Here is a 57,671-nt window from a genome sequence, read left to right as displayed (position 1 = left end):
AAACTGCCCGATGAGGTCGAAGACCGCATCGAAGGGTTCTTGGGCACCCAGCCGCTGAGTCCCACCGGGGAGGGTGTGGGCCGAATCAGTCGTTTTGCCGACGCCGAAGATCGCTACGCGCTTGCTCTCTTGAAGACCCTGCCGGTCCGCCTCGACGGTCTCCACATTGTGTTGGATTGCGCCCACGGTGCAGCGGCCGGGGTCTCCCCCCGGGTGTTCCGGGATGCCGGTGCCGAAGTGACGGTGATTGGCGCCGAACCCGATGGTCTCAACATCAACCACGGCTACGGCTCCACCTATCCGGGAAAACTCCAAGAGGCCGTGGTGGAGCTGGGCGCTGATGTGGGCATCGCCCACGACGGCGACGCGGATCGCACCCTCGCGGTCGATCACACCGGTCAACTGGTCGATGGCGACCATATGCTGGCGATTCTCGCCGTGGCGATGAAACGTCGAGGCGAGTTAGCCGGTGACGCCGTGGCGGCGACCGTCATGAGCAACCTGGGGCTTCGACGCTTGCTCGACACGCACGGTATTCGCATTCACGACACCAAAGTCGGTGACCGATATGTCCTGGAGGAAATTGCGAAGAGCAAGTTGTCTCTGGGAGGTGAACAATCCGGCCACATCATTTTGGCCAACCACCAGACCACCGGTGATGGCCTGCTCACCGGGCTCCACCTCGCCGCCGAGGTCATCAACAGCGGACGCAGTCTGCACGACTTAGCAGGCGACATGGAGGTCTACCCGCAGGTCTTAGTCAATGTCCCGGGAGTCGACCAGGATTCCTTGGCGGAGAATGTCGTCATTAGTCGACGTGTCGCCGAAATAGAGCAGGCGTTGGGTGACTCGGGCCGAGTCCTGCTCCGGGCGTCGGGAACTGAGCCGTTGGTGCGCGTGATGGTGGAGGCCTCCACGAAGGAGCTCGCCCAGCAGTATGCCGACGAGGTGGCCGCGGTGGTGCGCGCCGAACTGTCGCACTAGACCTTGCGAAGCAGCACCGTGTTAATCCGGTGGTCGGCTTCTTTTCGCAGGATCAGCGACGCCCGGGGTTTTGTGGGAGCAATATTGTCTTCCAGGTTGGGTTTATTCACTTGTGCCCAGATTCTTCGTGCCTCAGCCCTCGCTTCTGGTTCGCTCAAACTGGAATAGCGGTGAAAATAACTTCGGGGGTCAGCAAACGCGCCCTGCTGGAGCGCGAGGAAGCGCTCTTCATACCAGTGGGCGATGTCCGCCGTGCGGGCGTCGACATAAATGCTGAAATCGAACAGGTCACTGACGGCTAACGCGGAAGAGCCGCTCGGCGGCTGCAAGACGTTCAGGCCCTCAAGAATGAGAACGTCTGGCGCGTCGATGATTTGGCTCTCGTGCTCGAGCCGGTCGTAAAACAGGTGCGAGTAGACGGGTGCTTCCACCGGGGAGACACCGCTTTTGACCTGGGAGATAAAGCGCAAGAGCGAGCGGCGGTCGTAGCTTTCGGGAAAGCCTTTGCGGTGGAGAATGCCGCGTCGCTCGAGCTCTTCGGTCGGCCATAAAAACCCGTCGGTCGCCACCAGGTCGACTCGGGGGGTGTGGGGCTGGGCGCCGAGCAGCTCCCGCAGGAGTCTGGAGGTGGTGGATTTTCCGACGGCAACACTGCCGGCGACCCCAATCACGAACGGGGTGAGAGTGGTGTGTGCACCCAGGTATGTCCGAGTGTGGTGGTGGAGATCTCTGGTGGCTTGGATGTAGAGGCTGAGCAGTTCTGCGAGGGGTTGATATACCTGGATCACCTCGTCGAGGTCGAGGTGATCCCCGGTTGAGCGAATCCGCGCGAGATCCCCATCGGAGAGCGTCGAGGGCTTTTGGGCGGAGAGGCTGGCCCAGCTGGCTCGGTCGTAGGCGACAAACGGAGTGGCGTTTTCCGCGCTCTCTCGGGCGGGCATGACCCCAACAGTAGTACCACCGGGTGGGCCGCGAGACCATCACCTAGACTCGAGACCATGTGTGGAATCGTCGGATATGTCGGCCATCAAGCGAGCCTTCCCGTGTTGATGGCGGGTTTGAAGCGTTTGGAATACCGCGGTTACGACTCCGCGGGGGTGGCCATCGTCGACGAGGCGGGAGGCATCCACACGGCGAAAAAAGCCGGCAAACTGCAGGTCCTCGCCGACCAACTCAGCGTGGAGGTTTTGGGTGAAGGCCACACGGGCATCGCCCACACTCGGTGGGCCACCCACGGCGGCCCCACCGATTTAAACGCCCACCCCCACCTGGCCGATGACGGCAAGCTCGCGCTGATCCACAACGGCATTATCGAAAATTACCAAGCGCTCGCCGAGTCTCTTGTGGCCGAGGGTATCGAGTGCATCAGCGAGACCGACTCCGAGGTCGCCGCACACCTTGTGGCGCTGGCCTACCGGGAGACCGGTGACCTCACTGAGGCTCTGCGCCAGACCGCCCACCAACTACACGGGGCCTTCACCCTGTTGGTCAGCCACCAGGACCAGCCGGGCGTCGTCGTGGGCGCCAGGCGCAACTCTCCCCTCGTGGTGGGCTTGGGCGAGGGCGAAAACTTCCTCGCCTCTGACGTCTCGGCGTTTGTCGAACACACCCGCCGGGCGGTGGCGCTCGGGCAAGACCAGGTGGTCACGATCACCCCGGAGCGAATCAGCGTCACCGATTTTGACGGCCACCCGGTGGAGCCCGACGAGTTCACCGTCGACTGGGACGCCAGTGCCGCCGAAAAGGGTGGCTGGTCGAGTTTCATGGCCAAAGAAATTTCGGAGCAACCAGAGGCGGTCGCCAACACCCTTCGAGGTCGCCTCACAGCCGAGGGTGAGATCGACATTCCCGAACTCGCCGAGGTGGTGTCCGATTCATCGATTAACCGAGTGGTGTTTATCGCCTGCGGTACCGCGTCATACGCGGCGATGGTGGGAGCCTACGCGATGGAGAAGTGGGCCAAGATTCCGGCATCGGTGGAGTTATCGCACGAGTTTCGATACCGCGATGCCGTCATCGATTCCCACACCCTGGTGGTGTCGGTGAGCCAATCGGGGGAAACAATGGACACCCTGATGGCGGTGCGCCACGCGGCCGAAGCCGGCGCGACGACGGTGTCGATTTGTAATACCCAGGGCGCGACCATTCCGCGTGAATCGAGCGCGACGCTCTATACCCACGCGGGTCCGGAGGTCGCTGTTGCCTCCACCAAAGCCTTTTCCGCCCAGGTTGTCGCGACCTACCTCTTAGCGCTGGCTTTTGCCCAGTCGAGGGCGACCCTGACGGGTTCAGAGCGGGCCGAATTGGCCGCGGCGTTGCGCTTGGCCCCGGAGCAGATGGCGGAAATGGTGCAGACCGGTGCGCGCATTCACGAACTCGCTCGCTGGATGGCCGACACCCACTCGGTGTTGTATTTGGGTCGACACGTGGGTTACCCGATCGCCCTCGAGGGCGCACTGAAGCTCAAAGAGCTCGCCTACATCCACGCCGAAGGTTTTGCCGCCGGGGAGTTGAAACACGGCCCCATTGCGCTAATCGAACCGGGTCAAATCGTGTTTGTGGTCGTGCCAAGCCCGCGTGACCCCCGTTCGCTACACGCCAAAGTGGTCTCCAACATTCAAGAGATTCGTGCACGCGGTGCGAGGGTGATCGCTCTGGCCGAGCGAGCAGATGCGGCCGTACTGCCATTCGCCGATGAAGTGATCGCCCTGCCCCCGGCTGACACCTTTATTGAGCCTCTGCTCGCGGTAATTCCCCTGCACCTGTTTGGGATGGAATTGGCGATGGCGAAAGGGCTGGACGTCGATCAACCCCGAAACCTGGCCAAATCGGTGACGGTGGAGTAGCCCGCAGATGGTGATTTCCGTTGGCGTCGATGTCGTCGACATTGATCGAATGGCGAGAGCGCTCGAGCGCACCCCGGCCCTTGGCCCGCGGGTCTTTGGCGACCTCGACAGAGAGGGCCTCGCACCGGAGGGTAATACCGCCTCGCTCGCGGCCCGATTTGCCGCCAAAGAGGCCACCCTGAAAGCCCTCGGCGGGCATATCCCCGGTTTTCGTTGGCACGACATTCAAGTGCGACGACCCGCCCAGGCGCCGCCCACGCTGGTGTTGACCGGTGGTGTGCAGGCGGCGAGCGCTGGGCGAGGAATCGACCGGTGGCACCTCTCGTTGAGCCACGACGGCGGGGTGGCGATCGCGTTTGTGGTGGCCGAATCATCACAGGGGTCGCGCTCGTGAGAGAAGCGCTCATTCGACCGAGCCTCATTAGCGCCAATGTGGAGGCACTCCACGCCAGGGCAGCAACACCGCAGAGCATGCTGGTGGTGAAAGCCGACGGTTACGGCCACGGCGCATTGACCGCAGCCCGCGCGGGCTTAGACGCGGGGGCGACCTGGTTGGGAACAGCCGATCTCGACGAAGCCCTGGCGCTACGAGCAGGCGGCATTGACGCCCCCATTCTCGCCTGGCTGATCGGGCCGGATAACGCCCTGGCTGAAGCGATTACCGCGGGCATCGATCTGGGGATATCAAGCCCCTGGCAGCTAGACGCCGTGGCACACCACGCGACCAAGACCACACCCGCCACGGTGCAGTTCAAAATTGATTCCGGTATGGGCCGTGGCGGTCTCACGGAGCCCGATTGGCCGAGTGTGGCGGTTCAGGCGAAAGAGTATGAACGCCAGGGCCTCATTCGAGTCCGCGGGGTGTTCAGCCACCTCTCCTTGAAGTCCACCGCATCGGATGGTGCGCAGCTGGAGCGTTTTGAGCGCGCATTGGCCATCGTGGCGGAGGCAGGTCTTCGTCCCGATGTGATCCATGCGGGAGCCAGCGTCAGCTCGATTCGCACCCCGGGGAGAGGCTACGACCTGGCGCGTTTTGGTATTTCCGCCTACGGTTTCGCGCTCACCCCGGAACATGAATCGCTGGGCCTTCGCCCGGCGATGCGACTGTCCGGACAGGTGATTGTGACCAAGCGGCTACCGGCCGGACACGGTGTCGGCTACGACCTCACCTACACCACCCGTTCAGATACGACGATGGCGATTGTGCCCCTGGGGTATGCCGATGGTGTGCCACGGCATGCGTCATCAGCGGGACCGGTCGTCATTGGTGATCGGCGCTTTCAGGTCGCCGGCCGGGTTTCTATGGATCAGATTTCCCTCGACGTGGGCGACTACCCGGTTGAGGTGGGGCAGTGGGCGGTGTTGTGGGGAGACCCCGCAGAGGGCCACCCGTCTGCCGCGGAATGGGCCGCCGTCTCGGGCACCATTCCCTACGAGATTGTGTCCCTGCTGGGCTCGAGGGTGCCCCGGGTGCTGGCATGACGACGCTGTCGGTGATGAGCGCCGAGGCGATGGAAGCACTCGGTCGGCGGGTGGGGGCACTCCTGAATGCGGGCGACGTTGTGGTCCTCCACGGCCCCCTGGGCGCCGGCAAGACCACCTTTACTCGCGGTGTGGGGGAGTCCCTGGGGGTCCAGGGAGCTATTGCCTCTCCCACGTTCGTGGTCGCGAGGACCCATCCGGGGCGTGTGGCAGCTGATCCCCCCTTGGTCCACGTCGATGCTTACCGTCTGGCTCACGCGGAAGAACTCGTCGATCTCGACATCGACTACGACCATTCGATTGTGCTGATCGAGTGGGGCCGTGCGTTCGTGGAACGGGTGGCGTCGCAGTGGCTCGAGATCGACATCGACACGCAGGCATCTCTCTCTGAGGACGATTATCCGATGGTGGATGATCGAGAGCGGATTGTGACCCTGACTGCTCATTCCAGAAGCGCTGAGCCGTCGCAACGCTTCACCCTGTTGATGGAGGACCTTCATGATTTTGGCCATTGATTCCTCGGCGGGAACCGCTGTCGGTGTGAGTACCCTCGAGGGCGAGGCCGTGAGTGTCGCCGAGACGAAAGATCGCCGAAGCCACGCGGAGGCGATTGGTCCACTGATTGCCGACGCGCTTCGCTTAGCGGGGTTAGGTCCCGGTGACGTCACCGCGGTGGTGATGGGTGTGGGTCCTGGTCCCTTCACCGGGCTTCGCGTCGGGATGGCGGCGGCACAGAGCTTTGCCTGGGCGCGTTCCTTGCCGCTCTGGCCGGTTCACAGCCACGACGCTGCCGCCGTGTTCCTCACAGTAGATAGCGCGGTGATTTCTGATGCCCGGCGCGGGGAGTGGGCGCTCACGTCTTACACGCCACACCCCGATGGTGGCCTCGGTATCCGAGTCGGCTCGACTCGTCTGATTCCCCGAGAGGACATCGCGGATGACCAGACGCACTGGGGTGATGGGGTGTTGATTCGGGTGGAAGAGCTCAATCCCACCCACTTAGCGCTCGCTGCCCTCACGCGGCGGGCACGCGGCGAGAGCCTCGACGAGCCTCGGCCGGTGTATTTGCGCGAGCCCGATGTGACGATGCCCCAATGACCCCGGTGGTGCGCGCCTACGAACCGCGGGATTTTGAGCCCCTGGTCGCTCTCGAGGCCCAGCTGTTTGGTTCAGACGCCTGGTCCCCGGAGGTCTGTGCCCTGGAGCTACATCACCCGTTTTCTCACTACCTGGTACTCGATGACGGCGCCGTTGTGCGGGGCTACGGGGGTCTGCGGGTGCCGGCTGGTGCGGGGCCGGGTGATATTCAAACCCTCGCGGTCCACCCGGATTACCGGCGCGCTGGTTGGGCCAGGAGAATCCTCAACGAGTTGGTGGGGCATGCCACGAAGAGGGGGGTGCCCGAATTGTTGTTGGAGGTGCGCGCTGATAACCCCGCCGCACAGGCGCTCTATGACAGCGCGGGCTTTCACGAGATTGCTCGGCGGCCCCACTACTATCAGCCAGACGGTGTTGACGCGATGGTGATGCGGCTGACACTCAGCCAAGGAGAAGGGGTAGCGCGATGAACCGCGATGCACCCCTCGTCTTGGGGATTGAGACCAGCTGCGATGAAACCTCGGTGGGTATCGTCCGAGGAGACCAGTTGCTGGCCAATGTGGTCTCCTCCTCCATGGAGCAACACCGTCGCTTCGGCGGGGTGGTCCCCGAAGTGGCGGCACGGGCCCACGTCGAGGCGATGCCCCAGGTGTTGCAGGAAGCCATCGACCGGGCGGGGGTCGCCGTGGAAGAAGTCGACGCCATCGCCGTCACCGCGGGACCCGGGCTTGCCGGTGCCTTGATGGTGGGTGTGGGGGCGGCAAAAGGCCTCGCCCAAGCGCTCGATAAGCCCCTCTACGCGGTCAACCACCTGGTCGGTCACGTGGCGGTGGAACTGCTTCGCTCCGAGGGGCGGGAGCTGGAATTACCCGCTGTCGCGCTCCTCGTATCCGGGGGGCACACGTCACTTCTTCTCATCCGCGACCTCGTCGACGGAGTGGAGGTTCTGGGAGAAACAATCGATGACGCGGCCGGTGAAGCCTTTGACAAGGTGGGTCGCGTGCTCGGCTTGTCCTACCCGGGTGGTCCAGAAATCGACCGAGTGGCCCTGGCGGGGGATCCGGACAAGTACGCCTTTCCGCGGGGTCTGACCCAACACAAAGACCAATCCACACACCGCTACAACTTTTCTTTTTCCGGCCTGAAAACAGCCGTCGCCCGGTGGTGGGAAGCCCACGGGGATCCCTCGGATGAGGCCCTCATCGCCGACGTGGCGGCCTCGTTCCAGGACGCCGTTGCCGATGTGTTGACCGCGAAAGCGATCGATGCCTGCACCGCCCACGGCGTTCCCCGACTTGTCCTCGGTGGGGGTGTCGCAGCGAACTCGAGGGTGCGGGCACTGGCCGAGCAGCGCGCCACCGACCAGGGAGTGGATCTTCGTATTCCGCCGCTGTCGCTGTGTACCGATAACGGGGCGATGATCGCGGTGTTGGCGGCGGAGTTGATCAGGAGGGGCCAAGCCCCCTCACGGATGGACACCTCCGCGCAGTCGAGTGTCTCCGCCCAGTATGCCCAATTGGGGCGCGGGGACGACCACCGCACCGATTCCCTTGATGTTCCTCCCCATCCCGCGGAGACTACCGACCCTCCGGAGGATCGCCCGGAGATTATGGACTCCTTGAATCGTTGGGGGGCCACCTCCGTTGCGCCTGACCCGTCAGAAACAGGCGGTGACGACCAGGGTGACGCCCGGAAGCCGAGCGAAGACGAGGAGCGCATCGATGAGGCCATTACTGGCCTGCAACCGACCGTGTCGGCTTCTGCGACGAGGGCCCCCACGCCGAAAAGCCCGTGGCTTCCCAATGTGAGCTTTTCGCTCGGGGTGCTGGGTATTGCCCTCTCGCCCGCACTCGGTGTTGGCGTGATTCCCGCAATTCTCGCCGTGCTGACCGGTCACATCGCCAAAGCCCACCCGCTGGCGAGAAAGAGCACCGTGATGGTGGCACTGGTGCTGGGTTATCTGGGTATTGCGGTGTCGATTGTGGTGGGCATCGTGGCGGCCACCCCACTGGTTCGCGCTCTGCTCGTGAGTGCGGGGTTCTTACTCCCCGAGGGGTGAGTAAACCTGCGGCGTTGCCGCCCTTTTCGGGGTCGGGTTCAGGACGTGGTGTCGCGTAGCCGGCTGGCGACGATGGCGACTTTCTTGCCCTGGTAGCGGGTGATAATCAACGTCGCTGACTGGGAGCCTTTGGGTGCGAGTTGTTCGCGCAGTCGCGCGGGGTCGATATCGACCCCGCGCTTTTTAATTTCCAGGACGCCGATGTCGGCCTGACGAACCCAGGTCGAGAGTTCCTTTGTCTTCAGCGGGAGGATCGTGTTCACGGCGAACCCGGCGGCGAACACGCTGTGGTGTTCCTGATCGGAGCTGATGTAGGCGATGTCGGGCGCGACCATCGTTCCGCCCACCATACGAGCGAGTTCACCGATGAGTCGCGCACGGATTACCGCTCCGTCTGGTTCGTAAATGTAGGCACCGAGTGGTCCGAGCTCCGCGTCGGGCGCATCTTCTGCGGCACTGAGCTCGGCCGAGTGCGTATCGCCGAGCACCAGTGCCGATCGGCGAATATCTGGTCTGGCGAGCGTGTTCGACCACAGCACTACCTCGACGACATCGCCGCCGTGGCTCACCCACTGGGCTTCCAGGTCTGCCGGGATGAGTTCGCGGTCCATTCCGGGAGCGAGTTTGACACCACTGGGGTGTGAGCGGGCCAGTGCGAAGGCATCGGTCAGTGACGGCGACCACTCTTCGGGGTCAGAAAGTCGGGTTGCGCCCTCGCGCCGGGAGGGGTCGAGCCAGAGTCCTTCCGCTTCGCTCAGGTCACTGTGGTGCGCGTCGCCGTGCGAGACGGTGACCGTGTCAAACATGGCCAGGTTGTAGCTCGCCAGAGCCGCGGTGTCTCGATCAGAGTCCACGGCGAAGACCCGAAGCCCGAGGGCGGCAAAGGCCATAGAATCAGCGCCGAGACCGCAACCCAGGTCGGCCACACTCGTGATGCCGGCTGAGCGGAAGCGACCCGCGTGGTGGGCGGCGACCGCGAGACGACTGGCCTGCTCCAGGCCAGTCTCGCTAAAGAGCATCTGCTGGGCGTAGGGGCCAAATTTGGCCCGGGCGCGACGGCGCAGGCGCACCTGTTCGAGCGCTTGGTGGATGCGCTCCGTCGGGTGGCCCTCGCGGCGAAGCGCCGAGACCGTCTGGACGATGTCGGTCGAGGAATCTGATTCGGTCAGCGCGTCGATCAGCTTCAGAGTGTCGGGCTGGAGGAGGATGTCCGTGTCGATAGCCACCTCGTTATTCTGGCAGGCCCGCCGCCCACTATTTTTGGCACTCGGATTGCGTGAGTGCTAACTGGTTCGATACAGTAAGGCTTAGCACTCAAGTGGTGAGTGTGCTAACCCATTAGTTTCAGAAAGAGGTCAACCGTGTCGGTGTCTATCAAGCCGCTCGAAGATCGCGTAGTCATTCAGCAGGTCGACGCAGAGCAGACCACCTCCTCCGGTCTGGTCATCCCAGACACAGCTCAAGAAAAGCCCCAAGAGGGTGAAGTTGTGGCTGTCGGACCGGGTCGGATGGCAGGAGACAAGCGAGTTCCCATGGACATTTCCGTGGGCGACCGCGTGCTCTACTCCAAGTACGGCGGAACCGAAGTGAAGTTCGGGACTGACGAGTACTTGGTGCTCTCCGCCAAAGACATTTTGGCGGTCGTCGAGCGCTAAACGCTTTCCTGAGAACACCCCGGCCCTGAGGGTCGGGGTGTTCTTGTGTGTGGGGCCTGGCTCCTCGCCGCTAGCCTTGGCCAGTGACGTCTGTGGACCCGAAGAGTACTCGCGCCGGCTACGGCTACGCCCTCAGTGCGTATTCGCTGTGGGGTGTGTTGCCGCTCTACTTTGTGGCGCTCGCACCGACGAGTCCTCTGGAGATTCTCGCGTGGCGAGTGGTGCTGTCGCTGGTGTTCTGCCTGCTGATCTTGCTTCTCACCGGCCACCTGCAACGGGCGTTTGCGGTGCTTGGAGACCGCCGCAGTGCACTACTGACCGCGGCGGCCGGGGTGTTGATCCTGTTCAACTGGGGCATTTTTGTCTTTGCGACCCAAACCGGACACGTGGTGGACGCCGCTCTGGGCTATTTCATCAACCCGCTGGTGACGGCGCTGCTGGGTGTGGTGGTACTGCGCGAGCGTTTGCGCATCGCGCAATGGACGGCCCTGGGGCTCGGGGCGGTGGCGGTGGGGGTCCTCGTCGTCGGATACGGCGAATTCCCGTGGATTTCGCTGGGCCTCGCGTTTTCTTTCGGTTTTTACGGTCTGGTCAAAAAAGGGCTGGGGCAAATGCCCGCCCTCACCGGGTTGACCCTAGAGACCCTGTGGGTGACACCGCTGGCCGTGGGCTTACTGGTGTGGATCGGCCTCACCGACGGATTAGTCGCCACTGGCGAGGGAACGGGATTGCTGGTGCTGGTGTCTCTCAGCGGAGTGGCGACTTCTGTCCCGCTGTTGCTCTTCGCGGCGGCCACGAGGCGACTGCCCCTCTCTACTGTGGGGCTTTTGCAGTACCTGAACCCGATACTGCAGGCCCTGCTGGGGATTGTGGTGTTAATGGAACCGATGCCCATCGAGCGCTGGTTTGGGTTTGCCATCATTGTCCTGGCGCTGGGTGTTTTTATCGGTGACGCCGTGAAATCCAGACGATTTACGGGCTAGTAACCCGATTGTTCCCAGAAATTCCGCTGCGGGATGTTACAGGGCTGTAACCATCCTGTAGTGCCGAAGGTCACTCATAGCGCCTAACATAGGAACTTGGTTGTGCATCGCACGACCCTTTTTCCCTTGAGGAACAAGCAGAGTATGTAAGGAGCATCATGAGCGTAATTTCGAAGGCAGGGAGTGGTTTCGCCATTCTCGCCGCCTCGGCTCTCGTGCTCAGTGGTTGTGCAGCGGCTGAAGAGCCCGTTGCCGAAGAAACCACTGAGGAGGAGACGACTGAAGAAGAGTCGGCTCCCACTGACGAGCTGAGTCTAAAGATTGGTACCGCCCTTCCGGTCACCGGAACCCTCGCGTTCCTCGGACCCCCAGAAGAGGCCGGTGTCGCACTCGCCCAGAAGGACATCAACGAAGCTGGAGCGGGAGTCTCGCTCGAGGTCGTTTTCGGTGACTCGGGTGACCTCGACAACAAGGCCTACGAGACCGAAATCCCCCGTCTTCTCAACGAAGACGTGTCGGCCATCGTCGGTGCCGCATCGTCCGGTGTGTCCCTGCAGTTCATCGACCAGGTAACCAAGGAAGCGGGCGTGCTGATGATGTCGCCGGCAAACACCTCGACTGCCTTCTCGGACTACGACGACGATGATCTGTACTGGCGTACTGCGCCCGCTGACTTCCTCCAGGGTGAAGCCCTCGGAACTCTGCTGGCCCAGGACGGTCACGAGACCGCGTCGATGATCGTGTTGAACGACTCGTATGGAACCACCCTGCGCGACGAAGCCACCAAGGCTTTCGAAGCTGCCGGTGGAGAAATCCTCGCGACTCCTTCCGTCAACCAGGGTGACACCAACCTGACTTCGCAGATCAGCGAAGCGCTCGCCGGTGACCCCGACGCACTCGTCGTGATTCTCTTCGACGAGACCAAGACTGCTGTGCCCGAGATTGTGGCCGAAGGCTTCCCCGGTGAGAACCTCTACTTCACCGACGGAAACCTCTCCAACTACTCGGAGGACTTCGAAGCAGGCCTCATCACCGGCGCCAAGGGAACACTTCCCGGCCCGACAGATGCTGCCCAAGAGTTCAAAGATGCAGCGGACGCCGTGTGGGTCGAAATGGGTAACCCTTCGCTGTTTGATGCAGACGTCTGGGCCTACAGCACCGAGTCTTACGACGCGACTGTGCTGATTGCGCTCGCCGCGTTGGCTGCTGGTTCGACTGAGTCTGCCGACATGGCGGGCAAGTTGCAGGAAGTCTCCGGTGGATCCGGTGATGGTGAGACATGCACCTCGTTCGCCGAGTGTGCTGACATCATCAACGGTGGTGGAGTTGCTGACTACGACGGCTACTCGGGCCCCGTCACCTTCGGTGACAACGGTGACCCGACCCAAGCCACGGTTGGTATTTACCAGTTCGGTGACGACAACACCTACTCACCGATTGACGAGGTGTCGAACTTCTAATCTGACGCTCTCGTCAGTGACGAAAGTCACTACCCTGTGGCCCCGGTCTTTGGACCGGGGCCACAGTCGTTTCGTAGCAGGTGTCGTTTCATAGCGGGCCGCAATGCCCGTTCGTGAGATGGTTAACGGCGTTCGCTCCAAGGCGGCACACGGGCCCCTGGCGGGCCGTTCACACTACTCGGCACGCACAGGTACCAAGAGGCTAGGCGGTAGTCACCGAGCAGCCTCGGTGCGACGGGCAACTCTTTGTCTTAAGCGCCCAGCGAGCCGAGATAGAGCTCGATCACCCGGGGGTCGTTCAGCAGTTCGCGCCCTGTGCCCGTGTAGGCGTCCTTACCCTGGTCGAGTACGTACGCGCGGTCACAAATTTGCAGGCAGCGCCTCGCGTTTTGCTCCACCATCACGGTTGTCACTCCGGCCTTGTTGATTTCGGAGACTCGAATAAACGCTTCGTCTTGGCGAACGGGTGACAATCCCGCGGAGGGCTCATCGAGGAGCAACACCGACGGGTTCATCATCAGGGCGCGGCCCATGGCCACCATCTGGCGCTCACCGCCGGAAAGCGAGCCGGCACGCTGTTTCAAGCGGGGCTTCAGCTCGGAAAAGAGCTCAGTGACCGTGGTCATCCCCTCGTCGAGTTTGCTGGGGTCTTGATAGACACCCATCTCCAGGTTTTCCTCGATAGTGAGGCTGGGGAAGACGTTGTTGTTCTGGGGGACCATTCCCACGCCTCGCGCGACCAGCTCGTTGGCTTTGAGGCCCGTGATGTCTTCACCCATCAGCTTCATGGAGCCGCCGCGAACGTTGACCTGACCGAACATGGCCTTGAGCAATGTCGATTTACCCGCACCGTTGGGACCAATAATGCCGATCAGCTCACCCTTGGCGGCGGTGAGGTTACAGCCTTCAAGAATGTTGACCCCGGGTAGGTAACCGGCAACGAGATCGCTGATCTCGACGACTGGGCCGTCCTGTTCTGCCATTAGGCCTCTCCCTCGGGTAGCTCGATTCGACCGGTGACGACGCCCAGGTCGGTGTCCTGGTGGCTGCCCAAATAGGCATCGACCACCGCGACGTTGCTCATGACCTGATCGGGGGCACCTTCGGCGATAATCTTCCCTTCCGCCATCACGACGACCCAGTCGGCGATGTGGCGGACCATGTGCATATCGTGTTCGACGAAGAGAACAGTCATGCCCTCTTTCTTCAGGTCGAGAATGTGCTCGAGCAGCGATTCTGTCAACGCCGGGTTCACCCCGGCCATTGGCTCATCGAGCATCACCAGGGTGGGCTCACTCATCAGCGCGCGAGCCATTTCGAGAAGCTTTCGCTGCCCGCCAGAGAGGCTGGCAGCGAAGTCGTCTTTGAGTTTCAGAAGCTTGAAGCGCTCCAGCAGCTCGAGCGCTCGGGCTTCAATTTCGGCCTCTTTGGGTTTCCAGAGGAAAGGAAAAATCGAGGCGAAGAGGTTTTCACCCTGCTGGTCTTTCGCGCCCAGTTTCATGTTCTCGAGCACGGTGAGCAGGCTCAGAGCTTTGGTGAGCTGGAACGTGCGCACCTGGCCACGCTGGGCCACCTTGTGTGCGGGGATTCCGGCAAGGCTCTGGCCCTCAAACTCCCATGTTCCGCTGTCGGGTGTGTCAAAGCCGGTGAGCAGGTTGAAAAACGTGGTTTTTCCCGCACCGTTCGGTCCGATTAACGCGGTGATGACTCCGCGCGGGACTTCTAGGTGCTCGACGTCGACTGCCGTGAGACCGCCAAAGGACTTCGAGACGTGGTCAGCCACGATGATGGGATCAACTTTTTTCACCCCGGGGGCGACCTCACCGATGTGAAGTCCGGTGGACTTCACCGGGTTGGACTGTGGTTTCGGGCTATCGGACAAAGGTCAACTCCCTCTTGTCGCCAACGAGTCCCTGTGGCCTAAAGACCACAATGAGGATGAGCAAAATACCGATGATGACGAACCGTAGCGCGCCGGCCTGCGAAGAGGAGAAGGCTCCCAGGGCGCCCACCTCGGCAAGGGCCGGAAGCAGTGAGCCAAGGAAGGCCTGGAGAACCCAAAAGATGAGTGCTCCTAGCAGGGGGCCAAACACCGTCGCTGCACCACCGAGCAACAGTGCGGTCCACACGAAGAACGTGAGAGACGTGATGAATGTCATCGGGTTTGCCGAAGAGGGCAGGACGTAGATGACACCGCCCAACCCCGCGATGACCCCTCCGACCATCAAGGCCTGGAGTTTGTAACCAAACACGTTTTTGCCGAGTGCGCGTACCGCGTCTTCATCCTCGCGGATGCCCTTAATCACCCGACCCCAGGGGCTGTTTACCAGGCGCCAGACGACGAAAAGGCTGAGGATCAAAATGATCAACCCGACGATGAGAATCCAGAATTGGTTTTCCGTGTAGGACCAAGGTCCAAAGCCGTAGTCACCCTCGGGGAATGGATTGACGGATCGGAAATCATCAGCGAAGCCGGTGAGGCCGTCGGCTGAACCGGTCACCGAGTTAAACGCCTGCGACACCAGAAGTAATCGGACAATTTCTGCGGAGGCGATCGTCACAATGGCGAGATAGTCGCCCCTCAACTGCAGCGTCGGTAAACCCAGTACGAGGGCGAAAAGAATCGATGCGGCAATCGCGGTGAGCATGGACGCCCACCACGGAAAGCCGAAGCTAAGCGCCGAGATGGCGTAGCCGTACCCTCCGACAGCCATAAAGCCGGCAATACCAAAGTTCAGCAGCCCCACGAAGCCGAAGTGAATGGCCAGACCCAGCGCTGCGAGGGCAAACGCGATGGTGACAGGGTTAAACAGCGCTTGCGCGGTGTTGATGTAGATCGAATTCCAGTCCATGACGCCCCGCTAACCTATTCGCTCTTTCTTGCCGAGAATTCCCTGAGGCCTAAACAGCAGAATCACGATCATGATGACCAGCGCTCCCACGTATTTCAGGTCAGAGGGAATGAACAGCGCAGAGGTCTCGATGAAGATTCCCACGATGATCGCACCGACCAGCGCACCAAACGCTGTTCCCAACCCGCCAAGCACACCGGCGGCGAAAATGAAGAGCAGAATTTTCTCTCCCATGTCCCATTTCAGCCCGGGGCGGAAGTAGGCCCAGAGGATTCCCGCCAGCCCCGAAAGCGCTCCGGAGAGAGCCCACACTGTGCGGATCACCCGTTCCACGTCGATACCGGACGCTGCCGCGAGCGACGAGTTGTCCGAAACCGCTCGGGTGGCTTTCCCCATTTTGGTATTCAGCAGCCACCACCCCACGGCGATAATCACCACGAGGCTCACGGCCATACTGATGAGGTCATTGACGCTCAGGGCCACAGTTCTAAACAGGGGTACTTCGGCCGAGCCCGTTCCACCCGGAAGCTGGGTCGTGCCCCCACCGACAAAGAATTGGTAGATGTAGCGAATACTCAGCGAGAGTCCGATGCTGACAATCATCATTTGGACGATGCCGACACCGCGTCGCCGCAGTTGGCCAAACACTCCCGCATCGATCGCCCAGCCAAAACCTCCGGAGAGGGCAACAGCGGCGGGGAACGCCAACCACAACGGCACTCCCAGGAGGACAAACAGCAGCGCGGCGAGAGCTCCGAAGGTGACCATTTCACCCTGTGCGAAGTTCGGCAGAGCGGTGGTTCCAAAAATGAGCGACAGGCCGATTGCCGCGAGTCCGAGCAGGAGACCAAAGTTCAGCCCGTCGAAGACCCTCATCAGGAACTGGTCGATGGTGCTAATCGGTGTGCGCTCGCCTTCCCCAATAAAGAAGTTGTAGGCGACGTTGTTGGTGAAACCCCAGTCGAAACTCTGCACGGGGCCACCCTCGAGAACGGCAACACCCTCGGGCAGCGTGGCTTCGACCAGAGTGATTTGGTAGGTGCCGCGCTCAGGAACCCCGATACCCCACTGGCCGTTTTCATCGGTCAACACCGAGGCCTGATAGCCGTTGCCCTCGATAATGATTTCCACCCCTTCCAGGGGGGTGCCCTCATTCTTCACGTTGCCGAAGACCTGGAGGTCGTACTCGTCGCCCACGGTGTCGGCGTGGGCGGGCGCGGCAAGAGCGACGCCACTGAGGGCGAGCGCGAAGGTCATGGCCATCATCACCAGACGTCGAAACACAGGTTTGCGCTCGGTGGCTACAAAATCCACACGGCCTCCACTCGATTTTGTTTTCCCTGCGCCCTGCTGACGCCTCGATGACTCCGTCACCGTTGACAGTGTCACGCTTTTTTCGACCTTTGGAAGGTTAACAATGGGAATCATTATGCCTGGTTATTCCTCAAGGGTCGAACGAGTACCATAACAATTGCGCAAGCTTTTCATTTTTACACCGCCGGAAGAAGTGTGGAGGTCGTCCAGGGTGGAGTCGAGTCCTTTCGAATTGGTGGGCTTGACCTACGACGACGTCATGCTGCTGCCCGCACACACCGACGTCATCCCCTCTGAGGCGGACACCACCTCGCAGCTGACCAGACGGATTTCCATGTTCGCCCCGCTGCTCTCTGCCGCGATGGATACGGTCACGGAACCCCGCATGGCTATTTCGATGGCCAGACAGGGCGGTATTGGCGTTCTCCACCGGAATATGTCGATCGAGGACCAGGCTGCCGCGGTGGACAAAGTCAAACGCAGCGAATCGGGCATGATCACGAACCCGGTCACCATCACCCCCGACGCGACGGTGGCGGATGTCGACGACCTGTGTGGTCGCTTCCGTGTCTCCGGTGTTCCCGTTGTCGAGGGCGAGGGAACACTGGTCGGAATTATCACCAACCGCGATATGCGGTTTGTGCCCGACGAGGAAATGGCCAGCACACTCGTGCGGGATGTGATGACCCGCGATTCGCTGATTACCGCCCCGGAAGGAATCGGTCGGGACGAGGCCCTCGCGCTTTTTGCCCGGCACAAAATTGAGAAGCTGCCACTGGTCAACGACAAGGGAATATTGCGCGGGCTCATTACGGTCAAAGATTTCGATAAGTCCGAAAAATATCCGCACGCGACAAAAGACCCTCAGGGTCGCCTCCGGGTCGCGGCAGCAATGGGGTTCTTCGGCGACGCGTGGGATCGAGCCTGCGCCCTGAGAGACGCCGGTATTGACGTCCTCGTGGTGGACACCGCAAACGGTGACAGCTCGGGGGTGTTGGAGATTATTGCCCGACTCAAAGCCGACAGTTCTTTTGACGACATCGATGTCATCGGCGGCAATGTGGCGACCCGTGAGGGCGCGGAAGCGCTCATTTCGGCCGGCGCCGATGCCATCAAGGTGGGCGTTGGTCCCGGGTCGATCTGCACCACCCGGGTCGTGGCGGGAGTGGGAGTCCCTCAGGTCACCGCCGTCTACGAGGCCTCCCGCGCGGCAATCCCTGCAGGAGTTCCCGTGATTGCCGATGGCGGTTTGCAGTATTCGGGTGATATCGCCAAAGCGATGGTCGCCGGAGCCAATACCGTGATGCTCGGCTCGCTGTTGGCCGGGACAGACGAATCCCCCGGTGACCTGGTCTTTGTCGATGGTAAACAGTTCAAGCACTACCGCGGTATGGGTTCGCTCGGTGCGCTGCAGCGTCGGGGTGAAAAAACGTCGTACTCGCGTGATCGCTACTTCCAGGCCGACGTGCCCAGTGACGAGCAACTCATCGCGGAGGGAATCGAGGGGCAGGTGCCCTACCGCGGTCCCTTGGGTTCGGTCGTGTACCAGCTGTTGGGAGGGCTTCGACAATCGATGTTCTACACCGGGGCGGCCACCATCGACGAATTGAAAGTCCGTGGCAAATTTGTCCGGATCACTCCAGCGGGCTTGAAAGAGTCCCACCCGCACGACATTCACCGTGTCGTCGAAGCCCCGAACTACAACCGATAATCCGGCCGCTGTCTCCCCCACAGATAGGCTGTAGGGGTGAATGAGCTGGAAATTGGTGGCGCGAAGCGCGCCCGCGAAGCCTACGGTCTCGACGACATCGCCGTAGTGCCCTCCAGGCGCACCCGGGACCCCGAAGACGTCTCGCTCGAATGGACCATCGACGCCTACACCTTTTCGATGCCGGTCGTGGCCGCCCCGATGGATTCGGTGATGTCACCGGCCAGTGCCATCGTGTTGGGCCAGCTGGGTGGCTTGGGGGTATTAAACCTCGAGGGCTTGTGGACGCGATACGACAAGGCCGAGGAGGTGTTGGCTGAGATTTCCCGGGTCGAGCCCGGGGAGGCAAACGGCCTGCTGCAGCGGCTTTACCAGGAACCCATCAAACCGGAACTGATTCGACAGCGCTTGGATGAAATTCGCGAAGCCGGTGTGCCCGTCGCGGGGGCGTTGAGTCCACAGCGCACCAGGGAGTTTTCCGATGTCGTGATCTCTGCGGGGGTGGACCTGTTTGTCATCCGCGGGACCACGGTGAGCGCGGAGCACGTGAGCTCCAATCGGGAGCCCTTGAACCTCAAAGAGTTCATCTACCAACTCGATGTTCCCGTCATTGTGGGCGGTGCCGCCAGCTACACCGCAGCCTTGCACCTGATGCGCACCGGCGCTGCCGGTGTCCTTGTCGGTTTTGGTGGCGGCGCCTCGTCGAGTACGAGACTGACCCTCGGCATTCACGCTCCGATGGTGACCGCCATTTCTGATGTGGCGGCAGCCAGGCGGGACTACCTGGACGAATCCGGCGGGCGCTACGTTCACGTCCTCGCCGATGGAGGTTTGGGGGTGAGCGGCAATATTGTCGCGGCGGTCGCCTCCGGCGCCGATGCGGTGATGCTGGGTTCACCCCTTGCCCGCGCCACCGAGGCGCCCGGGGCGGGGTGGCATTGGGGCCCAGAGGCTCACCACCCGAGCCTTCCTCGGGGAAACCGTGTGGAGGTGGGCACCGTGGGGACTTTGGAAGAGGTCCTGCTCGGTCCCGCACACGTCGCCGACGGCACCACGAATCTGATGGGTGCACTGCGTCATTCGATGGCCACTTGCGGGTACACGGAGCTCAAAGACTTTCAAAAAGTCGACGTGGTGCTCACCAGGCGCTAAGTCGAGGCCGCGTCGCGAGTGCCGGGTTGTCGAGCCCGTGCACACCAAGGCGTCCCCCAGTTGCTCCAACTAGCCTGGAGGGGTCGGGCTTCGCCGGTCATCAAAAGGGGTCGTTCATGTGGGCTGTGGCCAAAAGGCCGAAATGGATTGGCGCGCTGGTCTTGGCGTTGACCATTGCCGCCGTGTTCGCGGGCCTTGGCCAGTGGCAGTGGGAGCGAAGCTTCGCCACCGTCGATGTGCCCACCAGGCAGACCGAAACTCCCGTGGCGCTGGGCTCAGTGGCCGCACCCCAGCAGGTGATTTCCACCGAAGCGAGTGGTCGGATGGTCAGCGTGGAGTGCACTTTTGTCCAGGGTGACGACCTGTGGGTGACCGACCGGCTCCACCCGGACGGGCGCGGAGATTGGTTGATTCAACACTGCGCTACCGCGGAGGGTTACTCGTTGGCCGTCGCCACCGGATGGCTTCCCGATTCGTCGGCGGCGCCGCGTGAGGGGTTTGCGGGCACCACTGGGGGAGTGCTCACCGGCCGCTACGTTCCCACCGAGTCTCCCCAATCGTTTGATTTTGAGGCGGGAGCGAGAAGCGCCATTTCTGTGGCGGAGCTGATCAACCTGTGGGAGCAGCCGGGACCGGTCTATGGCGGCTATCTGGTCGCCTCCAGTGCCCCCGAGGGCCTGCGCACGATTTCGACAGAACCTCCGCCACCGGATGGTGAGCTCAACTGGTTAAACCTGTTTTATGCCGCCGAGTGGGCCATTTTCGCGCTATTTGCCCTCTATCTCTGGTATCGCTTGGTCCGAGACGAGTGGGAGTCCGAGCAGGCGCCACAGCCCGAAACGCTCAAAGCCTAGGATGGAGCAGATGTCTACTGACGCCTCATCGTCGGCCACGCCGACCAACCCCGCCGCCCACCCGTCGCTTCCGGGTGCGCTGAAGTTTTATCGCATCGCGGCCTACATCACCGGGATATTGCTGCTGCTACTCACCGTGGAAATCATCGCCAAATACGGCTACGGCTACGAAGTGGAGATGTTTGGCCGGGAGGGGCTGGTGGCGCTCACCCCCGACGGGGAAGTCGAGGCGTTTAACTTCTCGCAAGCGATCCTCATCGCCCACGGCTGGTTTTACGTGGTGTACTTGTTCGCCTCCTTCAGGGTCTGGTCGATTATGCGCTGGCCGTTGTGGCGGTTCTTGTGGCTTGCCTCGGGGGGGCTCTTTCCCTTCCTGTCCTTTGTCATCGAATCGGGGGCGACAAAAATCATCCGCCGGGCCATCACGGAAGCCCACACCCCGTGACCACAGAAGATCCACCATCCACACGACCCGTTCTGGTGGTCGACTTTGGCGCCCAGTACGCCCAACTCATCGCCCGGCGGGTGCGAGAAGCCGGGGTGTATTCCGAAATCGTCGCGCACACCGCCAGTGCCGAGGAGATCTCGGCGAAAAACCCGCTCGCCCTGGTCTTAAGCGGCGGACCGGCGAGTGTGTATGAGGAGGGCTCACCCGAGCTGGACCCGGCGGTGTTTGATCTGGATGTGCCCATTTTTGGTATCTGTTACGGCTTCCAAGTGATGGCACAAGCCCTCGGTGGCGAAGTCGCCCAGACGGGCAGCCGCGAATACGGCCGGACCGAGACGCGAGTTGTCGATCACACCGATCCACTCTTGGCGGGACAACCCGAGAACCAGGTGGCGTGGATGAGCCACGGCGACCAGGTGGTGGCCGCCCCACCGGGCTTTTCGGTCCTCGCCACCACCGAGGCGACCCCGGTGGCGGCCTTTGGCGACGCGGCCTCGAAGCGCTACGGCGTGCAGTGGCACCCCGAGGTGCGCCACACCGAACACGGCCAGGAGGTCCTGGAGCATTTCCTCCACGACATCGCCGGGCTCGGCCGGGAGTGGAACGCCGACAATGTGATTTCCGACCAGGTGACCCGGATTCGAGACACGGTCGGCGATGCTCGCGTGATCTGTGGTCTCTCCGGCGGGGTGGATTCGTCGGTGGCGGCCGCCCTGGTGCACCGGGCCATCGGCGACCAGTTGGTCTGTGTCTTTGTCGACCACGGTCTGCTCCGAGCTGGTGAGCGCGAACAGGTCGAGCGAGACTTCGTCCAATCCACCGGTGTGCGCTTAGTCACCGTCGATGCGACAGAGCGCTTTCTCGGCGAACTCTCCGGAGTGGTCGACCCGGAGGACAAACGCAAAATCATCGGCCGCGAATTTATTCGCACCTTCGAACAGGCTGCGGCCGATTTGGTGCAAGAGGCCGCCGAAGACGACGCCGAGGTGCGGTTTTTGGTCCAGGGCACCCTCTACCCCGACGTGGTGGAAAGCGGCGGTGGTGCCGGCACCGCGGTCATTAAAAGCCACCACAACGTCGGCGGGTTGCCAGACGATCTCGAATTTGACCTCATCGAACCGCTTCGCACGCTGTTCAAAGACGAAGTGCGCGAGATTGGCCGGCAACTGGGTGTGCCCGAAGCCATTGTCGCCAGACACCCGTTTCCGGGGCCCGGTCTGGGAATCCGCATTGTGGGCGAGGTCACCGCAGAGCGGCTCGACCTGCTGCGAGCAGCAGACCTGATCGTCCGCGAAGAGCTCACCGCGGCGGGTGTCGATGGCGCGATTTGGCAGTGCCCGGTGGTGTTGCTCGCCGATGTGCGCTCGGTGGGTGTCCAGGGCGACGGTCGAAGCTACGGCCACCCCATCGTGTTACGACCCGTCTCCAGCGATGACGCGATGACGGCGGATTGGACCAGGCTCGAACACGAACTGCTGGCGGGGATTTCGAACCGGATTACCAACGAAGTGGCCGGTGTGAACCGCGTGGTCCTCGACATTACGTCAAAGCCGCCCGGCACCATCGAATGGGAGTGACCGGGCGGCTTTGACGTAGTGGATTATTCGCCGCGCCGTTATTCGCCGCGCAGGATGGCGAGGATGCGCAGGATTTCGACGTAGAGCCACACGACGGTGACCGTAATGCCGAAGGCTGCCTGCCAACCATAGATTTCAGGTGCTCCACCTTCCACACCGGACTTGATCGACTCAAAGTCGAGTACCAGCGAGTAGACGGCGAGGAGCACAATCACGACACCGAGGATGAGCCCGAGCGGGATTCCGAAGATTTCGTAGCTTCGAAGCCCAAACATGGAGTCGGTCGCGCCGAACATCATCAGACCAAAGTTCACCAGCGAGAACGCCAGGTAACCGAACATGCCGACAATGGCGATGCGGGTGAGTCGCGGAGTGGCCCGCAGGGTCCCATTCAGGAACAAGAACAGGGTCACTCCGACCACGCCGAGGGTGCCAAACACCGCTTGGGTGACGATGCCATCCCACATGGTGTTGAAGATGAAGGAGATGCCTCCCACGAAGACACCCTGGACCGCCGCGAAGGTGAGGATCAGTCCGCGAGAGGGCGATTTCTTGAAGATGTTCACCAGCGCGAGCACGAAGCCAGCGATGGCGGCGGGAATCGCGAGGGCGGGTATCACCCAGCCGACGAGGGCACCGATGACGAGAACCCCAAAGCTGATCAGGGTTTTCATGATGGTGTCGTTGTAGCTCATCCGTCCGGTCTCGGACGGGGTCGCCGCGGGGCGGCCGTAGAGCTCATCGAGCTCGGCCACACTCGCGGTCGGTCGAACCGGCTGATTAAACACTGCCGAGCGACTAAACGCGGGGTTCGAATTGGCCATGAGGGGAACTCAACTCCTTAGGGGTAAACGGGGGCGCATGACTGCGCTAGACACCAGTGTAGGCACCCGGCTGGGGAAAATCTCGGTGTACGCCCAAGGCTTACTGAATGCGGCTAGGGCCAGAGCGGGTTGTCAAACCAAATCATCGCCAGAGCACCCAGGACGACCGTAAACACCGCCACCCACAACCACCCCAGACCAATCGCGATCCACGCGAGCGGGGCGCCGCGCTGATCGGCGCGGCGAATTTGACCGATGGCGAGGTAGCCAAAGACCACCGCCAGGGGGCTCGCCACGAGAGCGAGTAACAGCGCGAGGGGAGCGAGCACATTGACCCGCTTTCTCGCACCGCGCGGCCTTCGTGCCACCGGTAGCGCCTGGGTGTCTGGCTCCATGCCAACAGAATATGGCCTCACCCGAAGCGTCTGTGGCCCCACGTAGACTGTGGCTCTCATGCTTCCCGCCGATTCACCCCTGCTCGAGGGCCTCAATGACCGCCAATCCCAAGCGGTCACCTCCCAGGCGGGGGCGCTCCTGATTGTCGCCGGAGCGGGTTCGGGAAAAACGAGTGTGCTCACCCGGCGCATTGCCGGGTTGATTGCCTCGAAAACGGCGTGGCCCAGCCAGATCCTCGCCATCACCTTCACCAATAAAGCCGCCGGGGAGATGCGAGAGCGCGTCGCTGGGTTGGTCGGTGAGGTCAGTCAAGGAATGTGGATTTCGACGTTCCACTCGGCGTGTGTGCGCATCCTGCGCACCGAAGCTGAACGCTTTGGCTACACCAAAGCGTTCACGATTTACGATTCGGGCGATCAGCGCGCGTTGATTAAGCGACTCATTCGAGACCACGGCGCCGATCGCTTGGGTCTGACCCCCGGTTCGGTGGCGGGAAAAATGTCCCGGCTGAAAAACGAACTGGTCGATGTCGATAGCTACCGCGGGCAGGTGCGTGAATCGGACCCCAACGATGTGGCGTTTTATCAACTGTGGTCGGATTACCAGGCCGAGCTCGCGCGCTCGCAGGCGTTCGACTTCGACGACCTGATTGTCCAGACCGTCCAACTCTTTCGGGCTTTCCCCGAAGTCGCCGCGGTCTATCGACGACGGTTTCGACACATCCTGGTCGACGAGTATCAAGACACCAACCACGCCCAGTACGCCCTGATTCGAGAGTTGACCCAAGCGGTCACTCCCGATCAGGTCCCCGAATCGGCACCGCCCCAGGAGCGCCAACACGGTCTAGACGCCCCGTCGCTCACCGTGGTGGGCGACTCGGATCAATCCATCTACGCCTTCCGCGGCGCCGACATTCGAAACATTGTGGAGTTTGAACGCGACTTCCCCGGTGCCGAAGTCATTCTGTTAGAGCAGAACTATCGCTCGAAGCAGACCATTTTGGACGCGGCGAACGCGGTGATTTCCCAAAACTTCGATCGCAAAGCCAAAAACCTGTTCTCTGAGTTGGGTGCCGGGGAGAAAATCCAGGGCTTCACCGGCTACAGCCAACACGATGAGGCGCAGTTTGTGGCCGATGAAATCGCCACACTCATCGACGAGGGTTATCGATACCACGACATTGCCGTGTTTTATCGAACGAATGCCCAAACCCGAGCGATGGAAGATGTGTTCATCCGCCAGGCGCTGCCCTACCGCATTATTGGCGGTACCAAGTTCTACGAGCGGGCCGAAATTAAAGACCTACTCGCCTACTTGCACGCGATCGCAAACCCCGCCGATGCGCTCGCTCTGCGCCGTATCCTGAACACCCCCAAGAGGGGTATTGGTCCCGCGACGGAAGCCACACTGGTCGCCCACGCGGAAAAAGCCGGCATCACACTCAGCCAGGCGCTCACCGAGGTCGACCAGATGGGCCTGGGCCCCAAAGTCACCGGAGCGATCAACGAGTTGAGCCAGTTGCTCGGTGAACTACGCTCCACCATCGATTCGGCCAGTGCAGCCGACACACTCAAAGCCGTGGTCGATCGGACGGGCTATCGCAGCCTGCTGGAGCGCTCGAACGACCCGCAAGACCTCGCCCGGGTCGAAAACGTCGACGAGTTGCTCGGTGTGGCCAGCGAGTTTTCCCGGGGGAACCCAGACGACGGGCTGGTGGAGTTTCTCACCGAAGTCTCCCTCGTCGCTGCCGCCGACGAACTCGATGACTCGGGGGGCACCGTGTCGCTGATGACCCTGCACACCGCGAAGGGACTCGAGTTTGACGCAGTGTTTGTCACCGGAGTCGAAGAGGAGCTCCTGCCGCACCGAATGAGCGCGAATGAACCCGGAGGGCTCGCCGAAGAGCGGCGCCTGCTCTATGTCGGGATGACGAGGGCGAAAACGAAACTGCACCTCTCCCTGGCGATGAGCCGGCAGACTTTTGGCGAAGCGATGGTCTGTGCGCCGAGCCGGTTTTTGCGGGAAATCCCGGAAGAGTTGATGCAGTGGCGCGATTCGGGCCTCGGTGAGCGCGCACTCACCAGTCCGCGGGCTTCGCTCGAGCGTGAACCGCGGTCTCTTCCTCGTGCGCCGCGGGAGAAAAACACCCAGTGGGCGAACCGCATCGACACGGTGGTGCGCGATAACTCCGATTTAGACATCGCGGTCGGCGACCGAATTACTCACGACGATTTTGGTCCCGGCACAATCAGCGCGCTCACCGGTCAGGGGCCCAAACGGGTCGCCGAAGTGCAGTTTGACCAGGTCGGAAAAAAACGCCTCCTTGTCAAAATTGCGCCTATTTCACTCACCCCGGGTGCCTAAATCACCCGGGGCGAGCCCGCTGAGACACTAGGCTTGGAGCCACTTCTGTACTCGATGCGCCCCCTGATGGGATTGTGCGTGCACTGCTGAGAGGTAATTCTGCGTGGATCTTTTTGAGTATCAAGCCCGAGACGTGTTCGAAGCACACGGGGTTCCCGTGTTGGCGGGTCGAATCGCCGACACTGCCGATGAGGTGGAAGCGGCAGCCAAAGAGTTGGGTGGCGTCACCGTCGTCAAAGCCCAGGTAAAGACCGGAGGCCGCGGTAAAGCGGGCGGGGTGAAGGTCGCGAAAAACCCCGAGGAGGCACGCGCCGCCGCCGAGAGCATTTTGGGCCTCGACATTAAAGGCCACGTGGTGCGCCGGGTCATGGTTGCCGCGGGAGCCGCGATCGACCGCGAGTTTTATTTTTCGGTCCTGCTCGATCGGGCCAACCGCTCCTACCTCGTACTCTGCAGCTACGAGGGGGGGATGGAAATCGAGCAATTGGCTGAGGAGCGCCCAGACGCCCTCGCGCGAGTCCAGGTCTCGCCGCTCGAGGGCATCACCCTCGAGGTCGCCCGGGACATCGCCGTGAAAGCCCAGTTCCCCGCCGAATTAGTCGAGCGCGTCGCCCCCGTACTGGTGAGCCTGTATGGCGTGTTTATCGCTGAGGACGCCACCCTGGTGGAGGTCAACCCTCTGGTGCTCACCGAGGGTGGCGACATCATTGCCCTCGATGGCAAGGTCACCCTCGATGAAAATGCGGCGTTTCGAAACCCGCACCACGAAGAACTCGCCGATAAAGCCTCGGCTGATCCGTTGGAAGAAAAAGCCAAAGCTCACGATTTGAACTACGTGAAGCTCGACGGCCAGGTCGGAGTCATTGGTAACGGTGCCGGCTTGGTGATGTCCACGCTCGATGTCGTCGCCTACGCCGGTGAGAAATTCGGCGGCGTAAAACCGGCGAACTTCCTCGACATTGGCGGCGGGGCATCGGCGGAAGTGATGGCCGCCGGCCTCGACGTGATTCTGGGTGACCCCCAGGTCAAGAGTGTCTTTGTGAACGTCTTTGGGGGCATCACCGCCTGCGACCAGGTGGCGCGCGGAATTGTCCAGGCCTTAGAGATGATCGGCGATCAGGCGACCAAGCCCCTCGTGGTGCGCCTCGATGGCAACAGCGTGGAGGAGGGTCGGGCGATCCTCGCTGAAGCGGCCCACCCCCTGGTCCACCTTGCCGACACCATGGATGAAGGGGCGAGCCGCGCTGCGGAGCTCGCCTGGAAGTAGGGATAGTAGACATGTCAATTTTTCTCAATAAAGACTCGAAGGTCATCGTTCAGGGCATCACCGGCGGGGAAGGCTCAAAGCACACCGCGTTGATGCTCCAGGCTGGAACCCAGGTGGTGGGTGGGGTGAACGCCAGAAAGGCGGGAACCACCGTGAGCCACGGCGAGGTCACCCTGCCGGTGTTTGGAACTGTCCAGGAAGCGATGGAGCAGACCGGTGCTGACGTTTCGGTGGTGTTTGTGCCACCGGCATTCGCCAAAGACGCCGTCAATGAAGCAATCGATGCGGGGATGCCGTTGGCGGTGGTCATCACCGAGGGTATTCCGGTCCACGACACCGCAGAGTTTTTTGCCCGCGCCGAACGCTCGGGGACGACCAGGCTCATCGGCCCCAACTGTCCGGGAATCATCACGCCCGGTGAGGCGCTAGCGGGTATTACCCCCGCGTCGATTACCGACTCGGGCCCTATCGGACTGGTCTCCAAGTCGGGCACCTTGACCTATCAAATGATGTTCGAGCTGCGCGATATTGGGTTCTCGAGCGCAATCGGTATTGGCGGCGACCCCATTGTGGGAACCACTCACATCGATGCGCTGGAGGCGTTCGAGGCGGACCCCGCGACCAAGGCAATCGTGATGATCGGGGAAATTGGTGGCGACGCCGAAGAGCGCGCCGCCGACTACATCCGCTCCCACGTCACGAAACCGGTGGTGGGGTATGTCGCCGGGTTTACCGCACCCGAGGGCAAAACGATGGGTCACGCGGGCGCAATCGTGTCGGGTTCAGCCGGCACTGCACAGGCCAAGCAGGATGCGCTCGAAGCAGCCGGTGTCAGGGTGGGCAAAACCCCCAGCGAGACGGCCCGGTTGATGCGAGAAATCGTCAACCAGCTGAACTAGCTCCTGCTCTACCGGGCTGGAGTAGTGCTGGAGGGTAGGCTCAACACTCGATGAAAGCCCGGTTTGCGGTTCTGGTGACCGCCCTCGAAACCCTCGTGGTGGTCGGCATCGGTGTGGGGATTTTCTTCGCTCCACTGAGTGTGGTGTGGGCTCTCGACGACCAGTTTGCGACCGACCTTTTGGTCTACTGGCGGGCGTCGGCCGATATCTGGCTTCTCGGCCACGGTGTGCCCCTGTCTATTTCGCTCCCCCCGGACACCGCCGAAGGCTTGGGCCTTTTGGCCAGCCAGTCGCAGTTTGTCTTGAGCGTCGCCCCTCTTGGACCGGCACTGATCACGCTGTGGTTTGGGTTTCGAATGGGCCGGCGGGACATGGTGCTCGATTTTCCCGTCGTGGTGTGGCTCACTTCACTGCTCACCCTGGTGGCCCTGTCGTTCGCGATTGCCTGGAGTGCCACCGACGACGTGGCCCGTTTTCCCCTCATAGAGGCGGTGATCGCTCCGTCTGTGTTTATGGCCTCCGGCCTGATCATTGCGTCCTGGACGACCAAATGGTCACCCGGTCGGTTGTGGTTGGAGCAGGTGATGCCGGCGGCGGGTTGGCAGGTGCTCTCCAGCGGTGTCCGGGCGGGCATCGGCGCGTTTGCCCTTCTGATTGCCGTCGTCAGTGTGTTTTTTGCCGCAGCACTGTTTGTCTCCTACGCCACGGTGATCGGTCTGTTTGAATCGTTGGGCCCGAGTGTGGTGGGACTGGTGACACTGTTTGTGGCGCAGCTGGTGTGTGTTCCCACCCTGGTGGTGTGGTTGGCCGGATGGTTTATTGGCCCCGGTTTCCAGTTGGGTCAGGCCGCGCAGTTCTCTCCTCTGGGAACCGACATCCAGGCCCTTCCCGCCCTCCCGATTTTGGGGGCACTGCCCCAAGACGTGGGGCCCACGGGTTTCGCGGTGGTCGCGATCCCGCTGGGGGCCGCGGTGATTGCCGCGGCGCTTAGCGAGCGGGGTTTGGGCTACCGCGTGGGAGATCAGTTCTGGGTCTCTGGCGCACCACTTGTCACCCAGCCCCCCGTGCGCGGAGTATTTACCGCGCTGGTGTCGACCGCCACCGCGGTGCTACTGCTGTGGATCCCCGCGGCCCTGGTCACGGGTTCTCTGGGGCCAGGCCGCTTTAGCACCGTAGGACTCGACATTCCCGCCGTCTTGGCGTGGTGGGCAGTCGAGGTGGGCCTTGGCACCCTGTTGGGACTCGCGGTGGGTCGGGGTTTTCGCTGGATTAGAGCCCAGGAACAACCGGCCCCCTCGAGTGCGGCTCGGTAGGCTATCTCGCGTGCTGACGCGTCTTGTCGTGTTGATCTCCGGAGCGGGGTCGAATCTTGTGGACCTCCTCGAGCGGTGTGAACAACAGCCCGACTCGAACCTCGCCGTTGTGGCCGTGGGCTCGGATCGCGACGCGTCTGGCTTGGAACACGCGAGAGCGCGAGGTATCCCCACTTTTGTGGTGCCCTTTGGCGACTTTGCGTCCCGGGAGCAATGGGGGGAGCGCCTGATCGACGCGATCGAATCGCACGCTCCCGACCGGGTGGTCTTGAGCGGGTTCATGAAGCTGCTACCCCCGGCGGTGGTGCGCCGATTTGCACCGGGGATGATTAACACCCATCCCGCGTATTTGCCGGAGTTTCCGGGAGCTCACGCGGTAGTCGACCAGATTCGCGCGGGGGTGGAGCAGGCGGGCGCATCGGTCATCGCTGTCGATGACGGGGTCGACACCGGGCCGATTTTGGCGAGGCAACGCGTCGCGGTCGAACCCTCAGACACCGTCGAGGCCCTCCACGATCGCATCAAAATAGCGGAGCGGCAGTTGCTCTGGCAGGTCTTGACCGAAGCGGACAGCGTGGCAGCTGTGCCACGGGGAGGAGAACACTCGAGATGACCCAATCGCGCACCATTCGTCGGGCGTTAATTTCTGTCAGCGATAAAACGGGTCTTGTGGAGCTGGCCGAGGCTCTGCGGGCGTCTGGTGTCGACATCGTCTCGACGGGCTCCACCGCGGCGAGCATTCGGGAGTCGGGTGTCCAGGTCACCGACGTGTCCGAGGTGACCGGGTTTGCCGAAGCCCTCGATGGTCGAGTAAAAACACTCCACCCTTCGATCCACGGCGGTATTTTGGCCGATCGCCGACTGGAGTCACACAATCAACAGCTCACCGATTTGGGTATCGAACCCTTTGATCTGGTGGTCGTGAACCTCTACCCCTTTGCCCGTGCCCTCGCCAGTGGCAAAAGCCCGGCCGAGGTCATCGAGAACATCGATATCGGGGGTCCGGCGCTCATTAGGGCAGCGGCCAAAAACCACCACAGTGTCAGTGTCGTGGTAGACCCCGCCGACTACAGCGCGCTGACTGGTTTCCTGGCGGAAGGGGCAGTGTCGTTAGAGGCTCGCGTGGCGTGGGCGGGGAAGGCCTACCAGCACACCGCCTCCTACGACCAGATGATTGCCCAGTGGTTTGCCACGCAGCGTGGCGAAGACGATACGCACACCGACACACACACCGACAGGCACACACCGGGCCAACCCGAGCAGGTGTCGATCACCGGTGTCGACGGGGCAGCCCTTCGATACGGCGAGAACTCGCACCAGAGCGCGAGCGTGTATCAGCGGGTGGGGGCGACACCGGGGCTCGCCCAGGCCACCCTGTTACAGGGCAAAGAGATGTCTTACAACAACTTTTTGGACGCCGAGGCGGCGTTGATTGCGGCGGGTGACCACGAGGGCCCGGCGGTGGCGATCATCAAACACCAAAACCCGTGTGGCATTGCGACGGCGGACACGGTTCTCGAGGCGTATCGGGCCGCCCACGCCTGCGATCCGGTGTCTGCTTTCGGTGGTGTGATCGCGCTCAATCGCCCGCTCGATGCCGACACGGCCTCGGCGATCGCCGAAGTATTCACCGAAGTAATCGTCGCCCCCGGGGTCACCGAGGAGGCGCGCGAGGTGCTCGGGGTGAAGAAAAACCTCCGAGTGTTGGTCTTGCCGGAGGACTACCGGTCCGATGACACGGACTACCGGGTGATTTCTGGGGGTCTGCTGGTCCAGCAGCGAGATCACTATTTCGTTCCCGCCTCACAGTGGGAGCAGGTCGCGGGGGATCCGGTCGATGCCCCCACCTTGGCGAGCCTCGAGTTTGCCTGGCGCGCGGTGAAATCCGTGAAGTCCAACGCGATCCTGTTGGCCGCCGAGGGTGCGAGTGTGGGGATTGGGATGGGTCAGGTCAACCGGGTGGATTCCTGCCAGTTGGCGGTGACCAGAGCGGGTGATCGCGCCGCGGGTGCCGTGGCCGCCTCGGATGCGTTTTTCCCGTTCCCGGACGGCCTGGACATTCTCCTCTCAGCCGGCGTGACGGCTGTGGTGCAGCCGGGCGGTTCGGTGCGAGATGACGACGTGGTGGCCAGGGCGCAAACGGCGGGCATTGCGCTGTTTCACACCGGCCAGCGCCATTTCTTGCACTAGTGGAGCGCCAGGTGTGTTCAGGGACCGGGTTGCCCGCACCGGTGTTGTTGGGCGCCGGGTTAATGAAGTGCGAGGGTTCCGATGGTGTCGCCGTAGCTGGTCTGGCCCGCGTCGACAAAACCCAGCCGGTGGAAAAAGTCTCCTGGCCCCGCGTCGCCCGGAGTCCACATCACGTGGAGGGTGTCGAATCCGCGCTGGCTCGCCTCAGCGATGACCGCCTGGGCGGCGAAGCGACCCACGCCGGTGCCCTGTTCGCTTCCGGCGACGGTGATTCGCCATATGCAGCTGCGAAGTTCCGCCCTCGGGTGTTCGGGGTCGAAATAGGCGCGGACAAAGCCCACCACGTCGTGATTTTTCCTGATCACTCGCGACCACGCTTTGGCCGGGTCGATGCCGGGTTCTTCTTCGGTGTACGTGACCGGAGTGGCGAAGTCTTCCTGTTCGGGTCGAATTTCGAGCGTGTTGGCCGCGCTCGCGGTTTCGGCGGAGAGTTCCTCTAGTCGCAGCTCGGTCATGCGACAAGAGTATGACCTCAGGCACCCTTGTGGGGAGGTATCTTCACGTGAAGATACATTCTCAAATCGGGTTAGACTGTTTCTACATCCAACACAGGCACAACAGGCAAGGGATTACACGTGGAGAAAATCAGAGTTGATGGTGTCGTCGTCGAACTCGACGGCGACGAAATGACGCGAATTATTTGGCAGTTCATCAAGGACCGCCTCATCCACCCCTACCTCGATGTCACTCTCGAGTACTACGACCTGGGGATGGAAAACCGCGACAAGACCGACGATCAGGTCACGATCGATTCGGCCCACGCGATCATCAAACACGGTGTGGGAGTCAAATGCGCGACGATTACCCCCGACGAGGCCCGCGTCGAAGAGTTTGGCCTGAAGAAGATGTGGCGAAGCCCCAACGGCACCATTCGCAACATCATCGGCGGTGTAATCTTCCGCGAGCCGATCATCATCTCCAACATCCCCCGGCTCGTTCCCGGCTGGAACAAACCCATCATCGTGGGACGCCACGCCTTTGGCGACCAGTACCGGGCGACCGACTTCCTCTTCGACGGGCCGGGAACCCTCAGTATCAGCTTCCAGCCCCAGGATGGCTCCGAAGCCCAAAGCTTCGAGGTCTTCCAAGCGCCAGGCGCGGGTGTCGCCATGGCGATGTATAACCTCGACGAGTCCATTCGCGACTTCGCCAGGGCGTCGATGAACTACGGACTCTCTCGCGGCTACCCGGTGTATCTCTCCACGAAGAACACCATTTTGAAGGCCTACGACGGTCGATTTAAAGACCTGTTCCAAGAAATTTTCGATGCCGAATTTGCCGAAAAGTTCGCCCAGGCGGGAATTACCTACGAACACCGCCTGATCGACGACATGGTCGCGAGCGCCATGAAGTGGGAGGGCGGTTACGTCTGGGCGACAAAGAACTACGACGGTGACGTCCAATCCGACACCGTCGCCCAGGGGTTTGGTTCGCTGGGGCTGATGACCAGTGTGTTGACCTCGCCCGATGGCAACATCGTCGAAGCCGAAGCCGCCCACGGCACGGTGACCCGCCACTACCGGGAGCACCAAAAAGGAAACCCCACGTCGACAAACCCGATTGCCTCCATTTTTGCCTGGACGAGAGGGTTGTCCCACCGAGGAAAACTCGACGGCAATCAGGCACTGATCGACTTCGCGAACGCCCTCGAACAGGTGGTCATCGAGACCGTCGAAGGCGGCGCAATGACAAAGGATCTGGCGCTTCTCGCGGGGGAGGATCAGAAGTGGCTCACGACCGAGGGTTTCCTCGAGGCACTGGATCAGAACCTGGCGAACAAGTTGGCCTAGGGAGGCACACGCCACCCGCACTTGCACAACAATACCCCCTGGGGTATATACTGAGGGCAGTCGTTCACTGACCTGAGTAAAAAGGAGTAACCCCATGTGCAGTCCCGTGCGTTGTAACCGCTGCAGCAAAGTCACCTGGAGCGGATGTGGCGAGCACATCGAAGAAGCGCTCGCGCCGTTCTCCCACGACGAGCTCTGCAGCTGCGGCTAAGCCCTCGAGGCGACAATGCCACTGCGCAGGCAACCAGCGCGCAGTCAACCAGCGCGCAGTCAGCTAGCTCCCCGTGAGCGAGTGAGCGCCCAGCCCGTGACGGGGCAACCGTTCTCCGACCAGCGGCCTGACTCCAGCGGGCTGGGTACGCGGCGGTCCGACGATTTGGCGGACCTCGCGGCGGATGCCCCTCAGGGGCCACCCTCTGATGTGGTGGTAGCGCTCGCTCACGCGCTCGATGCCCTCCAAGGGGTCGCTGCGGACGATTCGCTCTGCACCCTCCAGGGTGAGCGCGTGCACGCGGCGAAATACTGGGAAGGCCACGTGGTCGCCCTCAAAGCCCTCCAGCGTGCGCGACACAACGGGTCTGCCCCGGCCGGCCACGATGCCGCCCGCGAGGAGCTCATCGCGCAGTGGTCAGAGCAACTGCATTCCCACGACCGATCCGATCAGAAGTGGAAGTCCTACCTGACCGGCGGTCTCGAGGCACTAAAGAGCGTGTCCTAGTAGCCGATGAACCGGTCGGAGTGAACGCGTTTCACGCCGGCATCTTCTAAGTTCTTCCGCGCTTTGGTGACAAATTCCGGTGAGCCCGACACTCCCGCCCAACTGATCTCCTCGAGTGCCTCGGGCAGTACCGTGTGGATTTGGTCCACACTGCCCACCAGTACCCGGCGGACACCGCGCACGTGGGATAACTGCGGATAGAGCTCCTCGTCGTCTCTCGACGACACCACAATCAGGGTTCCCTCCAGGCCCAGGTCTCGATCCCGGGCATTAAAGAGCATCGCGGCAAACGGAGTGATGCCCACCCCCCGGGCGACCATCACAAAGTGGCCGACGATGGCGTGTGGTGGCACAAAATCACCACCGACCTGGTTCACCCGCGCGGCCATTCCCGGCTGTGCGTGGGCGAGGGCGCGCTTCCAGGAACTGCCCGGGTCGCTGTGTCGGGTGGTAATCGAAAAATTCCACTGGTCTGACTCGTCGGGGGGTGATAGTCGGGAGACACTCATGACCCGCCTCGAACCCCGCGAATCGACTCCGCGGTGGGGCAGTTGCAGTTCGACCCACTGGCCAGGCTCCACGCGCAGAGGCCGCTCGCTGACAAACCGGTATTCGCGCACGGTGTCGTTGATATCGACCACTTCGTGCAGGTGGACGTTAGTGGCGCGGTCTACCGCCCGGAGGGCGGTGAGCGCCCACGCCACGGCGTTTCCCATCAACAGGGCGAGCTCCGGTGAGGAACTGAGCGTCGTGACACCCAGCGGGAGGGTGAAGGGTAGGGCGGCGGCCACCGCAATTGTCGTGGCCACCAGAAAGGTGTCACTGCGCTTCGTGGCTTGGGTGAGGGGTTCGCTCACCATAAACAGGCCCAAAAAGACCAGCGGGTAGCTGGTGACCACGAGCCAGAGGGTCTCACCGAGGGGCTCACCCGAGACGAGAAGCCTGGTGGTGAGTAACACCAGGGAGATGGCCAGAAACCACCCGACGGTGAAGAAATGACCGGAGCGGAAGGCGACCAGAGCGCCACCGATGATGATCAGCGGTGTCAGCCACGGTGTGGCGACCCACCAGAAGCCGAGCGTGAGGCCAAAGGCGGAGGCGACAAACACTCCCGTCGCGGCAGGATTGAACAGGTGGCGGCCGCGGGGGGCAATGAGCCATTTTGACCCACCCGCTAGGGCCCCCGCCACGCTCACGCCAATCAGGTCACGGGCCTCGAGAGTGGGGGGCACAATCAACGCGATCAGCAGCCCCGTGATGACGCTCGATTCGATGTGCAGGGGCGCGCGGCGCAGCACTGCCCCCAGCGCACTGGTCAGCAGGGTGGCGGCCACACCGAGCACCGCGGTCGCGAGGATACCCAGCGGGCTAAAGCCCACCAGGCCGAGCGCGGATAGTCCGGCAGCCGCTGCCACCAGGATGACCAGTACACCGCTCATCAGCCGGTACATGCCAGGCCACGTCCACCTCATGCAAAAACCTCTCCGGGAAAATCAGCTGAATGGGTAAGGACCCCACCGCCATCGATGATGGCCCATTGGAAAGAAAAATACTCTTCCAGCGCTCTGGGTTCTGCCACAAAAAGTGCCGTGGCGAGCCCATCGGCCACCGCACAGTCTGTGGCCACCACCCAACTCGCCCGAATGGTCGATGTGGGTAAGCCGGTGAGTGCGTCGAGAATGTGGTGGACCCCCGGTGCCCAATTGCGGCGATTTGAGCCCGAGGCGGCCAGCGAATGCCGGTCCAATTCCACGACTCCGACCACCCGTTCCGGGTCGCTCGGGTGTTCCATCCCGATGCGCTCCGGTGTGGCGGTGTGCAGCCTAATGTCGCCGCTGGCATCGACGACGAGGTCATCGACTCCCGCCGCCAGGAGGGTGCCAAAGACCTGATCGACCAGGTATCCCTTCCCCACCGCTCCGATATCAATGGATACGGGCCGAGGGGCGGTGAGCGTGGTGCCCTCCAGGCTCAACACATCAGAAAATGCCGGAATCGCGGGAGGAGTACCGCCGGCGGGTTGGAGCCGGTAATTGGCGTCGTAGCCCCAGTGCTCCAGTGCCTGTCCCACCACGGGGCTTAGACCACCGCGGGTCGCCTCATACAGCCGGGAATAGAGTGAAAAGAGCTCGACGATATCCGGAGGGAACTCGTAGTCGCCCGGGGTGTCCTGGATTGCCGTGACCAGCGAGTCGTCTCGAAACCTCGAATAGACCCGATCGAACTGGCCGATCCGGTCGCTGACCTCGGCCCGCACGTGGTCCGGCACTTCTTCCGCGGACTGGATGACCCACGGGACGCCGATGGCGTCAAAACGCCACGACGCCAACGGCTAACTCGCTTTCGCGTCCTGGCGAATGCTCTCCAGGGCACTCTGGAAGCCCCCGCTGGTGAGCGATGAACCGGCCACCCGAGACACGTCTGCCTCGTCCAAGGATTTGCCGACAACCTCATCAGCGATCCCGCCCGCGAACATCCCCTGATAGCGCTCCGTCGTATCGTTGGTCGGCTGCGGGGTGACCTCGACCGCGCTAATCACGCCATCGGTCACGGTAACGCTCACCGCAATGGTTTCTGGCCCGTTGGGGGATTGATATCCACCGGTCGCCTCATAGCCCCCATCGGCATAGGAGGCGTCGACCGTTTCGTCAGTGCCCACCGCGTCGTCAGTGGTGGCCTCCTGATCGGGACTCTCCTGCATTTCGGAGGCCTCGGCGGGAGTCGGTTCGGGCTCTTCGCTGGAGGATGATCCGGCCATCGGGGCCGCTTGGCACCCCGCCAGGGCGACCAGAGATCCCAGGGAGACGCTTATTTGCAGTGGGAGAGAAACCCGCATCGGATGCCTTTCGTTTCCGGGGCTGTGCGATTCACGCAGTGGCCCTCCGTGACGCAGTGCTCTTCAGTGTGCGCTACGGGGGTGGAATTTCCCTGAGTGAATCCCGCAGAGGATTACCCCTCGCACCAGGCGACGCTCGTTAGCGGAAAATAATCGTCCGGATGCCATCGAGGAGAATGCGGTGCTCGGCAAACCAGCCCACGGCTTGGGCGAGGGTGCGCGATTCTTCGTCCTGGCCGACCCGGACGAGTTCGGCGGGGGACTGGGAGTGATCGACGCGCACCACGTTTTGTTCGATGATGGGCCCCTCATCGAGATCTTCGGTGACGAAGTGAGCCGTGGCACCAATGAGTTTCACCCCGCGCTGGTGGGCCTGTCGGTAGGGGTTGGCGCCTTTAAATCCGGGCAAGAACGAATGGTGGATGTTGATCATTCGCCCCGCGAGGCGCTCACACAACTGCGCGGAGACGACTTGCATGTAGCGGGCGAGCACGACGAGCTCGATGTCGTGTGATTCGACCAGTTCCCACACTCGGGCTTCAAAAGTAGCCTTTTCGGCTTCTGAGGTGACCGGCATCCACTCGAAGTCGACCCCGTAAAACTCGGCGGTGCTGCCCATATCCGGATGGTTGGCGAGAATGATCGGCACGTCGATATCCAGGTGACCGTCTCGTTGACGAGAGAGCAGATCGGTCACGCAGTGGGCTGCGGTGGAACCGAGAACGAGGGTCTTTGTCTTGTGGCCCACCGTGCTCACCGAATGGACCATCTGGTAGCGCTCGACCACGGGGGTCAACACTTCGGTGAACTTTTCGGGGCTGAGCCCGGTTTCGACCTGAAGGCGCATGAAAAACCGGCCGGTGTCGTGGCTGGAGAACTGCTGTGATTCGGTGATGTTGCCCTGGGCATCGACCACCGCGCCGCTGACGGCGTGCACGATGCCCGGCTGGTCGTCACAGACGAGGGTGACAATGAGGTGCTGGTCCGAGGAGCTCACCCCTTTAGCTTAGGCTTTGTGGCCGGGCCCTCGAGCGGCCCGTGGGGGAAGTGCATGACGGATCACACACCAGCGGGCAGTAATGCTTCGGTGTTTCCCCTCCGCGTACTGATGCTCTTGGCCACAGCCGTGTTTGTCTCGGTGACCGCCGAGTTCATGCCGACAGGCTTGCTCCCCCAGATTGCGCGTGGTCTGGAGGTGAGCGAAGCCCAGGTCGGACTCCTGGTCACTATTTTTGCCGCCACCGTGGTGTTGACCGCGATGGCCCTGTCGATCCTCACCAGGCGTTATTCGAGGAAATCCTTGGTGGTGGCGGCCCTGATCGTGATGGCCCTGTCAAATGTGCTGGCCGCCGTGGCCCCCAGTTTCGCCGTGATGGTCGCCGCTCGAGTAGTGGGCGGCCTCGCCCACGGACTCTTTTTTGCGCTCGCGAATGCCTACGCAGCGTATTTAGTCCCCCGGGAGCGCTTAGGCCGGGCTGTCGCCATCCTCACCGCCGGGGGCACTATGGCGTTTGTCCTGGGTGTTCCCCTGGGCACCGCACTGGGAAATGCTTTTGGCTGGCGCCTGGCCTTCATCGCGCTCGCGGTGATCATCCTCTCGCTCGCTCTGGCCCTGATGGTGACCCTGCCCCAGGTCAGCAGAGAAGTCGCTCTCTCCACAGGAGAAATTGCGCTGCCGGTGCGCCTGGACCCCACGCTGCCGCTGGTGTTGGTCGCGGCATTAATCGTGGTGTTGGCCCTCGGTGGCCACAACACGTTTTATGTCTACATCGCGCCCTACCTGATCGATGTGGCGGGTTTTGAGGGGCAGGGGGTCGCCGGGGTTCTCTTCGTCTACGGCGGTGCCGGCGCACTCGGCGTGGCCGCGGCGGGGGTTCTGGGTGATCGTTTTCCCCGCGGGGCACTCGTGGGAATGCTGCTCGTGGCGACCGTGTCTATTGCGATGCTGGGCGCCCGCGGCACCGGCGATCTCTGGGTGATCAGCATGGTGGTGATCTGGGCAGCGGCCTTCGGCGGCATTCCCGCACTGTTGCAGCTGCGACTGCTCCGGGCAGTCTCCGTGCGGCTTCGAGATTTTGGCTCCGCGGTGCTGGTGACGGCGTTTAACGTGGGCATTGGCGGTGGCGCCCTGGTGGGGGCCGTGCTCTATGACCCCATCGGCGTGCAGGCGCTGGCCTATGCGGGGGCCAGTGGGTTTGCGCTCGCGGTGTTGGTCGCCGTGGTCGCCGACCGAATTGAACACCTGCGAGCGTCCTCGCCGCACTCTCATCAAGGATGAGTAGAATCGGGCCATCGCAACTGGCGTAAAGATGGGTCACCATCGGGGAGCGACAAAGCACCACTGGCCGTGCGCCTGGGCTGGTGGAGAAATAGCGGGGACCCCAGGGGTCCCCGGAGCCACAGCCAGAAGGAGACACCGTGAACCCGGCCACTCGCACCGACACCCGCTCCCCGTCGTTTACCGCGTCACTCGATGAGGTCGACCCGGAGATTGCCGCCGTATTGAACCACGAGCGCGATCGTCAAGAAACGACGCTCGAAATGATCGCCAGCGAAAACTTTGTGCCCTTTTCCATTTTGGAAACCCAAGGCAGTGTGCTGACCAATAAGTACGCCGAGGGCTACCCCGGGAAGCGCTACTACGGCGGCTGCGAATTTGTCGACATCGCCGAAGAGCTCGCCATTGAGCGGGCCAAAACACTCTTTGGTGCCGCCTACGCCAACGTCCAACCCCACGCCGGAGCCCAAGCCAGTGCCGCGGCGCTGCACGCCCTGGCGAGCCCCGGCGACACCATCCTCGGCCTCGAGCTCGCCCACGGCGGGCACCTCACCCACGGCATGAAACTGAACTTTTCGGGCAAGGTCTATAACGCCACGTCTTACGGGGTGGACCCCGAGACGTTCCTGATCGACATGAACCGGGTGCGAGACGCGGCCCTCGAGCACAAACCCACAGTGCTCATCGCGGGGTGGTCGGCCTACCCCCGACACATCGACTTCAAAGCGTTCCGAGAAATCGCCGACGAGGTCGGCGCCACCCTGTGGGTCGACATGGCCCACTTCGCGGGACTGGTCGCCGCGGGTGTGCACCCCTCACCCGTTCCCTACGCCGACGTAGTGACCTCCACCGTGCACAAGACCCTCGGGGGACCACGCTCCGGTGTGATGCTGAGCCGCGATGAAAGCCTGGCCAAAAAACTGAACTCCGCGGTGTTCCCGGGCCAACAGGGTGGCCCGCTGATGCACGTCATCGCCGCGAAAGCCGTCGCGTTCAAAATCGCGATGGAACCAGAATTCCGGGAGCGCCAAGAGCGCACCATCGCCGGAGCACAGGCCCTCGCATCACGGCTGACCACCCCAGACGCCACCGCCGCGGGCGTGGACGTACTCACCGGGGGAACCGATGTGCACCTGACCCTGGTCGACCTTCGCCACTCAGAATTCAACGGTCTAGAAGCCGAAGATCGACTGCACGAAGTGGGCATCACCGTCAATCGCAACGCGGTTCCGTTTGACCCCAGGCCCCCCATGGTCACCAGCGGGGTCCGAATTGGTACTCCCGCACTCGCCACCAGAGGTTTTGGCCCCGAACAGTTCGACGAGGTCGCCGACATCATCGCTGAAACCCTCACACCCGGTGGCGATTTGGCGGCGCTTCGAGCGCGGGTGAGCGCCCTCACCGACGACTTCCCCCTGTACCGGGAATTGGGGTAGTGAAGCGCGAAGCGACAGCGGGATTGCGGCTGTGAGTGCGTCGACGCTAGACGGCCTCCGGACCGCCGCGACACTGAAAGACGAACTGCGCCAACGAGTCGAGGCACTCGCTGGCGCCGGCGACACCCCCGGGTTGGCCACCGTGCTGGTCGGCGATGACCCGGGTTCGAAATGGTATGTCGCGGGGAAGCACCGGGATTGCGCCGAAGTGGGTATCGCGTCCATTTCTCGCGAACTACCCGCGACGGCCAGCCAAGCCGAAGTGGAAGCGGTCATCGACGAGTTAAACGCGAACCGGGAGGTCACCGGATACATCGTTCAACTGCCCCTCCCGGACCACCTCGACTCGGAGGCGCTGATTGAACGCATCGATCCCGCAAAAGATGCCGACGGGTTACACCCGATGAATCTGGGCCGTCTGGTGGCGGGAGTTTCGGGTGGTAGTGACTCGCCCCTGCCGTGCACGCCTCGCGCCGTCATCGAACTGGTCGAGCGACACGGCCAGAGTGTCTCCGGTGCCCACGTTGTCGTCGTGGGTCGGGGTATTACCGTGGGTCGCTCCATCGGACTTTTGCTCACCCGCCGCGGTGTGGACGCCACGGTGACCCTCACCCACTCGCGGACCAAGGACCTCTCTGGCTACCTGCGGGAGGCCGACGTGATTGTTGCCGCCGCCGGATCTCCGCACATCGTGGGCAAAGACGATGTGAAACCGGGAGCCATCGTGCTCGATGTGGGGGTCTCCCGGGTCGCCGATCCCGAAACCGGAAAACCCCGCATTGTGGGCGATGTCGATCCGGCCGTCGCCGAAGTGGCCGGCTGGCTCTCACCCAATCCGGGTGGGGTGGGACCGATGACCCGAGCATTGCTTCTGCAGAACGTCGTCGAAATAGCGGAGCGCCAAGCCGGTGGTCACGATGGCTAAGCTCTACTTCCGCTACGGCGCCATGAACTCCGGGAAATCCACCGCACTGCTCCAAGCAGCCCACAACTATGAAGAGCGCGGCCAACGAGTCGTGTTGTTAAAGCCGCGCATCGACACCAAAGGCGAGGCGACCATCGTCTCGCGGTTGGGGGTGTCGAGGCCTGTCGATGTGATTGTGGAGCCAGAAGACAACCTTGTTCAGGTCGTCGCGGCTCATATCGACCGGCTCCAGGCAGATACCGCAGAGCGCCTGTCCTGTGTGCTCGTCGACGAAGCACAGTTTCTCAGCCCCGCCCAAGTGGAAGACCTTTTCGTGGTGGCCGTTCAAGTGGGCGTGCCGGTGTTGGCCTATGGCATCCGGACCGACTTTCAAACCGTGGCCTTCCCGGGAAGCAGGCGACTGCTGGAAATTTCGCACTCTGTCGAGGAGCTGAAAACCATTTGCCGGTGTGGCAAAAAGGCGATTTTCAATGCCCGCACCGCCGACGGAGACTTCATTTTCGACGGTGACCAAGTCGCCATCGACGGAGTCGATGTCGGCTACGAGTCACTGTGTGGGCAGTGCTATCTCCAAGAAAGTGGTGGCCGTTTAGCAAGCGCCCACCAGCGACCCCTCGACCCGCAGTTGCCGGGGCCTGACTCAGACTTCAGCTAAACCGAGCGGAAGGCGTTGCGTCTCGAGACTGGTCGGGGTGACAGGATTTGAACCTGCGGCCTCGTCGTCCCGAACGACGCGCGCTACCAAGCTGCGCCACACCCCGCCTGCGGGTTAAGCGTACCCGATATCGTCACCGACCAAAGTGACCAGTACCGCCTCGGGCGGGCAGGCAAAGCGCACCGGGGCAAAAATATTGGTGCCGATTCCCGCTGAGACGTTCAGGTAGGCGGCTTTATTTCCGTGCGGCCACAGACTGAGGCCTCTCGCCTGGGAAAGAGGCAGGTCGCAGTTTGTGGTGAGGGCTCCGACGCCGGGAATACACACCTGCCCGCCGTGGGTGTGTCCGGCAAAAATCAGTTCCGATCCGTGGGTCACGAGAGCATCGAGAACCCGCCGGTAGGGCGCATGGCTGACACCGATTGTGGTGGTGGAACGCTCGGAGCGACCCTCCACACTTCGCTGCTCCCTGGCTGCTTCCAACCAGGTCGGCAGCGAATCGGTGCGGTCTGAGCCGACGTGGGCGTCACCCAACCCGACGAATTCCAGTTGGGAACCTCGGATAGTGAGAGAGACTACGGCGTTGTCAATGTCGTGCCAGCCGAGTTCTTCGTAGAGGGCGTGGAGGCCCTCAAAGTCCAACGGGGTCCCCTGTTCGACACCGTGCGAGGGTCCCGCCAAGTATCCGAAGGGGTTTACTGCCCGCGGCGCAACACGGTCGTTGGACCCGTGCACCACCACACCGGGAATGCCCTTGAGCGGAAGGAGTGCCTGCCTGATCTGTGGAAGTGCACCGGGGTGGCCAAAAAAGTCTCCAGTTCCCACCACAAGGTCCGGTGGGTTATCGGCCAGGGCGCGAATCCACGAGGTGGCATTTTTCTGCCAGGGCGCCAAGTGCAGGTCGCTCAAATGCAGGATGCGGATGGGTTCGCTGCCGGCATCCAAGATGGGGACCTGTTCGACGCGCAGTTGGTAGCGACCCCGCTCCACGACGGCGCCGTAGGCGAAGGCCAACGCCGAGAGCGCGCCCATTCCCCACAACGCTCGGGTCAGGGTGTTGCGGGGACCACTCACGCTATTCCAGGACTTCGTTGGGGTTTGGTGCCGCGCCCGCGAAACAGTTCATCGCCACCTCGACTTGAACGTCGATGCGCACCGACGAACCCGCGTCGGGAAGTTGGCCGATCGCTTCGGCGTTGGCCGTGTCCGAACCTTCAGAGCTTTCAAAACAGTACGCCTCAACGGGTCCGTAAATGCCGGCCTCTTGCAGCAGGCCCTTGATTTCGACCTCGGAGCGTGCCGGCGAGATGAGGTTTGGCATCAGGGTGCGCGGGACGTAACGGTCGCGGTCATCATCGCCCTCACCGAGGGTGACGTACACCGTTTGTCCCCTGGCGAGCAGGGTTCCCGGCTCGGGTTCGTACGCCACGACGACTCCCGCACCACCCTCACGCACCTCCAGTTTCAGTCCGACCCCTTCGAGAAGCTGGATCGCCTCATCGATGTACAAACCGGTGATTTCGGGAAGCTCCACACCGGCACCGTTTTGCAGCCTGGCGGGGGGTGCGGGGAATGCCTCACCGCCATACATGTCGTTGGCGCGCTCCATGATGGGCCGGAAGATATCGTGGCGCATCACGGTTCCCCCCGAGAGTCGCCGGAGGCTGGTATCGCCCACAATGTTGCCCACCCACACTGCGGTGGCGACTTCCGTGCTGGAGCCCACCATCCAGGTGTGGACTTGGCTGTCGGTGGTTCCGGTCTTTCCGATTACCGGAACATCACCACCCGGGTTCGCCCTGGCTCCGGTGCCACCGGTGACCACGCCTCGCATGGGCGAGGCGGCCGCCGCCGCCACGTCGGGCGTGAGCGACTGCCGGCAGGTGCTCTCCTGGCCCTCGAGGCGCACACCGTCGGTGTCCTCGAAGTAGTCGACGATGATGGGCTCGCAGGTTTCACCCCCGTTGGCGATTCCGCCAAAGGCGGACGCCATCGTCAGTGGCGCAATCTCGTTGGTGCCCAACACGGCGGATGGGTTGGTTTGCAGCGGCGCATTGTCGGCGCGGTGAACACCGAGGGCTTCTGCGGCGCGGCGAATTTCGCACTGGTCGAGTTCTTTTGCGATCGAGGCATACGCCGAGTTAATCGAGCGGGTCGTCGCCTCAAAGACACTGACGGACGGGATTTCGAGGTTGGCCGAGTTTTTAAACTCCCACAGACCACCCCACGGGCCACCGCCGTCGGCGCAGGTATCCAAATACTCGGCTTGTTCCTGCTCGAACTGGGACGCGTCGACGACTTCGGCGAGTCCAAAACCGCGCTGGAGCCAGGCGATGAGGGCAAAAATCTTGTAGGTCGATCCGACCTGGAAACCACTGGAGCCCCCGTAGGGCCGGTCGGTGTTGAAGTTCACCGCGGTCGCGGTGATGCCCCCACCGTCTTCGGTGTCGTCGAATACTTTGTTTTGGGCCATGGTGAGGATGCGCCCGGTATCGACCTCCACACTCACCGTGGCACTGCCCAACTCGAAGGTGTCTAAGTCGTTGGGCACCAGCTCCCAGACGCGGTCTTGCGCGGTGCGCTGGAGGTCCATATTCATCGTGGTGTAGACCTCGAGGCCCCCCTGGCGCCACCGCTCCAAGCGCTCCTCCGGTGTGGCACCGAGGCTGTCAAAGTTTTCGACGTTTCTCACCACGTAGTCGCAGAAGAACTTTGCGTATTCGTTGGCCGCCAAACAACCGTTAGTGGGCTGTGCGGGTTGGACAAAAGCGGAATCGACGGGGATCGCGACCGCCTCGTCGTACTGTTCCTCGGTGAGGTAGCCCTCCTGCCACATCGACCACAGGATGACGTTTCGACGCTCCTCGTTGGCTTCGAAGTTGGCGGGATCGGACAGGTTCCTGGTCGTCGGGTACTGCACGATCGCGATCAAACTGGCCGCTTCGGCCGGGGAGAGTGTTTCGGCGATCGTGCCGAAGTAGCGCTGCGACGCGGCCTGAATACCGTAGGTGTTGCCGCCAAAGGGAGCAATGTTGAGGTACGACTCGAGGATTTCATCCTTCGTGAAGCGCTTTTCGAGACCGATCGCCAACTTCATTTCGTTGAGCTTGCGGTCAAAATCGGTCGCCGTCGCCTGGCGATACGCTTCGTCGCGTTCCTCTTCAGTCGGCAGGTAGAGCGAGCGCTGCACGAAAATGTTTTTCACCAACTGCATCGTGAGCGTCGAGGCACCCGATTCGATGTCGCCGGCGAGGACGTTTCCCAGCGCCGCGCGAAAGACCGATGTGGCGTCGACTCCCGCGTGGTCGTAGAAGCGCCGGTCTTCACCCGCGACCGCTGCGTTGATGACGTGTTCGCTCATCCGCTCGAGCGGAATTTCTTCGCGGTCTTGCCAGTACACCTCGGCGATTTTGACCGCGCCATCCGTGGGGTCGTCGCTTCGCCACGCCCACAGGGTGTTCTTCTCCGCCTGTTCGCCCAGGTCGACGTATTCGGGAAGCGCGTCAAACACGCCGATTGCGCTGTTGGCGGCCACCCCCGTGACGGCGATCGCCGGAGCGACCATTGCGGTGACAATCACACCCGCCAAGGCGGACATCCCGGTGATACCGAGGATTGCGCCCAACCAACCTTTTGCCTTCTGCGGGTTCTCAGCCATACCAGTAGGCTACGCGATGGATATAGGAGTCAACTAACAGGAGGACGGCGCGCATGACGACGTGGGAATATGCAACAACACCGCTGATCATCCACAACACCACCGCGATCTTGAACCAGTGGGGCGAGAGCGGTTGGGAGCTTGTCAACGTGATTACCGGACCCGAAGGTGGACTCGTCGCCTACTTCAAGCGCCCCACGGGTGAGAACTAATGGGCCACATCGACGCGAGACTGCGCGAACTGGGCATCGATATCCCCGACGTCGCCACACCGCTGGCCAACTACGTGCCGGCGAGAACCACGGGGTCGCTTCTCTACACGGCGGGCCAATTACCTTTTGTCGACGGGGCGCTCGTCCAGACCGGAAAGGTCGGTCAGGACGTCACCGCCGGAGAAGCCACCGAGCTCGCCCGGATTTGCACCCTCAATGCGCTCGCTGCCGCCCAGAGCATCCTGGGCTCGCTCGATCGCATCACCCAGGTCGTGAAGGTCAACGGTTTTGTCGCCTCCAGCCCCGACTTCATTCAGCAGCCCACTGTGCTCAATGGAGCATCACAGCTCCTGGGAGAGATTTTTGGCGACATCGGCATCCACGCGCGCGCCGCGGTGGGTGTTGCGGTCTTACCCCTCGACGCCCCGGTCGAGCTCGAACTGATTGTGGAGTTTTCCACCCCGTAGACACCCCGCAGCTCACCAGCACCACCCCTTGAGGGGTGCTGGTGAGCCAGGTGGTTACTCTTCGTCGCCCAGTGACGTCGTGATGGTCCGGATCACGCTGGTGTCGGTCAGTGTGGTCGTATCGCCCACTTCCCGGCCCTCGGCGATGTCTTGGAGAAGTCGGCGCATGATTTTGCCGGAGCGGGTCTTCGGAAGTTCGTCCACCAGGTGAATCTCACGGGGTTTAGCGATGGCCCCGATTTGTTGCCCGACCCAGTTGCGCAACTCGGTGACCGACTCATCGACGGGTTTTTGGTCGATGAAGCGAGATTTCAAAATCACGAAAGCGACCACGGCTTGACCCGTGGTGTCATCTTGGGCCCCCACGACAGCGGCTTCCGCCGTCATTTCGTGGGAGACGATGGCCGATTCGATTTCCATCGTGGAGAGTCGGTGGCCCGAGACGTTCATCACGTCATCGACACGGCCGAGCAGCCAAATGTCGTGATCGGAATCGAGGTGGGCGCCGTCACCGGCGAAATACTTATCGCCAAATCGAGACCAGTAGGTCTCGACGTAGCGATCGGGGTCACCCCAAATGCCGCGCAGCATCGACGGCCAGGGTTCGGTCACAACGAGCAACCCGCCGGCTTCGGCGCCCACGTGGGTGCCCTCTTCGCTCAGCACGTCGATGCTGATGCCGGGCAGGGGGACCTGGGCGGAGCCGGGCTTGGTGCTGGTCACCCCGGGCAGTGCGGAAATCATGATGGCCCCGGTCTCGGTTTGCCACCAGGTGTCGACAATGGGTGCCACCCCACTACCGATGACCTCGCGGTACCACATCCAGGCTTCCGGGTTGATGGGTTCGCCCACCGAACCGAGGAGGCGAAGCGAGCTGAGGTCGCGCGCGGCGGGAATCTCCCGACCCGCTTTCATAAACGCCCGAATGGCGGTGGGGGCGGTGTAGAAAATGCTGACCTTGTATTTTTCGATAATGTCCCACCAGCGTCCCGGTGCCGGCGAATCGGGGGTGCCCTCGTAAATGACTTGAGTGGCTCCGTTAGCCAGCGGGCCGTACACGACGTAGCTGTGTCCGGTAATCCAGCCGATGTCGGCGGTGCACCAGTACACGTCGGTTTCGGGGTGCAAGTCGAAGACGTTTTTGTGGGTGAAAGCCGCCTGGGTGAGGTAACCACCGGAGGTGTGCAGGATGCCCTTGGGTTTCCCGGTCGTGCCCGAGGTGTAGAGGATGAACAGCGGGTTTTCGGCTTCGAAGCCTTCGGCCTGGTGCTGGTCCGACATGGGAGCCATTTCGTCGTGCCACCACAGGTCTCGCCCCTCCACCATGGTGACCTCGTTGCCGCCGCGTTTGACGACCAGGACATTGTCCACCGGCTTCGAAATCATCTCGAGGGCGTCATCGACTGCGGGTTTCAGGGCAAACACGGAACCTTTGCGGTAGCCGCCATCGGCGGTGATGACCAACTTGGCCTCGGCGTCATCGATGCGCGCACGCAAGCTCTCGGCGCTAAATCCGCCAAAGACAACCGAGTGAATGGCGCCGATGCGCGCGACGGCGAGCATGGCGATGACCGCTTCGGGAATGAGGGGCATGTAGATGACGACGCGGTCACCCTGGGTAACCCCGAGGGAGAGCAGCAGGTTTGCCGCCCGGCGCACCTCGGCGGTGAGCTCGGCGTAACTAATGTCGCGCTGGTCACCCGGTTCGCCCTCAAAGTGCAACGCGATGCGATCACCGCGGCCCGCCTCGACGTGTCGATCGAGACAGTTGTAGGCGACGTTGATGTGACCGTCGGCGAACCACTTGGCGAATGGCGGCTGTGACCAGTCCAGGCCTTCGGTGAAAGGGGTGTGCCAGTGCAGTAGCTCCCGAGACTGTTGAGCCCAAAACTCTTCCCGGTTCGCCTTGGCCTGTTCGTAGAGTTCTGGTCCGGCAATACGTTGCTCGACGAAATCTGCAGGAGGATCAAAACGTCGCTCCTCGTGCAGGAGGTTATCGATAGTGGATTCCGACACAGTAGTTGTCCCCTCTTCGCGTCGTTGCGGCATGTCAACAGGTACGCCCCAGTGTAAATGCCCGAAGAAAATTTTCCACAGTTGTGTCCCACAAACCCCACCCGCAGCCGGAATACTGCCACCCTGCAACAGTGCCCACCCCCACACGCTGGAGTTTCCCCGCGGTCCACCACGAAGGCTTGGAGCAGCGGGTCGCCGCGGCCCTCGGGCCGCTCTCCGTGCTCGGTAGTGACCCCAGCGTGACCGACGTCTTTGTCGTGGCAGATGGTCGCGTGTTTGCCGACCGCGGCGATGGTGCCCTCCTGGTCACTGATCTTCAGCTCGACGCCGAATCGCGTGTCGACCTGGCGAGAGCCCTCGTGGAAGCGGGGGGTAGGCACCTCGATGAGGCCTCACCCGTTGTCGATGTGCGATTGGCGGAGGGGATCCGGGTGCACGCCGCACTGCCCCCGGTAGCCCTGGGGGGTGCGGTCATCTCCATCCGTTTTGGCCGCGGCCCCAAACCCGATATCGGCGCCCTCGCACTCGGTTGGTCAGATGCGGTGCGCGACCAGGTCCTCGCCGCCGTCGATCAGCGTCAGACGCTGCTGGTGACGGGCGCCACCGGAAGCGGGAAGACCACCCTCCTCGCGGCACTCCTGGCTTTCGCCTCACCCCGGGATCGACTGGTCGTCATTGAAGATGTCAGCGAATTGCGCATCGACCATCCCCACGTCGTGCAACTCGAATGCCGCCAAGCCAACCTCGAAGGTGCCGGCGAGGTGACGCTCCAGCGCCTGGTGCGCGAGTCGCTGCGGATGCGCCCCAACCGACTGGTGGTGGGTGAGTGTCGCGGGGCAGAGCTTCGGGACCTGCTCTCCGCACTCACCACCGGTCATCGCGGTGGTGCGGCGACTCTGCACGCCCACTCGTTGGAGGAGGTGCCGGCCCGGTTGGATAGTTTGGCGGCGCTCGCCGGCTTGACCTCACAACAGCTCGCCCGACAAGCCCGCAGCGCCATCGACCTCATCATTCACGTCGAGCACAATCCGGGGCAGCCCCGCGAGGTCAGTCTGGGCTATTTTGCCGATACCCCCGGAGGTGAGCTTGTGGTGGCCAGGTACTAACACCGCGGACGGTGTCGGGGTCGCCCAGATGGCGAGCCTGGCTGCCCGCTTGGCGGTGTTTTTCCAAGCGGGGTTGTCTCCGACTCGCGCGTGGCAGGAGCTGGCCCTCGATGAACAATTGGCCGGATCGAGTCGCCACCTCGCCCAGGAGATTGCCCGCCACCTCGAACAGGGCGGTCGACACGCGGAGAGTGTGCGGTGGGCCTGTGAGTCGGGGGCTGAACCGGAACGGGTGTTCTCCGCGGTGCTGAGCGTCGCCGACGAATCGGGCACGCCGCTCTACCGGGCACTGTGGGCTCTCGCCGACGCGCTTCGAGACCGGGTTTCTGTGGAGGCAGAAATTCGCTCCATCGTTCAGGCCCCACGTCAGACCACCCTGTTGTTACTCGCCCTGCCGCCGCTCAGTCTTGTCGTGGCGGGCACGTTGGGGGTGAATGCTCTCGGGTTTCTCACCGGTTCGACGTTTGGCTGGTTACTGCTGGGCCTCGCCGTGCTGCTCTATACGGCGGCGATTGTGTGGATGGGGCGTTTGGTCACCCAACTGATGCCCGACTCTGGCTACCTCTCACCGGCGAGGGACCTTCTCGCGGTGGCCAGTCAGGGTGGGGCGCTGCCGGAAGTGGCCGCCGCACGGGTGAACCGGGTGCTCATCGAGCACGGCCTCGCCCAGTCCGATAGCGCCGATATCCAGAGCCTCACCGCGCTGTCTCGACGGGTCGGTATTCCCATTTCCACGCTGTCGGTGGCAGAGGCCACCTGGGCGCGACACCAGGCCCGCGCCGAGGCGGCCGAAGCAGCCCAGAGTTTGTCGGTGCGCATTCTCCTTCCGCTGGGGCTGTTTATCCTCCCGGCGTTTGTCGCCGTGGGGGTGGTCCCCGTGATTTTTACCCTCTTGGAGGGAGCGCTTCGACTGGACCAACCGGGGCTGTGGTGAGTGCGCGACGAACTGAGGGTGGTCGGGTGCGACCACCCTCTCGACTGTCCACCCTCTCGACTGTCCACAGTGGGCCCCCGGTGGCGCTCTTCTGTCCTGCTGGCACATCGGGCTCCGTGTGCCCGGGCGAACTGCCACTCTGCGCGAGTTGCCACACGGCAACATCGGCCGGATTGGAAAGGACAGACACCGTGGAATACACCAACACACACGTTGCCAATGGTTTGGCGCGAGGAGCGCGAGCAGATGAGGGGGCGGCGACGGCGGAATACGCTATCGCCACGATGGCTGCCGTCGGGTTTGCCGGACTTCTCGTCGTCATCATGCAAAGCGACGAGGTGCGTGAAATTCTCACCGACCTGGTGCGCAGTGCCCTCAGCTTTACCGCGTGATCGAGGCGGTATCACCGCTGAGTGGGCTCTGGTCCTCCCAGCGGTGATACTCGTCTTCGCCGCCGTGTTGAGCGCGGTGGGGGTGATGGTGCAGCAGTCGCGACTAGACGCAGTCGCGGCCGATGCGGCGAGGCTCGCCAGCATCGGCTACTCCTCCCCGTCGATTACCGAGCACGTTGTGGACCAACTGGGCGAAGCCGCTGCGGTCTCTCTCCAGTCGAGGGCTTCCGGAGTCAGTGTGTGCGCGGTGGTCTCCTCGGCTCCCTCCGGGTTGGCCACGCTGGTGGAGGGTCTTCGGGCACAGGGCATGGCCTGTGCGCTGCGCGAGAGTGAGCCTCTCGAAGACCCTGTTGTCTCGGGCGACTCGCCGTGAGTGCCGCCCCACGAGCCAGCGCGTCACCAGCCAGCGTGTCACCAGCCAGCGTGCCACCAGACGTCGGGTCGCGGTGGTCAACCGGTCTCTTACGCCTGCACCGGGCGGGATCAGGGGGCTCGACAAGGGGTTCCGGGGTGGTCTTGGCCCTGGCGGTGATCGGGGCGCTCGTGCTGATGGGCACGGGGGCTTTCGTCGTGGTCGATGTCTGGCGGTTTAGTGAAAAAGTCCAACACGCCGCCAACCTCTCCGCCCTGGCAGCCTCCGATGTGTCGATCGGGGTCGTCGCGGGGAGGCCGTGCGTGGTGGCTCGAGAGGTCGCCCGGCAGCAGGGGATCCGGGTGAGCGACTGCGAGGTCACCGGAGGTACCGCGAGGGTGTATGCCACCACCACCGTGCACGGTGTGTCGATTGTCAAACGCGCGGCTGCCGGGCCCACCCCGGGAGGGGTGTGGCCACCAGAGGAGACTCACTGACGGCTGGGAGAAAAGAGGCCGCCAAGAAATAGTTGTGTATCGTGAGCCCTCGGATAGGACCAAGAGCAGCCGGCTCGAGGTGAAGTCACACTGTCTAACGTGAGGAGCATGGTGCCCGAGGGCAAGAAACTAGTCATCGTCGAGTCGCCCGCCAAAGCGAAAACTATTGGTAAATATTTGGGCGACGACTATGAAGTGATGGCTTCGGTGGGTCACGTGCGCGATTTGGCCCAACCTAAAGAGCTCCCGGCAGAGTTGAAAAAAACGTCACTCGGTCGCTTCGCGGTCGATGTCGACAACGGTTTTGAGCCCTATTACGTCACCACCGAGCGGGGTCGAAAGACCGTGTCCGAGTTGAAAAAAGCCGCCAAGGGTGCCCCCGAGATTTACCTCGCAACAGATGAGGACCGCGAAGGTGAAGCTATCGCCTGGCACCTGCTGGAGTTGTTGAAACCCAAAGTCCCGGTCAAGCGCATGGTGTTTCACGAAATCACCGCGGATTCGATTCGAAGCGCCACCTCAGACACCCGCGATGTGGACATCGCCCTGGTCGACGCCCAAGAAACGAGGCGCATCGTCGATCGTCTCTACGGCTTTGAAGTCTCACCGGTGTTGTGGCGACGGGTTTCCGGGGCGAAATCGGCGGGGCGTGTGCAATCGCCCGCCCTTCGACTCATTGTCGATCGTGAACTGGAGCGACGCGCCTTTGTCCCCGCGGTCTATTCGGACGTGAAAGCCACGGTCGAAACGACCGGCGGCGAATCGTTTGTGGCCTCAGTGGCCAGGCTCGATGGCACCCGGGTCGCTACCGGACGCGATTTCTCCAGCGAGGGTGAACTCAAGGACGGCGTGCGCCTGATCGACCCGGGCGTGGCGACCGCGCTGGTGGACTCGCTGGAGGCGCCCGGCAGCACGCTTGAAGTGGCGGCCATTGACCCCAAGCCTTACACCCGCAGGCCCGCTGCTCCGTTTACCACCTCGACCCTGCAACAGGAAGCCGGTCGGAAGCTTCGCTTTTCTGCCCAGCAGACCATGAGTGTCGCCCAGGGCCTCTACGAAAACGGTTACATCACCTATATGCGAACCGATTCGGTGAGCCTGTCGCAGCAGGCCATTTCGGCCGCCAGGACCCAAGCGAAACAGATGTTTGGTGCCTCCAGCGTTCCCGATTCACCGAGGCTCTATAAGGGCAAGTCGCAAAACGCCCAGGAAGCACACGAAGCGGTGCGCCCTGCAGGAGAAGCTTTCAAATCCCCCGATGACCTCTCCGGGGTGTTGCGCCCCGACGAGTTGAAACTCTACGAACTCATTTGGCGGCGCACCGTGGCCAGCCAAATGGTGGACGCCAAAGGCCAAACCGTCACCGTGACACTGGGTGCTGCGGACGTCGAGGTGGAGGGTAGTCCGGTCACCGTCGAGCTCACGGCGTCTGGAACCGTGCTGTTTGAGCGCGGGTTCTTACAGGCCTATGAAGAGAGCAACGACGACGACAAAGACGACGAAGGCAAGTCGGCGGTGTTGCCCCAGATGGAGCAGGGTGAACTTTTGGGAGTGACCGACGTCTCGGCCAAAGCCCACGAAACCCAACCCCCGGCTCGCTTCACCGAAGCGAGCCTCGTCAAAGCCCTCGAAGAGCGGGGGATTGGCCGGCCCTCCACCTACGCCTCGATCATCTCCACGATTATCGACCGCGGCTATGTCTCCCGACGCGGAAGCGCGATGATCCCCCAGTGGATTGCTTTCCCGGTGACCAGGCTGCTCCAGGAGCGCTTTAGTGAACTGGTCGACTACCAGTTCACCGCCGAGCTAGAAGAAGATTTGGACCGGATCGCCCGCGGAGAATATTCACGCCAAGAGTGGTTGAAGCGGTTCTATTTCGGGGACGATGACCACCGGGGTCTCAAAGACGTCGCGCTGCTCGCGACAGAAGAGATTGACACCCGTGAGCTCAACACCATCGCGATCACCGACACCATTTCGCTTCGAGTAGGCAAATACAGTCCCTTCCTCGAAACACTGGATGCGGACACCGGTGAGGTGCGACGGGTGAACTTGCCGCCAGAGCTCGCCCCCGATGAATTGACTCCCCAGAAAGCACAAGAGCTCATCGATGCCCCCCCGGTCGAAGACCGGGTGTTGGGTGTTGACCCGGAGAGCCAGCGCGAGGTTGTCGCCAAGAACGGCCGTTTTGGCCCCTACGTCAGCGAAGTCATTCCCGAGGATGAGGAAGCGGCCACCTCGGGGAAGAAAAAGACTGCCGTGAAGCCCAAAACGGCGTCGCTGTTCCAAGCGATGGAAATCGAAACCATCGATTTGGACACCGCGTTGAAGCTTCTTTCTTTGCCGCGCGAGGTCGGGCCAGACCCCGAATCGGGTGAAATGATCACCGCCCAAAACGGACGCTACGGACCGTATTTGAAAAAGGGCACGGACACCCGCTCCCTCGATAGCGAAGACCTCATTTTTGACATCGACATGGAGGGTGCTCTGGCGCGTTTCGCGGAGCCCAAATACGGTGGTCGCCGACAGACCCCACCGCTGAAAACCCTCGAGGTCGACTCCAACACCGGCAAAGCGATCACGGTGAAGAACGGCCGGTTCGGTCCGTATGTGACCGACGGTGAAACTAACGTGACCGTTCCCAGGGGAATCGACCCCGCGGCAATCGATCAAGAAACCGCCGAGCGGATGTTGGCCGAAAAACGCGCGAAAGGTCCGGCGCCCAAGCGCACCGCGAAAAAGCCTGCCGCGAAGAAAACAGCAGCGAAGAAAACTCCGGTCAAGAAACCAGCGGCCACAAAGACCACGTCGCCCACCACAACGGTGAAGAAAGCGGCTACCAAGAAGGCTGGCGTAAAGACAGGCGCAAAGTCGGGCAACCCCTCATCGAAGGATGAGGGATGACCAGCGCGTTCATCACCTTTGAAGGCGGTGATGGGTCGGGAAAATCCACCCAACTGGAATTACTCGCCGGCTGGTTAGAACAGCACGACCACTCGGTGGTACTCACCCGTGAACCCGGCGGCACAGATGTTGGCGTGGAGTTGCGAGAAATCATTTTGCACCGAAGGGGGTTTCTCGCCCCCCGGGCTGAAGCGCTGCTGTATGCCGCTGATCGCGCCCACCACATTCACACGGTGGTGCGCCCTGCCCTGGCTGACGGCAAAGTGGTGATTCAAGACCGCTACTTTGACTCTTCGGTTGCCTACCAGGGCGCGGGCCGGGTCCTCTCCGAAGAGGAAGTGCGTGATCTGTCGCTGTGGGCAACAGAGGGCCTCATTCCCGACCTCACCGTGGTGCTCGATGTCCCCGCCGATGTGCTGCGCGCCAGGCGTGAGAGCACCCGCACGGTGTATGACCGGTTGGAAGCTGAAGCCGATGATTTTCACGAAAGGGTCCGCGACGCCTACCGTCGATTTGCTGAAAGGGAACCCGAACGGTTCGTCTTCATCGACGGTCAAAGGCCGACGGACGACATTCACGCGGACATTGTCGCGCGTGTGAACGCTGTGCTTGGGTAGCCTGGGGCTGTGAGCCTCTGGGATCAGCTCGTCGGACAAGAAACCGCTATTGCCGCGGTGCGCGCCGCCGCACAGCCTGGCTCACAGGCCATGACCCACGCCTGGATGGTGGTGGGACCGGCGGGCTCCGGTCGCTCCACCCTTGCCCACGCTTTTGCCGCCACCCTCGTCTCCAACGGAAACGACGATGAAGCACTCGCTCACGTGATGGCGGGAACACACCCCGATGTGACGCTGGTGGCCACCGACCGGGTCACCATCTCCATTGATGAGGTGCGCGAGCTTGTCACCCAGAGCTACTACTCACCATCGCAGTCAAAGTGGCGCGTGATTGTGATGGAAGACGCCGACCGGATGACGGAGCGCACCTCCAACGTGTTGCTCAAAGCCCTGGAAGAGCCCCCACCCCACACGGTGTGGATTTTGTGTGCGCCGAGTGTTCAGGATGTCCTGCCCACCATTTACTCCCGGGTCCGCACCATCACCCTTCGCACGCCCACGGTGGAGCAGGTGGCAACACTGATTCACCAGAGACACGGTGTGGAGCTCGAGGTCGCCACGATGGCCGCCCGGGAAGCCCAAAGCCACATCGGGATGGCCACCAGGCTTGCCACCGATGCGGAGGCCAGAGCGCGCCGGGACGAAACAGTGAAAGCCGTGCTGTCACTCAACTCTGTCTCCGGCGCGGTGAACCAAGCCGCCCACCTCATTGCGCTCGCCGGAGCCGACCAGAAAGCGCTGCTGGAAAAACTCGATCAGCAGGAGCGCGAGGACACTCTGCGATCGCTGGGTGTTGCCCCCGGAGGCAGTGTGCCCGCCGCTATTCGAGGCAGCGTGAAAGCTCTGGAGGATAACCAAAAGCGCCGCGCGACCAGGAGCCTTCGAGACGGTGTGGATCGCATTGCCACGGACATCACTTCAGTGTTGCGCGATGTGTTGATGCTTCAGGTCGGTAGCGGCGAGCCACTGGTGAACGAACGCCACCGCCCGGCACTGGAGGAGCGTGCGGGTGCAACGACCGCCCACCACACGCTTGCCGCCATGGAGCACGTGCAAATTGCTCGTGATCGGATTGCCGGCAATACCCCACCCCAGCTCGCGCTGGAGGCGATGCTGATTGCGATCAGTGCTCGAGTGCCACTGTCGGAAGCGGTGGTCTAAGACCAGACCGGCGGCCATGGTGTGAGTAGCGGTGGCGCGAGCGAACCCCGTTACAGAATCGGATCCGGGCCTGCCACCGAGCCACTCCTCGTGACACCGACGTTCCCAATGAGTGAGCCCACCCTGGCGACGCTTTGCCGCTTTAGCTTTGCCGGCGAGGCGTCACAGCGAACAAAAGAGTCTCTCGGTCCGCCAGGCCGCTTCGGATAAAGGATTACTTCGTGGTCTTGCGGCCCTCGGATTCGAGATTTTTCGGCGACACCCCATACTTATTGTCTCCGGCCTGTGAATCCTGAACGGTGAAAACCAGTAAAACGATGGCCCCCACGATGGGAATAAGACCGATTAGTGCCCACCGGCCACTCCTGCCGGTGTCGTGGAGTCGCCGAACCAACACACCAATGGCGGGGACGATGGTAATGAGAATCCAGACCAGCCCCACTATTCCTCCACCACCATTGGCGAGGAATTGATCGACGTCGCCGCCGAGGATCACTAGGTCAATTGCTGCTGCTGCAAGATTGGTCAACACGAGGAAAAGCTGTATGAACCAGTACTCTGATCGACGCGAGCGTCCTGCAAACAACACCCGGAGTGATGCTGCGTAGTGTGACCAAAAGGATCGAGTGGCGTGGGCGAAATTCATGACGTCTTCCTCCGTTGACTAAGTAAATGAACTCTCTCACGGCTAAACGTGAATCCAGTGTGATGGCGTGCAAGCCCCAGCTCACGATTTGAGGGCGGCGATTACGGCAGAGCCGTCATGGGAGTAGAGGCACCGACGGGAAACGCGGCGGACTGCGCCGGTGTTTATATCCTGGATTGCCGGCAATATCCCCCCGCAACCAGCCCTGGACGCGATGCTGATGGCGATTATTTGTGCAAAAAAATGACACTGAAAGGGTCCGTACCCGCTTCGGTGGTGGGTGAGC

The 57,671-nt window shown here is 62.3% G+C and carries 55 protein-coding genes, 1 tRNA gene and 1 riboswitch (1 of these 57 running past the window's edge); of the genes, 38 read left to right on the top strand and 18 right to left on the bottom strand.

From position 1 onward, the window contains the following. Positions 1–984, top strand: partial view of a phosphoglucosamine mutase gene (gene glmM, locus RI518_RS01325; RefSeq protein ID WP_310671887.1) — the 3' portion only. 378 nt of this gene lie to the left of the window's left edge; the window shows 984 of its 1,362 coding nt (coding positions 379–1,362); its start codon lies beyond the left edge, outside the window; the stop codon is at positions 982–984. Here glmM and coaA read toward each other — a convergent pair. After that, positions 981–1,925: a type I pantothenate kinase gene (gene coaA, locus RI518_RS01320; protein ID WP_310671888.1), complete on the bottom strand. Its 945-nt coding sequence runs from the start codon at positions 1,923–1,925 to the stop codon at positions 981–983. The genes glmM and coaA overlap by 4 nt on opposite strands. 57 nt (positions 1,926–1,982) lie before the next feature. On the opposite strand from coaA, the gene glmS reads away from it, so the two are divergent. From glmS to tsaD, 7 genes are read left to right on the top strand one after another with little or no spacing between them, the layout of a single operon-like run. Further along, positions 1,983–3,830: a glutamine--fructose-6-phosphate transaminase (isomerizing) gene (glmS, locus tag RI518_RS01315; RefSeq protein WP_310671890.1), complete on the top strand. Its 1,848-nt coding sequence runs from the start codon at positions 1,983–1,985 to the stop codon at positions 3,828–3,830. Between the two features lie 7 nt (positions 3,831–3,837). After that, entirely contained in the window at positions 3,838–4,224 is a 387-nt protein-coding gene (locus RI518_RS01310) for a holo-ACP synthase (protein ID WP_310671891.1), read from the top strand. Continuing rightward, positions 4,221–5,312, top strand: coding sequence for an alanine racemase (gene alr / locus RI518_RS01305; RefSeq protein WP_310689173.1), 1,092 nt, complete (start codon positions 4,221–4,223; stop codon positions 5,310–5,312). The genes RI518_RS01310 and alr overlap by 4 nt, the downstream gene beginning before the upstream one ends. Continuing rightward, complete coding sequence (tsaE, locus tag RI518_RS01300; RefSeq protein ID WP_310689172.1) at positions 5,309–5,827, top strand: tRNA (adenosine(37)-N6)-threonylcarbamoyltransferase complex ATPase subunit type 1 TsaE; 519 nt, start codon at positions 5,309–5,311, stop codon at positions 5,825–5,827. Before alr ends, tsaE begins: the two co-directional genes overlap by 4 nt. Then, positions 5,811–6,410: a tRNA (adenosine(37)-N6)-threonylcarbamoyltransferase complex dimerization subunit type 1 TsaB gene (tsaB, locus tag RI518_RS01295; protein WP_310689171.1), complete on the top strand. Its 600-nt coding sequence runs from the start codon at positions 5,811–5,813 to the stop codon at positions 6,408–6,410. Before tsaE ends, tsaB begins: the two co-directional genes overlap by 17 nt. Beyond that, a complete protein-coding gene (gene rimI, locus RI518_RS01290) occupies positions 6,407–6,880 on the top strand; it encodes a ribosomal protein S18-alanine N-acetyltransferase (protein ID WP_310671895.1) in 474 nt (157 codons plus the stop codon). The genes tsaB and rimI overlap by 4 nt, the downstream gene beginning before the upstream one ends. Then, on the top strand, positions 6,877–8,469 hold the full coding sequence (gene tsaD / locus RI518_RS08035) for a tRNA (adenosine(37)-N6)-threonylcarbamoyltransferase complex transferase subunit TsaD (protein ID WP_397428154.1): 1,593 nt from the start codon (positions 6,877–6,879) through the stop codon (positions 8,467–8,469). The genes rimI and tsaD overlap by 4 nt, the downstream gene beginning before the upstream one ends. Before the next feature lie 38 nt (positions 8,470–8,507). Here the strand turns inward: tsaD and RI518_RS01280 are convergent, their stop codons facing one another. After that, positions 8,508–9,695, bottom strand: a complete 1,188-nt coding sequence (locus RI518_RS01280) for a THUMP-like domain-containing protein (protein ID WP_310689170.1) — start codon at positions 9,693–9,695, stop codon at positions 8,508–8,510. Between the two features lie 135 nt (positions 9,696–9,830). Here RI518_RS01280 and groES point away from each other — a divergent pair, with 135 nt between their 5' ends. From groES to RI518_RS01265, 3 genes are all read left to right on the top strand, one after another. Then, positions 9,831–10,124: a co-chaperone GroES gene (gene groES, locus RI518_RS01275; protein WP_310671898.1), complete on the top strand. Its 294-nt coding sequence runs from the start codon at positions 9,831–9,833 to the stop codon at positions 10,122–10,124. A gap of 83 nt (positions 10,125–10,207) precedes the next feature. Next, positions 10,208–11,107, top strand: coding sequence for an EamA family transporter RarD (gene rarD, locus RI518_RS01270; RefSeq protein ID WP_310671899.1), 900 nt, complete (start codon positions 10,208–10,210; stop codon positions 11,105–11,107). 158 nt (positions 11,108–11,265) lie between these two features. Next, a complete protein-coding gene (locus tag RI518_RS01265) occupies positions 11,266–12,567 on the top strand; it encodes an ABC transporter substrate-binding protein (protein WP_310689169.1) in 1,302 nt (433 codons plus the stop codon). A 251-nt stretch (positions 12,568–12,818) separates the two neighbouring features. Here RI518_RS01265 and RI518_RS01260 read toward each other — a convergent pair whose 3' ends face one another. Genes RI518_RS01260 through RI518_RS01245 form a run of 4 tightly spaced genes read right to left on the bottom strand, consistent with a single transcriptional unit; the run spans position 12,819 to position 16,685 of the window. Continuing rightward, the gene (locus RI518_RS01260) at positions 12,819–13,550 is read right to left on the bottom strand and encodes an ABC transporter ATP-binding protein (RefSeq protein WP_310671901.1); all 732 of its coding nucleotides are present in this window, start codon (positions 13,548–13,550) and stop codon (positions 12,819–12,821) included. Beyond that, the gene (locus RI518_RS01255; RefSeq protein ID WP_310671902.1) at positions 13,550–14,416 is read right to left on the bottom strand and encodes an ABC transporter ATP-binding protein; all 867 of its coding nucleotides are present in this window, start codon (positions 14,414–14,416) and stop codon (positions 13,550–13,552) included. The genes RI518_RS01260 and RI518_RS01255 overlap by 1 nt, the downstream gene beginning before the upstream one ends. Before the next feature lie 22 nt (positions 14,417–14,438). Further along, entirely contained in the window at positions 14,439–15,419 is a 981-nt protein-coding gene (locus tag RI518_RS01250) for a branched-chain amino acid ABC transporter permease (protein ID WP_310671903.1), read from the bottom strand. A gap of 9 nt (positions 15,420–15,428) precedes the next feature. After that, a complete protein-coding gene (locus RI518_RS01245; RefSeq protein WP_397428135.1) occupies positions 15,429–16,685 on the bottom strand; it encodes a branched-chain amino acid ABC transporter permease in 1,257 nt (418 codons plus the stop codon). Between the two features lie 259 nt (positions 16,686–16,944). Between RI518_RS01245 and guaB the strand changes: the two genes are divergently transcribed. The 5 genes from guaB (at position 16,945) to guaA (ending at position 22,472) form a co-directional block, all read left to right on the top strand. Further along, positions 16,945–18,444, top strand: coding sequence for an IMP dehydrogenase (gene guaB / locus RI518_RS01240; RefSeq protein ID WP_310689167.1), 1,500 nt, complete (start codon positions 16,945–16,947; stop codon positions 18,442–18,444). 36 nt (positions 18,445–18,480) lie between these two features. After that, complete coding sequence (locus tag RI518_RS01235) at positions 18,481–19,593, top strand: GuaB3 family IMP dehydrogenase-related protein (protein ID WP_310671906.1); 1,113 nt, start codon at positions 18,481–18,483, stop codon at positions 19,591–19,593. 125 nt (positions 19,594–19,718) lie between these two features. Further along, positions 19,719–20,447, top strand: coding sequence for an SURF1 family cytochrome oxidase biogenesis protein (locus RI518_RS01230; protein WP_310689166.1), 729 nt, complete (start codon positions 19,719–19,721; stop codon positions 20,445–20,447). A gap of 10 nt (positions 20,448–20,457) precedes the next feature. Continuing rightward, positions 20,458–20,892, top strand: a complete 435-nt coding sequence (locus RI518_RS01225; protein ID WP_310671908.1) for a DUF3817 domain-containing protein — start codon at positions 20,458–20,460, stop codon at positions 20,890–20,892. Next, a complete protein-coding gene (gene guaA, locus RI518_RS01220; protein WP_310689165.1) occupies positions 20,889–22,472 on the top strand; it encodes a glutamine-hydrolyzing GMP synthase in 1,584 nt (527 codons plus the stop codon). The genes RI518_RS01225 and guaA overlap by 4 nt, the downstream gene beginning before the upstream one ends. A gap of 38 nt (positions 22,473–22,510) precedes the next feature. Here the strand turns inward: guaA and RI518_RS01215 are convergent, their stop codons facing one another. Together RI518_RS01215 and RI518_RS01210 are read right to left on the bottom strand one after the other, a co-directional pair. Then, on the bottom strand, positions 22,511–23,296 hold the full coding sequence (locus RI518_RS01215; protein ID WP_310671910.1) for a Bax inhibitor-1/YccA family protein: 786 nt from the start codon (positions 23,294–23,296) through the stop codon (positions 22,511–22,513). A 113-nt stretch (positions 23,297–23,409) separates the two neighbouring features. Then, a complete protein-coding gene (locus RI518_RS01210) occupies positions 23,410–23,691 on the bottom strand; it encodes a DUF4190 domain-containing protein (protein ID WP_310671911.1) in 282 nt (93 codons plus the stop codon). Positions 23,692–23,749: 58 nt separating this feature from the next. Here RI518_RS01210 and RI518_RS01205 point away from each other — a divergent pair, with 58 nt between their 5' ends. The 6 genes from RI518_RS01205 (at position 23,750) to purH (ending at position 31,725) form a co-directional block, all read left to right on the top strand. Further along, entirely contained in the window at positions 23,750–26,056 is a 2,307-nt protein-coding gene (locus RI518_RS01205; RefSeq protein WP_310671912.1) for a UvrD-helicase domain-containing protein, read from the top strand. A gap of 103 nt (positions 26,057–26,159) precedes the next feature. Next, positions 26,160–27,323 carry an ADP-forming succinate--CoA ligase subunit beta gene (gene sucC / locus RI518_RS01200; RefSeq protein WP_310671913.1) on the top strand — a complete coding sequence of 388 codons (1,164 nt, stop codon included), beginning with the start codon at positions 26,160–26,162 and terminating at the stop codon, positions 27,321–27,323. A gap of 11 nt (positions 27,324–27,334) precedes the next feature. Then, positions 27,335–28,222, top strand: a complete 888-nt coding sequence (gene sucD / locus RI518_RS01195; RefSeq protein WP_310671914.1) for a succinate--CoA ligase subunit alpha — start codon at positions 27,335–27,337, stop codon at positions 28,220–28,222. 50 nt (positions 28,223–28,272) lie between these two features. Next, positions 28,273–29,535 carry a DUF6350 family protein gene (locus RI518_RS01190; RefSeq protein WP_310671915.1) on the top strand — a complete coding sequence of 421 codons (1,263 nt, stop codon included), beginning with the start codon at positions 28,273–28,275 and terminating at the stop codon, positions 29,533–29,535. 13 nt (positions 29,536–29,548) lie between these two features. Further along, positions 29,549–30,148 carry a phosphoribosylglycinamide formyltransferase gene (purN, locus tag RI518_RS01185; protein ID WP_310671941.1) on the top strand — a complete coding sequence of 200 codons (600 nt, stop codon included), beginning with the start codon at positions 29,549–29,551 and terminating at the stop codon, positions 30,146–30,148. Then, positions 30,145–31,725, top strand: a complete 1,581-nt coding sequence (purH, locus tag RI518_RS01180; RefSeq protein ID WP_310671916.1) for a bifunctional phosphoribosylaminoimidazolecarboxamide formyltransferase/IMP cyclohydrolase — start codon at positions 30,145–30,147, stop codon at positions 31,723–31,725. Before purN ends, purH begins: the two co-directional genes overlap by 4 nt. Positions 31,726–31,784: 59 nt before the next feature. On the opposite strand, the gene RI518_RS01175 is transcribed toward purH, so the two are convergent. Then, positions 31,785–32,240, bottom strand: coding sequence for a GNAT family N-acetyltransferase (locus RI518_RS01175; RefSeq protein ID WP_310671917.1), 456 nt, complete (start codon positions 32,238–32,240; stop codon positions 31,785–31,787). A gap of 120 nt (positions 32,241–32,360) precedes the next feature. Here RI518_RS01175 and RI518_RS01170 point away from each other — a divergent pair, with 120 nt between their 5' ends. Together RI518_RS01170 and RI518_RS01165 are read left to right on the top strand one after the other, a co-directional pair. Continuing rightward, positions 32,361–33,575, top strand: coding sequence for an NADP-dependent isocitrate dehydrogenase (locus tag RI518_RS01170; RefSeq protein WP_310671918.1), 1,215 nt, complete (start codon positions 32,361–32,363; stop codon positions 33,573–33,575). 424 nt (positions 33,576–33,999) lie between these two features. Beyond that, positions 34,000–34,293, top strand: a complete 294-nt coding sequence (locus RI518_RS01165; protein ID WP_310689164.1) for a hypothetical protein — start codon at positions 34,000–34,002, stop codon at positions 34,291–34,293. Here the strand turns inward: RI518_RS01165 and RI518_RS01160 are convergent. The 4 genes from RI518_RS01160 to purU form a co-directional block, all read right to left on the bottom strand. Next, positions 34,290–35,765: a hypothetical protein gene (locus RI518_RS01160; protein ID WP_310671920.1), complete on the bottom strand. Its 1,476-nt coding sequence runs from the start codon at positions 35,763–35,765 to the stop codon at positions 34,290–34,292. The genes RI518_RS01165 and RI518_RS01160 overlap by 4 nt on opposite strands. After that, on the bottom strand, positions 35,762–36,622 hold the full coding sequence (locus RI518_RS01155; protein WP_310671921.1) for an FAD:protein FMN transferase: 861 nt from the start codon (positions 36,620–36,622) through the stop codon (positions 35,762–35,764). Before RI518_RS01155 ends, RI518_RS01160 begins: the two co-directional genes overlap by 4 nt. Before the next feature lie 3 nt (positions 36,623–36,625). After that, positions 36,626–37,051 (bottom strand): FMN-binding protein, encoded by a 426-nt coding sequence (locus RI518_RS01150; RefSeq protein WP_310671922.1) that lies wholly within the window; start codon positions 37,049–37,051, stop codon positions 36,626–36,628. Between the two features lie 217 nt (positions 37,052–37,268). Beyond that, the gene (gene purU / locus RI518_RS01145; protein ID WP_310689163.1) at positions 37,269–38,126 is read right to left on the bottom strand and encodes a formyltetrahydrofolate deformylase; all 858 of its coding nucleotides are present in this window, start codon (positions 38,124–38,126) and stop codon (positions 37,269–37,271) included. Positions 38,127–38,180: 54 nt separating this feature from the next. Here purU and RI518_RS01140 point away from each other — a divergent pair, with 54 nt between their 5' ends. From RI518_RS01140 to RI518_RS01125, 4 genes are all read left to right on the top strand, one after another. Continuing rightward, the gene (locus tag RI518_RS01140; protein WP_310689162.1) at positions 38,181–39,407 is read left to right on the top strand and encodes an MFS transporter; all 1,227 of its coding nucleotides are present in this window, start codon (positions 38,181–38,183) and stop codon (positions 39,405–39,407) included. A 6-nt stretch (positions 39,408–39,413) separates the two neighbouring features. Further along, positions 39,414–39,495, top strand: a riboswitch (ZMP/ZTP riboswitch). Positions 39,496–39,547: 52 nt separating this feature from the next. Further along, complete coding sequence (gene glyA / locus RI518_RS01135; protein WP_310671925.1) at positions 39,548–40,843, top strand: serine hydroxymethyltransferase; 1,296 nt, start codon at positions 39,548–39,550, stop codon at positions 40,841–40,843. A 31-nt stretch (positions 40,844–40,874) separates the two neighbouring features. Further along, positions 40,875–41,768 carry a bifunctional methylenetetrahydrofolate dehydrogenase/methenyltetrahydrofolate cyclohydrolase gene (locus RI518_RS01130; protein WP_310689161.1) on the top strand — a complete coding sequence of 298 codons (894 nt, stop codon included), beginning with the start codon at positions 40,875–40,877 and terminating at the stop codon, positions 41,766–41,768. Beyond that, the gene (locus RI518_RS01125; protein WP_310671928.1) at positions 41,761–42,423 is read left to right on the top strand and encodes a thymidine kinase; all 663 of its coding nucleotides are present in this window, start codon (positions 41,761–41,763) and stop codon (positions 42,421–42,423) included. The genes RI518_RS01130 and RI518_RS01125 overlap by 8 nt, the downstream gene beginning before the upstream one ends. 29 nt (positions 42,424–42,452) lie before the next feature. On the opposite strand, the gene RI518_RS01120 is transcribed toward RI518_RS01125, so the two are convergent. The 3 genes from RI518_RS01120 to RI518_RS01110 all read right to left on the bottom strand — a co-directional run bounded on the left by RI518_RS01120 (position 42,453) and on the right by RI518_RS01110 (position 46,081). Then, positions 42,453–42,529: transfer RNA gene (locus RI518_RS01120), tRNA-Pro, on the bottom strand. An 8-nt stretch (positions 42,530–42,537) separates the two neighbouring features. Continuing rightward, positions 42,538–43,497, bottom strand: coding sequence for a metallophosphoesterase (locus tag RI518_RS01115; RefSeq protein WP_310689160.1), 960 nt, complete (start codon positions 43,495–43,497; stop codon positions 42,538–42,540). Between the two features lies 1 nt (position 43,498). Continuing rightward, positions 43,499–46,081 (bottom strand): transglycosylase domain-containing protein, encoded by a 2,583-nt coding sequence (locus RI518_RS01110; RefSeq protein WP_310689159.1) that lies wholly within the window; start codon positions 46,079–46,081, stop codon positions 43,499–43,501. 53 nt (positions 46,082–46,134) lie between these two features. On the opposite strand from RI518_RS01110, the gene RI518_RS01105 reads away from it, so the two are divergent. Then, positions 46,135–46,293, top strand: coding sequence for a hypothetical protein (locus RI518_RS01105; RefSeq protein ID WP_310671931.1), 159 nt, complete (start codon positions 46,135–46,137; stop codon positions 46,291–46,293). Then, positions 46,293–46,760, top strand: coding sequence for a RidA family protein (locus RI518_RS01100; protein ID WP_310689158.1), 468 nt, complete (start codon positions 46,293–46,295; stop codon positions 46,758–46,760). The genes RI518_RS01105 and RI518_RS01100 overlap by 1 nt, the downstream gene beginning before the upstream one ends. A gap of 54 nt (positions 46,761–46,814) precedes the next feature. On the opposite strand, the gene acs is transcribed toward RI518_RS01100, so the two are convergent. Next, positions 46,815–48,809 carry an acetate--CoA ligase gene (gene acs / locus RI518_RS01095; RefSeq protein WP_397428153.1) on the bottom strand — a complete coding sequence of 665 codons (1,995 nt, stop codon included), beginning with the start codon at positions 48,807–48,809 and terminating at the stop codon, positions 46,815–46,817. A gap of 98 nt (positions 48,810–48,907) precedes the next feature. Here acs and RI518_RS01090 point away from each other — a divergent pair, with 98 nt between their 5' ends. From RI518_RS01090 to RI518_RS01055, 8 genes are all read left to right on the top strand, one after another. Beyond that, positions 48,908–49,882 carry an ATPase, T2SS/T4P/T4SS family gene (locus RI518_RS01090; protein WP_310689156.1) on the top strand — a complete coding sequence of 325 codons (975 nt, stop codon included), beginning with the start codon at positions 48,908–48,910 and terminating at the stop codon, positions 49,880–49,882. A 28-nt stretch (positions 49,883–49,910) separates the two neighbouring features. Then, positions 49,911–50,816: a type II secretion system F family protein gene (locus RI518_RS01085; RefSeq protein WP_310689155.1), complete on the top strand. Its 906-nt coding sequence runs from the start codon at positions 49,911–49,913 to the stop codon at positions 50,814–50,816. A gap of 191 nt (positions 50,817–51,007) precedes the next feature. Continuing rightward, complete coding sequence (locus RI518_RS01080; protein WP_310671943.1) at positions 51,008–51,208, top strand: DUF4244 domain-containing protein; 201 nt, start codon at positions 51,008–51,010, stop codon at positions 51,206–51,208. Continuing rightward, entirely contained in the window at positions 51,159–51,581 is a 423-nt protein-coding gene (locus RI518_RS01075; RefSeq protein WP_310689154.1) for a TadE/TadG family type IV pilus assembly protein, read from the top strand. The genes RI518_RS01080 and RI518_RS01075 overlap by 50 nt, the downstream gene beginning before the upstream one ends. A 137-nt stretch (positions 51,582–51,718) precedes the next feature. Continuing rightward, entirely contained in the window at positions 51,719–52,057 is a 339-nt protein-coding gene (locus RI518_RS01070) for an Rv3654c family TadE-like protein (protein ID WP_310671937.1), read from the top strand. A 108-nt stretch (positions 52,058–52,165) separates the two neighbouring features. Further along, on the top strand, positions 52,166–54,961 hold the full coding sequence (topA, locus tag RI518_RS01065; protein ID WP_397428156.1) for a type I DNA topoisomerase: 2,796 nt from the start codon (positions 52,166–52,168) through the stop codon (positions 54,959–54,961). Then, positions 54,958–55,578: a dTMP kinase gene (gene tmk, locus RI518_RS01060; RefSeq protein ID WP_310671938.1), complete on the top strand. Its 621-nt coding sequence runs from the start codon at positions 54,958–54,960 to the stop codon at positions 55,576–55,578. The genes topA and tmk overlap by 4 nt, the downstream gene beginning before the upstream one ends. Positions 55,579–55,587: 9 nt before the next feature. Continuing rightward, a complete protein-coding gene (locus RI518_RS01055; protein ID WP_310671939.1) occupies positions 55,588–56,739 on the top strand; it encodes a DNA polymerase III subunit delta' in 1,152 nt (383 codons plus the stop codon). Between the two features lie 214 nt (positions 56,740–56,953). On the opposite strand, the gene RI518_RS01050 is transcribed toward RI518_RS01055, so the two are convergent. Beyond that, positions 56,954–57,385 (bottom strand): DUF805 domain-containing protein, encoded by a 432-nt coding sequence (locus tag RI518_RS01050; protein ID WP_310671940.1) that lies wholly within the window; start codon positions 57,383–57,385, stop codon positions 56,954–56,956. Positions 57,386–57,671 lie beyond the last annotated feature (286 nt).

It is taken from the genome of Pontimonas sp., assembly GCF_031581085.1.
Lineage (GTDB): Bacteria > Actinomycetota > Actinomycetes > Actinomycetales > Microbacteriaceae > Pontimonas.
The sequence above is the reverse complement of the archived record's forward strand: the minus strand, read 5'-3'. Positions and strand labels throughout refer to the sequence as shown.

Coding starts and splice junctions, on each gene's coding strand:
- acs (WP_397428153.1), bottom strand. CDS start 48,809: ATGCCGCAACGACGCGAAGAGGGGACAACTACTGTGTCGGAATCCACT.
- RI518_RS01265 (WP_310689169.1), top strand. CDS start 11,266: ATGAGCGTAATTTCGAAGGCAGGGAGTGGTTTCGCCATTCTCGCCGCC.
- RI518_RS01140 (WP_310689162.1), top strand. CDS start 38,181: ATGACGGATCACACACCAGCGGGCAGTAATGCTTCGGTGTTTCCCCTC.
- RI518_RS01215 (WP_310671910.1), bottom strand. CDS start 23,296: ATGGCCAATTCGAACCCCGCGTTTAGTCGCTCGGCAGTGTTTAATCAG.
- RI518_RS01100 (WP_310689158.1), top strand. CDS start 46,293: ATGGGCCACATCGACGCGAGACTGCGCGAACTGGGCATCGATATCCCC.
- sucD (WP_310671914.1), top strand. CDS start 27,335: ATGTCAATTTTTCTCAATAAAGACTCGAAGGTCATCGTTCAGGGCATC.
- RI518_RS01150 (WP_310671922.1), bottom strand. CDS start 37,051: ATGGCCGGATCATCCTCCAGCGAAGAGCCCGAACCGACTCCCGCCGAG.
- coaA (WP_310671888.1), bottom strand. CDS start 1,925: ATGCCCGCCCGAGAGAGCGCGGAAAACGCCACTCCGTTTGTCGCCTAC.
- RI518_RS01175 (WP_310671917.1), bottom strand. CDS start 32,240: ATGACCGAGCTGCGACTAGAGGAACTCTCCGCCGAAACCGCGAGCGCG.
- glmS (WP_310671890.1), top strand. CDS start 1,983: ATGTGTGGAATCGTCGGATATGTCGGCCATCAAGCGAGCCTTCCCGTG.
- RI518_RS01225 (WP_310671908.1), top strand. CDS start 20,458: ATGTCTACTGACGCCTCATCGTCGGCCACGCCGACCAACCCCGCCGCC.
- RI518_RS01125 (WP_310671928.1), top strand. CDS start 41,761: ATGGCTAAGCTCTACTTCCGCTACGGCGCCATGAACTCCGGGAAATCC.
- tmk (WP_310671938.1), top strand. CDS start 54,958: ATGACCAGCGCGTTCATCACCTTTGAAGGCGGTGATGGGTCGGGAAAA.
- tsaD (WP_397428154.1), top strand. CDS start 6,877: ATGAACCGCGATGCACCCCTCGTCTTGGGGATTGAGACCAGCTGCGAT.
- tsaE (WP_310689172.1), top strand. CDS start 5,309: ATGACGACGCTGTCGGTGATGAGCGCCGAGGCGATGGAAGCACTCGGT.
- RI518_RS01110 (WP_310689159.1), bottom strand. CDS start 46,081: ATGGCTGAGAACCCGCAGAAGGCAAAAGGTTGGTTGGGCGCAATCCTC.
- purH (WP_310671916.1), top strand. CDS start 30,145: ATGACCCAATCGCGCACCATTCGTCGGGCGTTAATTTCTGTCAGCGAT.
- tsaB (WP_310689171.1), top strand. CDS start 5,811: ATGATTTTGGCCATTGATTCCTCGGCGGGAACCGCTGTCGGTGTGAGT.
- RI518_RS01245 (WP_397428135.1), bottom strand. CDS start 16,685: ATGATGGCCATGACCTTCGCGCTCGCCCTCAGTGGCGTCGCTCTTGCC.
- RI518_RS01210 (WP_310671911.1), bottom strand. CDS start 23,691: ATGGAGCCAGACACCCAGGCGCTACCGGTGGCACGAAGGCCGCGCGGT.
- RI518_RS01190 (WP_310671915.1), top strand. CDS start 28,273: ATGAAAGCCCGGTTTGCGGTTCTGGTGACCGCCCTCGAAACCCTCGTG.
- rimI (WP_310671895.1), top strand. CDS start 6,407: ATGACCCCGGTGGTGCGCGCCTACGAACCGCGGGATTTTGAGCCCCTG.
- RI518_RS01050 (WP_310671940.1), bottom strand. CDS start 57,385: ATGAATTTCGCCCACGCCACTCGATCCTTTTGGTCACACTACGCAGCA.
- RI518_RS01105 (WP_310671931.1), top strand. CDS start 46,135: ATGACGACGTGGGAATATGCAACAACACCGCTGATCATCCACAACACC.
- RI518_RS01085 (WP_310689155.1), top strand. CDS start 49,911: ATGGCGAGCCTGGCTGCCCGCTTGGCGGTGTTTTTCCAAGCGGGGTTG.
- RI518_RS01250 (WP_310671903.1), bottom strand. CDS start 15,419: ATGGACTGGAATTCGATCTACATCAACACCGCGCAAGCGCTGTTTAAC.
- RI518_RS01160 (WP_310671920.1), bottom strand. CDS start 35,765: ATGAGGTGGACGTGGCCTGGCATGTACCGGCTGATGAGCGGTGTACTG.
- RI518_RS01310 (WP_310671891.1), top strand. CDS start 3,838: ATGGTGATTTCCGTTGGCGTCGATGTCGTCGACATTGATCGAATGGCG.
- topA (WP_397428156.1), top strand. CDS start 52,166: ATGGTGCCCGAGGGCAAGAAACTAGTCATCGTCGAGTCGCCCGCCAAA.
- RI518_RS01260 (WP_310671901.1), bottom strand. CDS start 13,550: ATGGCAGAACAGGACGGCCCAGTCGTCGAGATCAGCGATCTCGTTGCC.
- RI518_RS01205 (WP_310671912.1), top strand. CDS start 23,750: ATGCTTCCCGCCGATTCACCCCTGCTCGAGGGCCTCAATGACCGCCAA.